Below are 57671 nucleotides of genomic sequence, written 5' to 3'. Positions count from 1 at the left end.
GGGCTCGCCGAGCACCTCCCAGTTCTCGTCGAGGTCCGCCGCCATGAGGTCGGCGTTCGCGGCGAGGGCCTTCAGGCCGCGGCGCACGTTGTCGATCGCGAGGAGCGAGTGACCGAACGCGGGGCCGACGTTGCGCTGCGTCGTCGAGTCCGTGAGGTCGCGCTGGAGGCGCGACGTCACGAGCGTCGCGCCGAGCGTGTCGAGGAGCGCGGACGAGATCTCGAGGTTCGCCTCGGCGTTCTCGAACCGGATCGGGTTGACCTTGTGCGGCATGGTCGACGACCCGGTCGCGCCCGGCACGGGGATCTGCGTGAAGAACCCGAGCGAGATGTACGTCCACACGTCGGTCGCGAGGTTGTGGAGGATCCGGTTGAACCGCGCGACGTCCGCGTACAGCTCGGCCTGCCAGTCGTGCGACTCGATCTGCGTCGTCAGCGGGTTCCACGTGAGACCGAGGCCCTCGACGAAGTGCTTCGAGACCGACGGCCAGTCCACGCCCGGGACGGCGACGGTGTGCGCGCCGTACGTGCCCGTCGCGCCGTTGAGCTTGCCCAGGTACTCGGCCGCGCCGACGCGGCGGAGCTGGCGGCGCAGCCGGTGCGCGAGGACGGCGAGCTCCTTGCCGAGCGTCGTCGGCGTCGCGGGCTGGCCGTGCGTGCGCGAGAGCATCGGCACGTCCGCGTGCTCGCGCGCCATGTCCGCGAGCTGGTCGGCGAGGGCCGTCGCGGCGGGCAGCCACACGTGCTCGACGGCGCCGCGCACCATGAGCGCGTAGGACAGGTTGTTGACGTCCTCGCTCGTGCACGCGAAGTGCACGAGCTCCCCGACGCCCGGCAGCACCGTGTCGGGGCCCAGCGCGTCGGGAGCCGCGGCGAGGCGGCGCTTGACGAAGTACTCGACCGCCTTGACGTCGTGCACCGTCTCGCGCTCGATCGCGGCGAGCTCGGCGATCTCGTCGCCACCGAACGTCGCGGGGATGCGGCGCAGGTAGGCGACCTCGGCGTCGGAGAGCTGGGGCGCGCCGGGCACGACCGGGCGGACCGCGTTCTCGTCGACCGCCTGGACGCCGTTGCACAGCGTGATGAGCCACTCGACCTCGACGTGGATGCGCTCGCGGTTGAGCGCTGCCTCGCTGAGGTGGTCGACGAGCGGGGCGACCGCGGCGCGGTAGCGGCCGTCGAGCGGGCCGAGCGCGATCGGCGGGGTCACCGCGGCGAGGCTCACGCGGGCAGGGGCGGCTGCGGCAGGGTTCTCGGGCACGCCCCTGATTCTCCCACGCGTGCCCGACGGCGGTCGGTGCCGCCCGCAGTCCGGGCAACGGAGCCGTCGCGCGGCCCGTGGCCGTCCCCAGCGTCCGGGCGCGAGGGTTCGGTCCACAGCCTGGCGACCTGCCGCGCCGTCGGCCGACGGGGCTCCGTACGGTCGCCGCCATGCCGACCCCGCCACCACCGCCGTGCCTCGCCGCACCCTTCGGGATCACCCGAGCCCGCGACCAGGTCCGCACGGCGACCGACGACGCCGCGCGCGCCGGCGCCGCCCTCGAGACCCCCGACCTCCCGTGGGCCGGGCAGGCGCGGCACGCGTACGACGGGGCGACGGCGGAGGGTCGGGCAGCCCTGCTCCGGCTCGACGAGACGCTCGGGACCTGCCTCGTGCGGCTGGACGCGCTCACCGTGCTCGCGGAGGCCGACGTCGCGAGCATGCGGGCGGGGCTGGCCGCGGGGCTCGCCACGGGGGGCGGCTCGTGAGCGGGTCGCCGCCCGGCCCGTCCGTCGTGATCCGTGGCGGGACGGAGCCGACGGTCGTCGAGACGGCGGGGGTCGTCGCGCAGGCCGCGGTGCTCGCGGCCCGGGCGGACCTCCTGGCGGGAGCGACGGGGGCGCTGCGGGACGCGCGGCACGCGGTGGAGGTCACGACGGCCACGCCGACGGCGTACGCCGGGCGGCTCGTCCCGGCCGAGCCGCTCGGGTCGGCCGCAGGTGCGAACCTGACGACGACGCCGTTCTGGTCGGCGGAGGTCCGGGCCGCGCGCGCGGCTCTCCTCGACGACCTCGACGCGGCGGCCCTGCTCACCGGGCAGGAGGAGCAGCGGTTGCGCGGGCTCGCCGGGCGGCTGCACCAGGCGGTCCGGGTGTACGACGACGCGGACGCCGCGGCCGCCGCCGGGTGGTCCGACACCGCGCTGGTCGTGGCGGGACGGCACTACGGGCTGGCGGGGGCGGGCGCCGCCGGACTCGGGATGATCGTTGCGCAGGGCCTCGCCGGGCTCGCGCAGTCGCTGCTGCACGGAGGGCCCGCTCTCGGTCGGCTCGTCACGACGGGCGAGGCGCTGCACCCCGCGACCGTCCGCGCGCTGGGTCGCACGATCGGCATGCTCGACCCGGACCGCCCCTGGTACGCCGTGCCGACGGTCGGGAACGCGGCGGCGGTGCTGCGGGCGTCCGTCCAGCCGCTGCGCGACCGGTTCCTGCCCGACCCGGAGGTGCGGCGGGTCGACGCTGCGCCCTACGACCTGCCGACCCCCACGGACACGCGGTCCGCACTCGGCGCCGTGGCGGCGCTCGGGAGCACGGACTCGGTGCTGAGCGTCCAGCGCATCGTCAAGGACGGCGGGACGCCGACGTGGGTCGTCGCGATCCCGGGCACCCAGCCCGGCAACCTCCGGACGGTGTGGAACATGACGTCCAACTACGACCTCATGTCCGACGACGAGTCCCAGCGCGCGCGGGCGGACAGCGTGCGGGCGGTGCTCGACGCGATGGGCCAGTCGGGCATCGGGCCCGAGGACGACGTCGTGCTCGTCGGGCACAGCCAGGGCGGCATGGTCGCGGCCACGATCGCGGCGGCGACGGTCGGGACCTACCAGGTGCGCCACGTCGTGACCGCCGGGTCACCGGTCGGGGGGCACGGCCTCCCGCCCGGCGTGCGCGCCACGCACCTCGAGACGAGCGGGGAGGGGGTCTCCGGCCTCGACGGGAAGCCGAACCCGGCGACGCCTGAACGCGTGACGGTGACCGGTACCGTCTTCGCGCCCGGCGGCGGGCCGCCGCTCGACGTGCCGCACTCCGTCGGCTACCACCAGGACGTGCTCGACGCCGCGGTCGAGGTGGGCGACCGCGGCCTCGAGGAGCACCTCGCCGACGTGGAGCACTGGCTCGACGGGGAGGCGGAGGACCCGCTCGTCTACGAGGCACGTCTCGTCCCGGACCCCGAGACGACGTTCTGCGTCGGCGAGCTCGCGGTGCCGAGGCCGCCGTGGCCCCCGTGGCAGCCACCGGACGGCGTCGTGACGGCGCCGGGCCCGTCTCTCGGCATGCCGGGCCCGTCTCTCGGCACGCCGGGCCCGTCCCTCGGCACGCCGGGGACGTCCGGGACGGCGGGCGGCTCCGGCACGCTCGGCGGCACGGGCACGCTCGGGGGCGCCGGGGCGGGTGGTGGCGAGGACGATGCGCGGTGACGGCCCGGTGCCGTCCCCCGGCGGGCCGGTCGGGAGGGTGAGCGGCGGCGCGCGCGGTGGAGCGCTCGGGTCAGCGGTCCTGGGCCTTCGGCACGACGGCCGAGACGAGGAAGTTGATGACCGCGATGATGAGGGCCGCGAGCAGCGCCCACCAGAACCCGCCGATGATGCGGATGCCCCAGTCCGTCTGCTCGGTGATCCACGCGGTGAGCATGAGCATGAGCGCGTTGACGACGAGCGAGAACAGCCCCAGCGTGAGGATGTAGAGCGGGATCGAGAGGACCTGCACGATCGGCTTGATCACCGCGTTCACGAGCGAGTAGAGAAGCGCCACGACGAGGACGATCACGACCTTGCCGCCGGCCGTGTCGGAGCCGACGATCTGGAAGTGCTCGTCCATGAACAGGCTCGTGAGCCAGATCGCGAGACCGGTGATGAGGACGCGGACGACGAAGCTCATACCCGGCATCCTGCCATCCGGGCGGTCGTGCGGCACGGGCGCCGCGCGTGGCGCGCCGTCGTCCGCCACGGACCGCGGTGCACGAGTGGCATGATCGAGGACCGTGGCCCACGAACCCCGCGTCCCCCTGCGTCCTGCCGTCGCCGCCCTGCCGGCCTACGTCCCGGGGGCGCGCGTCGCCCCGGGTGCGGCGGCGTTCAAGCTCTCCTCGAACGAGAACCCGTACCCGCCCCTGCCCTCGGTCGTGGCGGCGATCGCCGACGCCGCGGCGGACGCGAACCGCTACCCCGACATGTACGCGACCGAGCTCACCGAGGCGCTCGCGGCGGACCTCGGGGTGGGGGCCGACGAGGTCGTGGTGGGCAACGGCTCGGTCGCGGTGCTCGCGCACGTCCTCCAGGCGGTCGTCGAGCCGGGCGACGAGGTCGTCTACCCGTGGCGCTCGTTCGAGGCGTACCCGATCGCGGTCGCGGTCGCGGGCGGCACGTCGGTGCGGGTCCCGCTCCGGACGGGGGAGCACCGCGGGCGCCTCGACCTGCCCGCGATGGCCGCGGCGGTCACCGAGCGCACGCGCGTCGTCATGGTGTGCACGCCCAACAACCCGACCGGTCCGGCGGTGCACCGCGACGAGCTCGAGACGTTCCTCGCGGCGGTGCCGTCGGACGTGCTCGTGGTGCTCGACGAGGCGTACCTCGAGTTCGTGCGCGACCCGGAGGCCCCCGACGGTCTCGCGGTGTACGCGCAGCACCCGAACGTCGTGCTGCTGCGCACGTTCTCCAAGGCGTACGGCCTCGCGGGCCTGCGCGTCGGGTACGCCGTCGGGCGTCCGCGCCTCGCGGCGGGCATCCGTGCCGTCTCCACGCCGTTCGGGGTCTCGCACGTCGCGCAGCGTGCCGCGATCGCGTCGCTCGGGGCGCGGGACGAGCTCCTGCAGCGGGTCGAGCACCTCGTGGCGGACCGCACCCGCCTCGTCGAAGGGCTGCGCGACCAGGGCTGGTCCCTGCCGGAGTCGCAGGCGAACTTCGTGTGGTTCGACCTGGGGGACCGCACGGCGCAGCGCGCCGAGGAGGCGCGTGCCGCCGGCGCGATCGTGCGCCCGTTCGCGGGCGAGGGCCTGCGCGTGAGCGTGGGCGAGCCCGAGGCGACCGACCTCTTCCTGCGCGTCAGCGCGACCTGGCTGTAACCCCTCCTCGACGCTCCCCGGCGTTCCGGCAACAGAACTTTCCCAGATCGGCCCAGCCCCTGGTGCTCGCGTCCCCGGATTGCTACTTTTACGTAGCAATCACTTCCGAAGGGGGAGATATGAAGTTTGGTCGAGTACTGACGACGGCGATGGTCGCCGGTGTCCTGGCTCTCACGCCCGCAGCGGCGTTCGCCGGCTCGCAGCTCGTGGGCGGCGGGATCTGGAACTACGGGACCAGCTCCGGGGCGATCTACTCGCACTACCTGCACAACACCCAGTGCCACGGGGCGTCCGTGCACAACGGGAAGCTCTACCGGGTGACCAACATCAAGCCCGGGGTCTGGGCGAAGGTGCACGCCAAGGACTGGCCCATGCGCGTGGACCACGCCTACTGGCACACGTGCGCGTAGCACGGACGCAGGGCAGGGGCGGCGCCGTGCCGCCCCTGCCCGGTCCGGCGCGGAGCCTCCATGCCGAACAGAAGCCTCAGCCTGGCCTACGCCCTCGCGGTGGTCGTCAGCCTCTTCCTCGCCTTCTTCACGGTGCAGGCGTACAGCGAGTTCGCGGTCCGCGGGTTCGACGCCCAGCTCCGCGTCGACTCCCTCGGCACGACCGCGTCGAGCGCCGAGGTGTACGGCACGATCGCGACCTTCGCGACCTCCCGCGACTGCACCGTCGCCAAGGTGACCTTCGACCTCACCGACGTCTCGACGCGACACCTCTCCGTCCTCGGTGACGGCTCGGCCGACCCGGGCGGGCGGTGGCTCGACCACGGTGTGGCCGACTTCAGCCGCGGCGTCACCACGCAGGTGCACCCGGGTGCCGAGCTCGGGGCCACGAGCCCGGTGGGCTCCTACGGGCTCTCGTGCGGCCCGGCGGAGGCCGAGGCGCTGGCCGCCGCGCTGCGGGAGGCCGGGGTGACGGCGTCGGCCGACTCCTACCCGACGATCCTCTCGTGGCACCGCTACCTCGCGGGCACGCCGATCCCGGCGGGCTACGCCATCGCGGCGGTCGCCGTCGTGCTCCTCGCGGGGTGCGGCGCGCTCCTCAACGCCCGGGCGTACGCGGTCCAGCGCCTCCAGGGCGCGCCGTTCTCCAGCATCCTGCGGCGCGACCTCGCCCCGATCGGCCGACGCCTCGCCCTCCACCTGGGTGTGGCCGCCACCGCGTGCGCGATCGTGCTCGGCGCCTACAACGGGTTCGCGCAGGCGACGACGTTCCTCGTCCTGGCCGGCGCCGTCCTCGCCGGGCTGCTGCTCGTCACCGTGACCGCCCACGCCGTCTCGACGGCCGCCGCGCAGCGCATCCCGCTCGCCGCCGCGATCAAGGGCGAGTCCGTCGGGGCCTGGGTCGTCCCCGCCGCGTTCGGCGTGCGGTTCTGCGCCCTCGTCATCCTCGTCGCGTCGATCTTCTCCGCCGTGCACGCGGGCCAGCTCATCGCGGGCCAGCAGGCCGCCCGCTCCGCCTGGCAGAGCGCGGGCGGCGCGACCTCCGTGGGTGTGGGCGGCGACGACCAGGCCCGGGCGGGCGAGTTCGCGCAGCGCCTCGGCGAGGTCGTCGTGCGGGCGCTCGACGACCGCGAGGCGGTGCTCGCCGCGCGGCAGCCCGTCTCGGCGTTCGGCACGGTGACGGTCGTGCCCGAGGACCAGCCGGTCCTCCTCGTCAGCCCCTCGTACCTGGAGGAGCAGGACGTCCGCGACGCGACCGGGTCGCGGCTCGCGCCGGCGCCGGGGTCGTGCCTCACGATCCACCTGCCCGGCACGCTGCGGACGGCCCAGCAGGACGACGTGGTGGCCGCCGTCGGCTCGTGGGCGGACTACTTCGGTGCGACGTGCGCCGTCGAGCGCGGTGCGCCCCTCGCCGAGGGCAGCACGCTGTTCGACTACGGCAACGCCGCGGACCCGAGCGCGTCGCCGCTCGTGGACGAGCCGGTCGTGCTCGTCGTGGACCCGGCCTCGGAGGTCGTGAGCGCCGACGGGTACGGCGCGTACACCTCGACGGGGGACGTCGTCTTCCTCGACCCGGCGTACGTGCTGGAGGAGAGCCGCGCGGCGGGCATCCGCGACTACGTCCTCTCGGTCACGCCGATCGCCGACGCCGCGGCCGAGGAGTACCAGAAGCTCGTCCGGAGCTTCCGGCTCGGGCTCGCGAACATCGCGGCGGCGGCCGGCGTCGTGCTCCTCACCGCGGTCGTCGTGTCGAGCGCGTACACGCGGCGGTACGCGCAGAGCGTGTTCGTCCGCTACATCGCGGGGTGGTCGTTCGCGGCGCGGTACCGCGCGGCGTTCCTCGCCGAGGCTGCCTCGGCGGTGCTGCTCGTCGCGTACGTGGCGGCGAACCCGCCGCGCACGCCGCCGGCCCTCGGCGCCGTCGTCGCGGCCGCCGCGCCGCGGCTGCTCGGGGGAGCGGAGCCGCTCGTCGCGGTGGCGGTGTGCCTCGTGTCGTCCGCCCTGCTGGTGACCGCGCTCGCGGTGGCCCAGCGCAGGCTCCTGCGGACGCGATCCAGTGACAGCTGAACGAAGGGGGATGGCGATGATCGAGGTCGTGGGTGCGGCCAAGTTCTACGGGGCGCGGACGGTCTGGACGGGCCTCACGCTGAGCGTGGAGGCGGGCTCGATGGCGGGCCTCGTGGGGTCGAGCGGCTCGGGGAAGACAACGCTGCTCAACTGCGTGGGCCTGCTCGACCGGCTGGACGCGGGGACGCTGTTCGTGGACGGGCGCGACGTCACCGCGCTGAGCCCGCACGGGCGACGCCTGTTTCGACGGGACGAGCTCGGGTACCTGTTCCAGAACTACGCGCTCATCGACAACGCGACGGTCGCGGCGAACCTCGACGTCGCGTTCGTGAGCCGGGGCGGCGTCCGGCGGGCGGACCGCGCGCGCCGGCGCGAGGAGGTGCTCGAGCGCGTGGGGCTCGGCGGCTACGAGCGCGCGGCGGTCTACGAGCTGTCGGGCGGCGAGCAGCAGCGCGTCGCCGTGGCGCGGCTGCTCCTCAAGCGGCCGCGCGTCGTGCTCGCCGACGAGCCCACGGGGGCGCTCGACGAGGGGAACGCCGACGCGATCGTCGGCCTCCTGCGCGAGCTCGCGGACGAGGGGCGTGCCGTGGTCGTCGCGACGCACAACCCGCGCGTCGAGCAGGCCTGCGACACCGTCCTCGAGCTCGGCGCCTCGACCCAGCACGTGGCCCGCGCGCTCGTCGGCGCGGACGACGACGGCGCGGCGTAGCGGGCGGGCGCCCGCGGCGCGGTTGCCGGGTCCTGGTCACGCGAGAAGACTCGCGGCATGGACAACCAGGAGTGGGAGCAGTTCGTCGAGGACAACGGCTGGCTCTTCGGGGGCGCGGCCCTGGTCCTCTACGTCGCGGTCGCGGTGATCTTCTTCATCGCCTACGTCCGGATCATCCAGAAGGCCGGCTACTCCGGCTGGTGGGTGCTCGTGGGCCTCGTGCCGATCCTCAACGTCGTCATGTTCCTCGTGTTCGCGTTCTCGCGCTGGCCGGTCCTGCGCGAGCGCGACGCGCTGCGCTCGGGCGGCGTCTACCCGCGGTAGGGGCAGCCCTCCCGGGGCCGGGGGTGCGCCGGTCGGGATTGGAGGTTCTCTACAGCCGGTCGTGACGGACGTTGGGCGACACGTCGGAGGCGCTACCTACGGGGTCGTAGCCTACGCTTGCGTAGGCTACGGAGACGTAGGTTCCGACGGCGCCCCGCACCGGGCGCCTCCTGCCCCCGAGCGGGCCGGCCGCACGGTCGGGCCGCACCGAAGGAGAGTCGCGTGACCGAGAACGACGCGAGAACCGGCGTGCGGGACGCTGCGAGCACGCACCCCGACCTCCCCGACGTCGCGGGCGGTCCCGACGACGCACCCCTGCTCCAGCTCGTGACACCTGCGGGCGCCCGCGTCACGACCCCGGAGACCGACGGCTACCGCGAGCGCGTCGCCCACCTCGACGCCGCGGCGCTGCGCGGGCTCTACCGAGACATGGTGCTCACGCGCCGCTTCGACGACGAGGCGACGTCGCTCCAGCGCCAGGGCGAGCTCGGCCTGTTCGCGCAGGCGAAGGGCCAGGAGGCCGCGCAGATCGGCTCGGGCCGTGCGCTCGCCCCCCAGGACTACGTCTTCCCGTCGTACCGCGAGCACGGCGTCTCGCACGTGCGCGGCATCGACCCGACGGCGCGCCTGCGCCTCTTCCGCGGCGTGGACCACGGCGGGTGGGACCCGACGGCGCACAACGTCCACCTGTACACGCTCGTCATCGGGTCGCACGCGCTGCACGCGACGGGGTACGCCATGGGCGTCCAGCGTGACGGCCACGTCGGGTCGGGCGACCCGGAGCGCGACGCGGCCGTCGTCACGTACTTCGGCGACGGCGCGACGTCGCAGGGCGACGTGAACGAGGCGCTCGTCTTCGCGGCCGTGAACAACGCGCCGGTCGTCTTCTTCTGCCAGAACAACCAGTGGGCGATCTCGGAGCCGACGACCCGGCAGACCCGCGTGCCGCTCTACCGCCGCGGCGGCGGGTTCGGCATCCCCAGCGTGCGGGTCGACGGCAACGACGTGCTCGCGTGCTACGCCGTGACCGCGGAGGCGCTCGAGCGCGCCCGCTCCGGCGGCGGCCCGACGTTCGTCGAGGCGTTCACCTACCGCATGGGCGCGCACACGACGTCCGACGACCCGACGAAGTACCGGTCGCGCGCCCAGGAGGACTACTGGCGCCGCCGGGACCCGATCGACCGGCTCGAGAACCTGCTCCGCGCCGAGGACGCGTGGGACGACGCGTTCGCCGCCGACCTGGCCGCCGAGGCCGACGCGCTGGGCGAGCGGCTGCGCGAGGAGGTCCGCGCGCTCGCCGCACCGGACCCGGCGAGCATGTTCGACCACGTCTACGCGACCCCGAACGCCGTGGTCGAGCGCGAGAAGGCGTGGTTCGCCGACTACCAGCAGTCCTTCGAGGAGCCGACCGCGGAGGTGGCGCGATGAGCGACAGCAAGACCCTGACCCTGGCCCGCGCCATCAACGAGGGGCTGCGCCGGTCGCTGGAGAACGACCCCAAGGTCCTGCTCATGGGCGAGGACATCGGCGCGCTCGGCGGCGTCTTCCGCGTGACGGACGGCCTGCAGAAGGACTTCGGCGAGGACCGTGTCGTCGACACGCCGCTCGCGGAGTCCGGCATCCTCGGCACCGCCATCGGTCTCGCGCTGCGCGGCTACCGGCCGGTGTGCGAGATCCAGTTCGACGGGTTCATCTTCCCCGCGTACGACCAGATCACGACGCAGCTCGCGAAGATGGGCTACCGCTCGGGCGGGAAGCTCCAGGTGCCCGTCGTGATCCGCGTGCCGTACGGCGGCGGGATCGGTGCGGTCGAGCACCACAGCGAGAGCCCCGAGGCGCTGTTCGCGCACACGGCCGGCCTGCGCGTCGTGTCGCCGTCCACGCCGCAGGACGCGTACACGATGATCCGGGAGGCCGTCGCCTCGCCGGACCCGGTGCTCTTCTTCGAGCCCAAGGGCCGCTACTGGGAGAAGGGACCGGTCGACGTCGCCGGCCGCGGCGAGGGCGCGACCGTGCTCGACCGGGCGCGCGTCGTCCGCCCCGGCACGGACCTCACGCTCGTCGCCTACGGCCCGACCGTCGCGACCGCGCTCCGCGTCGCCGCGGCGGCCGAGCAGGAGGGCCGCAGCATCGAGGTCGTGGACCTGCGCAGCATCTCGCCGCTCGACACCGCGACCGTCGTCGAGTCCGTCCGTCGGACAGGACGCTGCGTCGTCGTGCACGAGGCCCCGACCTACCTCGGCTCGGGCGCCGAGGTCGCGGCCCGCGTGACCGAGGAGTGCTTCTACTCGCTCGAGGCGCCCGTGCTGCGCGTCGGCGGCTTCCACACGCCGTACCCCGTCGCGAAGATCGAGCACGACTACCTGCCGAGCCTCGACCGCGTGCTCGACGCCGTCGACCGCGCGTTCGCGTTCTGACGCGCGTCCGCCGCGACCTCGACAGCGCCGACCGGGACCACCAGGAGGACCACGCAGTGCCCACTTTCGAGAAGTTCAACCTCCCCGACGCGGGCGAGGGCCTCACCGAGGCCGAGATCGTGCACTGGCACGTCGCCGTCGGCGACGCCGTCACGGTCAACCAGACGATCGTCGAGATCGAGACGGCGAAGTCGCTCGTCGAGCTGCCGTCGCCGTACACGGGCGTCGTCACGGAGATCCTCACGCCCGAGGGCACGACGGTCGAGGTCGGCGTGCCGATCATCGTCGTGGACACGGACCCGGGCGGCACCGCCCCGGCGCCGACCGCACCGGCCGGCGTCGTGCCCGACGGCGCGGACGCACCCGCAGCGGCCGCAGCACCGCAGGCGGGCACCGGCGACGCGACGCCCGCCGCGAGCGAGGGTTCCGGCTCGGTGCTCGTCGGGTACGGCACCGTCGAGCCGGGCACGGCCCGGCGTCGGCGCCGCGCGGCCGAGCCCACCGCCGCGCCCACCGCTGCCGCGCCCGCTGCGCCCACCGGGGCCGGGGCCGCACGGCCCGGCACGACCGACCGCCCCGGCCCGGCGACCCCGGTCCGGACGGCCCCGGCGGCGAGCACCGCGGCGTCGACCCCGGCCCCGGCCCCCGCCCCGCCGGCGAGCGCGCCGACCGCCGTCGGGCACGCGACCCTGCCGGTGCTGGCCAAGCCGCCGGTGCGCAAGCTCGCGAAGGACCTGGGCGTCGACCTGGCGAGCGTCGCGGGCACCGGCCCGGGCGGGATCGTCACGCGCGAGGACGTGCAGGCCTACCACGAGCATGCGAAGGCGCAGCCGCTCGCGACGTACGCCGACGACGACCAGCCGTGGCTCGCGACGGGCGCCGTCACGGCCGACGGCCGCCAGACGCGCGTGCCGGTGAAGTCGGTGCGCAAGCGCACGGCCGAGGCGATGGTCACGAGCGCGTTCACCGCCCCCCACGTGACGGTCTTCCACACGGTCGACGTCACGCGCACCATGAAGCTCGTCCGCACCCTGCGGGAGGACCGCGAGTTCGCGGACGTGCGCGTCACGCCCCTGCTCGTCACCGCCAAGGCGCTGCTCCTCGCGGTGCGCCGCCACCCGGAGATCAACGCGAGCTGGGACGACGCCGCGCAGGAGATCGTCTACAAGCACTACGTGAACCTGGGGATCGCGGCGGCGACGCCGCGGGGGCTCGTCGTGCCGAACATCAAGGACGCGCACCGCCTCGACCTGCACGGCCTCGCCGGCGGGATCGCGGACCTCACCGCGACCGCGCGGGCCGGGCGCACGTCGCCCACCGACATGTCCGACGGCACGATCACGATCACCAACGTCGGGGTGTTCGGCATCGACACGGGGACGCCCATCCTCAACCCCGGCGAGGCCGCGATCCTCGCGTTCGGCGCGATCCGCGAGCAGCCCTGGGTCCACAAGGGGAAGATCCGCAAGCGCTGGGTCACGCAGCTCGCGCTGAGCTTCGACCACCGCCTCGTCGACGGCGAGCTCGGCGCGCGCGTGCTGGCCGACGTCGCGCGGATCCTCGAGGACCCGGCGCGCGGACTCGTCTGGGGCTGAGCCCACCCGTCGGCACGCGGGACGCGCGTCGGCACTCGCTGCGCCGCTCGGCACCTCGAGGTGCCGAGCGGGCGCGCTCCGTGCCGAACCGTGCCCGGGCCACTGCTTGCGAGCACACCCAGAACCGCGAGCATGAGGCTCAGCGCCGGCGACACGGTCGGCGCGGCGTCGCCACGGGAGGGTCGTGTGCTCGGGAGTGCTGGTCGGCGGTCACGGACGGGTCCGGGCGTCGGGCTCGCGGCCCTCGCGCTCGTGACCGCCACGCTCGCGGGGTGCGCGGGACCCGGCGCGGCGGAGGCGCGGGACGTCGTCGAGGACCTCGCGGGCGCGCTCGCCACGGGGGACGGTGACGCGGCGTGCGCCCTGATCCTGCCCGACGCCGCCGACGCGCTCGCCGCCGACGAGGGCGAGCCGTGCGCGGACGTCGTCACCGCGCCGGACGGCCCGCTCGCCGGGCTGGCCGCGGCCGGACCCGCCGTCGTCGTCGAGGACGTCCACGTCGCGGGACGTCAGGCGCAGGTCGTGACGGCGACCGACACCGTCTTCCTCGCGCTCTCCGGTGACGCGTGGGTGGTCACCGCTGCGGGCTGCACGCCCCGCGACGACCGCCCCTACGACTGCGAGGTGGACGCATGAGGGTCCCACGGCTGATGTTCTGGGCCACGCTCGTGCTCGTCGTCGCGGGCCTCGCGGTCACGTTCGTGCTGGCGGCGGTGCACCGATGAGCGCCGGCAGCGGGAAGGGCGGCGTCCTCGGCGGCTGCGCGCGAGCTCGCTGAGCCTGTTCTTCGCGCTCGCGTTCCTCGCGTCGCTCGTCGCGCAGGCCGTGAGCGGCGTCGCCGTCTTCAACACCGACCAGCGGGCGGCGGGCCTCGACCCGGTGACGTTCGGCCAGTACGTGCTGTCGTCGGCCTTCTGGGTCGACGTCACCGAGAACTGGCAGTCCGAGTACCTGCAGTTCCTCCTCTTCATCACCGCGACGGTGTGGTTCGTGCAGCGGGGCTCGCCCGAATCGAAGAAGCTCGACCAGGCGGGCCGCGAGTCCGACGAGGACCAGAAGGTCGGCGAGCACGCGACGGCGGACTCCCCGGCGTGGGCCCGCGCCCGGGGCTGGCGGCTCGCCGTCTACTCGCGCTCCCTGTCGCTCGTCATGGGCGCGATCTTCCTCGGGTCGTGGGCCGCGCAGTCGGCGGCAGGCGCGGTCGCGTTCAGCGAGGAGCAGCTGCGCGACCTCCAGGACCCCGTGCCGTGGACGGAGTACCTGTCCATGCCGGACTTCTGGAGCCGTACGTTCCAGAACTGGCAGTCCGAGATGCTGGCCGTCCTCAGCATGGTCGTCCTCGCGATCTACCTGCGCGAGCGCGGGTCGCCCGAGTCCAAGCCGGTGGGCTCGTCCCACGAGGCGACCGGCGTCGAGGGCTGACGGCGACCGCACGGACGGCCGCTCACAGCGCCCGCCGAGCGGGTGTGCGGAAGACCTCACACGGGCTTAACGGGGGTCGCGCGCGGGGGAAACACGGCGTTCCTAGCGTCCTGGTCACTGACCGGGACCTGCTGAAGGAGCCGCCATGTCCGCGCCCACGAGCCCCACCACCCACGAGGGTGAGCAGTCCGCAGCCCGCCCGTCCGGCGTCGTGCCCGCGACGCCGCCCGCCCCGGGACTCGCCCCGGCACCACCGAGGGCGCCGCACCGCCGCTCCGGGCGGTGGATCGACCGCTGGGACCCGGAGGACCCGACGTTCTGGCGCGACGGCGGCCGCCGGGTCGCTTCCCGCAACCTGGGGATCTCGGTGTTCGCGGAGTTTCTCGGCTTCGCGGTCTGGGCGCTGTGGTCGATCGTCGTGCCGCAGCTCCCCGCCGCCGGGTTCACCTTCACCGTGGACCAGCAGTTCTGGCTCATCGCCGTGCCGAGCCTCGTCGGCGCGACGCTGCGCATCCCCTACACGTTCGCCGTGCCCCTGTTCGGCGGGCGCAACTGGACGGTCGTGTCCGCCCTCCTCCTGCTGCTCCCGACGGCGGCGCTCGCGGTCGTCGTGCAGGACCCCGGCACGTCGTTCGGCGTGATGCTGGCCGTCGCGGCGCTCGCCGGCTTCGGCGGCGGCAACTTCGCGTCCTCGATGGCGAACATCTCGTTCTTCTACCCGGAGCGGGAGAAGGGCAAGGCGCTGGGCCTCAACGCCGCGGGCGGCAACCTGGGGACGGCGGTCGTGCAGCTCGCGGTGCCGCTCGTCATCGTCGCCGGGGCGGGTGTCGCGCTCGAGCGTGCGGGCCTCATGATGATCCCGTTCATCCTGCTCGCGGCGTTCCTCGCGTGGCGGTTCATGGACAACCTCGCCACGGCGAAGGCGGACCCGCGGTCGTTCGCCGTCGCGACGCGGAACCGGCACACGTGGATCATCTCGTTCCTCTACATCGGGACGTTCGGGTCGTTCATCGGCTACGCCGGTGCGTTCCCGACGCTCCTCGCGGACCAGTTCCCCGAGGTCACGCTCTCGATCGCGTTCCTCGGCGCGCTGGTCGGCTCGGTGTCCCGGCCGCTGGGCGGCATCGTCGCGGACCGCCTGGGCGGCGCGCGCGTGACGATCGCGTCGTACGGGGTCATGGCGCTCGGCGCGGTCGGCGCGATCCGGGCGCTGGAGACGCACAGCTTCGGCCTCTTCTTCGCGTCGTTCCTCGTCCTGTTCGTCGCGACGGGCGTCGGGAACGGGTCGACCTACCGGATGATCCCGGCCGTCTTCCAGGCGAGCGCGGCCCACGACCTCGACGGCCCGACGGCGAGCGACCCCGCGGCTCTGGCCGCAGCCCCGGTCCGCGCCCGCCAGGCCGCGGCCGGGTGCATCGGGATCGCGGGCGCCGTCGGCGCGTTCGGCGGGTTCCTCATCCCGCGCGGGTTCGCCGCGTCGACGAGCCTCTCGGGCTCGCTCGTCCCCGCCCTGTGGACGTTCGTGGGGATGTACGCGGTGATGGCGGTCGTCGCGTGGGCGGTCTACCTGCGCAAGGGCTCGGCCCTCGCGGCGGCCGGGATCTGAGCGTGGACACCCACTGCCCCTACTGCGCGCTCCAGTGCGGCATGACGCTCACCCCCGCGCGCGGCCCGCTGCCGGTCGCGGTCGCCCCGCGCGACTTCCCGACCAACCGGGGTGGGCTGTGCCAGAAGGGCTGGACGAGCGCCACGGTCCTGCGCGCACCCGACCGGTTGACGAGCCCGCTCCTGCGCGGGCCCGACGGCGAGCTCCGCCCCGCCCCGTGGGACGAGGCCCTCGACGTGGTCGCGGCCGGGATCGAGCGGGTCCAGGCCGCGCACGGCCGCGACGCCGTCGCGGTGTTCGGGGGCGGCGGCCTGACGAACGAGAAGGCGTACGCGCTCGGGAAGTTCGCGCGCACGGTGCTGCGGACCGCGAACATCGACTACAACGGGCGGTTCTGCATGGCGTCCGCCGCGGCGGGGGCGAACCGCGCGTTCGGCGCCGACCGCGGGCTCCCGTTCCCGCTCGCCGACCTCGGCGGCGCGGACGCCGTGCTGCTGCTCGGGTCGAACGTCGCCGAGACGATGCCGCCGTCCGTCCAGCACCTCGCCGGCGTGCGGGCACGGGGCGGGCTCGTCGTCGTGGACCCGCGCCGCAGCGCGACGGCGGCGCTCACGGGGGAGGCGGGGGACGCCGTCGGGCAGGGGGTGCACCTGCAGCCGGTCCCGGGCACCGACCTCGTGGTGCTGCTCGCGCTGCTGCACGTCGTGGTCGCGGAGGGGCTCGCGGACACGGCCTACCTCGACGCGCGCACGACCGGGTTCGACGACGTCCGCCGGTCCGTCGCCGGGTGGTGGCCCGAGCGCGCGGAGACGGTGTGCGGGGTGCCGGCGGGACGGCTGCGGCACGTCGCCCGGCTGCTCGCGGCGGCGTCGCCCGTCCACGGGGGTGCGGGTGCGTACGTGCTCACGGGCCGCGGCGTCGAGCAGTCCGCGCAGGGTACGGCGACCGTGACCGCGGCGATCGACCTCGCGCTCGCCCTCGGCCTGCCCGGCCGGGTGGGGTCGGGGTACGGCGCGATCACCGGCCAGGGGAACGGGCAGGGCGGACGCGAGCACGGGCAGAAGGCGGACCAGCTCCCCGGGTACCGCAGGATCGACGACCCAGGGGCCCGCGCGCACGTCGCCGCGGTGTGGGGCGTCGACCCGGCGACGCTCCCCGGTCCTGGGATGCCCGCCGTCGAGCTCCTGCGGTCTCTCGGCGCGCGGCCCGGACCGGGCGGTGCGACCACGACCTGCGCCGAGGACGGGCGCCCGCGCGCCTTGCTCGTGCACGGGTCGAACGTCGTGGTGAGCGCCCCGGACGCGGACCGGGTCGCGGCGAACCTGCGCGCGCTCGACCTGCTGGTCGTGTGCGACCTCGTGCCGTCGGAGACGGCGCTGCTCGCGGACGTCGTGCTGCCCGTGACGCAGTGGGCCGAGGAGGAGGGCACCATGACGTCGCTCGAGGGACGCGTGATCCGACGGCGCCGCGCGGTCGACGCGCCGGGCGAGGCACGGTCGGAGCTGTGGATCCTGGCGGAGCTCGCGCGTCGGCTGGGATCGCCGGTCTCCTTCCCGACCGACCCGGCCGTCGTCTTCGACGAGCTCGCGCGCGCGTCCGCGGGCGGCGTCGCGGACTACGCCGGGCTCAGCCACGCGCGCCTCGACGCGGACGAGGCGGACGGCGGCCCGGGCCTGCACTGGCCGGTGCCGTCCCCCGACCACCCGGGCACCCCGCGGATGTTCCTCGACCGGTTCCCGACGCCGGACGGACGTGCCCGCCTGGTCGCGGTCGACCACACGGGCCCGAGCGACGACGTGCGGCCCGACGCGCCGCTCTACCTCGTCACGGGCCGCGTGCTCCAGCACTACCAGTCGGGCGCGCAGACCCGGCGCGTGCCGGAGCTCGACCGCCTCGTCCCGAAGCCGTTCGTCGAGGTCCACCCGGTCCTGGGCACGCGCCTCGGCATCGACGACGGAGACCGGGCGCGCCTCACGACCGCGCGCGGCGCGATCGAGGCGGCCGTGCGGTGGACGGACCGCGTCCGGCCGGACACGGTCTTCATGCCCTTCCACTGGGGCGGCGAGGGCAGCGTCAACCGCGTGACGACCGACGCGACCGACCCCGTCTCCGGGATGCCGGAGTTCAAGGTCTGCGCCGTGGACGTGCGACGCGCCCCCGCGCTCCAGGAGGTCGTGGGATGACGCGCGTCGTCGTGGTCGGTCACGGCATGGTCGGGTCGCGGTTCGCGGGCGACCTCGCGGCGCGGTGCGGGGGGTCCGCCGACGTCGAGGTCACCGTGCTCGGCGCGGAGGAGCACGAGCCGTACAACCGCGTGCTGCTCAGCGAGGTCGTCGCGGGCCGGGCCGACGTCGCGACGATCGCCCTGGCTGTCGCGGACGACGCGCGCGTCACGGTCCGGCGGGGCACCGAGGCCCTCGCGGTCGACCGGGCGTCGCGCCGCGTCCTCACGGGCGAGGGTGCCTACCCGTACGACGTCGTCGTGCTCGCGACGGGCGCCGCCGCGCGCGTCCCCGAGGTGCCCGGCCTCACCGGCCTGCCCGGCGGCCTGCCGCGCGGCGCGCACGTCCTGCGGACGCTCGACGACGCACGCGCGATCGTCGCGAGGTCGCTCGACGCGCGGCACGCCGTCGTCGTGGGGGCGGGCGTCCTCGGCCTCGAGGTCGCGTGCGGGCTCGCGCGTCGCGGCGTCGCCGTGAGCCTCGTGCACGGCGGCGCGAGCGTGATGGACCGCCAGCTCGACCGTGCGGCGGGCGGCGTCGTCGCGCGCGGTCTCGCCGGCCTCGGGGTGCGCGCCTGGACCCGAGCCCGGACGGAGCGCGTGGCCGTGGCCGGAGGCAGCGTGCGGGGCGTGACGCTCCGCGTGCCCGACGGCGGCCCGCACGACCCCGCGGCGGATCGGCCGGGCGCGGCCCGGGGAGCGCCGGACGGCGTGCGTCGCGTCGACCTCGACGCCGACCTCGTCGTGCTCGCGTGCGGCACCGTGCCCGAGGCCGGGCTCGCGCGGGCGGCGGGGCTCACGGTCGACCGGGGGGTCGTCGTCGGGCCCGACCTCGCCAGCCCGGACGACCCGCGCGTGTTCGCGATCGGCGACTGCGCCCAGCCGCCCGAGGGCGGCACCGGGCTGATCGCCCAGGGGTGGGACCAGGCGCGCCGGCTCGCGCAGCACCTCGCGGAGCGGCTCGCCGCCGGGGCCGACGGCGCAGGGAGGCCGGGCGCCGCGCAGGGGGCCGCGCCCGACCGGCGGCGTGCGCGCCGAGGACCGGCCGCCGACCGGCCGAGCGTGGCGCTGCGGCTCGCCACGGACGTCGTCGCGCGCCCGCTCGAGCCGACGGCCGACCCCGGCGTCGGCACGCGCGCGACCGCCGGGACCGACGTCGTGCGGGTCAAGGCGGCGGGGCTCGAGATCGTGACGATGGGCGTGTGCGGCGAGCGTCGCGCGCCCGACGCGGCGCACCGTTCCGTGATGCTGAGCGACCCGGCGGCGGGTCGGCACGTCGAGGTCGTCGTCGCGGACGGGCTGCTCGTCGGCGCGACGTGCGTCGGCGCGCCCGAGGTGGGCGCCGACCTCGCCGCCGCCTACACGCGCCGCGTCCCCGTGCCCGCCGACCCGGCCCACCTGCTGCTGCGCCCGGTCGCGCAGGCGCCCGCGCCGGCGTCGTCCCCGACGCTCATGCCCGACCGCACGACCGTGTGCACGTGCAACGGCGTGACCAAGGGCGACGTCGTGGGCTGCTGGCACGACGGCGCCCGGAGCGTCGACGACGTCGCACGGGCGACGCGCGCGACGACGGGCTGCGGCGGATGCAAGGACGTCGTGTGCGGCCTGGTCGGCTGGCTCGCGCAGACCGACCCGGAGCAGCCTCAGGCCGACGGCGCACGGGCGAGCGTCGGCCTCGGCGCGTGAGGTCGGCAAGCCCTGCCGAGATCGGCAGTCGCGATCGCCGATCTCGACACGACCTGCCGGTCTCGCACCGCTCCGCCGACCTCACACGGCGGCGTCCGGCCGGGTGAGAACACCGTTACGGACGGGCAACGGGCGGGGCACGGTCGCGAAACCGCCCGTCCGTAGCGTCGTCAGCACCATCCCCGGGGGCCTCTCCTCGCTCTCGTCGGACCCCGCGGACGGTGACCGATCCGCCCCGACGCCCCCAGGAGCCCGCCGTGACCGGACCGCAGACCGATCCCGCCCCCGCCCCGGCCCCCGGCGCGCCCCGGCACCTCGTCGTCGTCGGCGGCGGCATGGTGGCGCAGCGGCTCGTCGAGGCGTTGCGCGCGCGCGACGCCGCCGGGGCGTGGCGCGTCTCGCTGTTCGCCGAGGAGCCGCGCAAGCCGTACGACCGCGTCGCCCTGACGAGCTACTTCTCGGCGCGCGACGCCGAGGAGCTCACGCTCGGCGACCCTGCCCTGTGGGACGACCCGCTGGTCACGCTGCACCGCGACTGCGCGGTGACGTCGATCGACCGCGAGGCGCAGACCGTCACCGACCGGCTCGGGCGCGTGCACGCCTACGACGAGCTCGTCCTCGCGACCGGTTCGAACGCCGCGCGCCCCCCGATCCCCGGCAACGAGCTGCCCGGCGTGTTCGTCTACCGCACGATCGACGACGTCGCGGCCCTGCGCGGCTGGGTCGAGGAGAAGCGGCGCGACGCCACGACCGAGGGTGGCTGGGAGCGCCCGGTGCGCGGCGCCGTCATCGGCGGCGGACTCCTGGGCCTCGAGGCCGCGGGCGCGCTCAAGGCCCTCGGCGCGCAGGCCACGGTCGTCCAGTTCGGCACGCACCTGATGGACGCGCAGATCGACCTGGGCGGCGGCGAGGCCCTCAAGCGCCTCATCAACGGCATGGGCATCGCGGTCCGGTGCGACACCGGGACCAAGGAGCTGAGGGTCTCCCGCAAGACCGGGCACGTGGGCCGGCTCGACTTCGCCGACGGCGGCCGGCTCGACGTCGACGTCGTGGTCCTCGCGACGGGCGTGCGGCCGCGCGACGAGCTCGCGCGCGCGGCGGGGCTCGCGGTCGGGGAGCGCGGTGGCGCCGTCGTGGACCTCGCGTGCCGCACCGAGGACGAGCACGTGTGGGCGGTCGGCGAGGTCGCGTGCCTCGAGGGCCGGTGCCTCGGCCTGGTCGCGCCGGGCTACGCGATGGCGGAGGTCGTCGTGGACCGCCTGCTCGGCGGCGAGGCGACGTTCCCCGGCGCGGACACGGCGACCAAGCTCAAGCTCCAGGGGGTCGACGTCGCGAGCTTCGGCGACGCGCACGGCCGCATCGAGGGCGCGATGGAGCTCGTCTGGGCCGACCCGGTCGCGGGCGTCTACAAGAAGCTCGTCCTGTCCGACGACGCGCGCACGCTCCTGGGCGGCGTGTTCGTGGGCGACGCCGCGCCGTACGCGTCGCTGCGGCCGATGCTGGGCACGGAGCTCCCCGGCGACCCGGGGCTGTTCCTGCTCCCCGAGGGGTCCGGCGGCGGAGCGCCGGCCCTCGAGCTCCCCGACGACGCCACGGTCTGCTCGTGCAACAACGTCGGCGCGGGCACGATCCGGGGCGCGGTCACCGAGCACGGCTGCACCGACCTCGCGGGCGTCAAGGCGTGCACGCGCGCGGGGACGAGCTGCGGGTCGTGCCTGCCGCTCGTCAAGAAAATCACGACGACCGAGCTCGCCCGGGCCGGCGTCGAGGTCTCGAACGCGCTGTGCGAGCACTTCGACCTCTCGCGCGCGCAGCTCTTCGACGCGGTGCGCGTCGCGGACCTGCACACGTTCAGCGAGATCGTCGCGCGGTTCGGCCGGGGTGTCGCTGCGCCGGTGGACGAGAGCGCAGCCACGCAGGGTGCCGTGCTGGTGCGCGACGCCGGGCGCGGCTGCGACATCTGCAAGCCCACGATCGCGTCGATCCTCGCGTCGCTCGGCAACGGTCACGTCCTCGACGGCGAGCAGGCGACGCTGCAGGACACGAACGACCACGTCCTGGCGAACATGCAGAAGGACGGCACGTACTCGGTGGTCCCGCGCATCCCCGGCGGCGAGATCACGCCCGACGGGCTGCTCGTCATCGGGCAGGTCGCCAAGGACTTCGGGCTCTACACGAAGATCACGGGCGGCCAGCGCATCGACATGTTCGGGGCGCGCATCGAGCAGCTCCCGCACATCTGGCGCCGGCTCGTGGAGCACGGGTTCGAGTCCGGACACGCGTACGGCAAGTCGCTGCGCACGGTGAAGTCGTGCGTCGGGTCCACGTGGTGCCGGTTCGGCGTGCAGGACTCGGTGGGCATGGCCGTCGAGCTCGAGCTCCGGTACCGCGGCCTGCGCTCGCCGCACAAGATCAAGCTCGGCGTCTCGGGGTGCGCGCGCGAGTGCGCCGAGGCGCGCAGCAAGGACGTCGGCGTCATCGCGACGGACAAGGGCTGGAACGTGTACGTCGGCGGCAACGGCGGGTTCACGCCCCGGCACGCGCAGCTTCTCGCCGAGGACCTGGACGACGAGGCGCTCGTCCGCACCATCGACCGCTTCCTCATGTACTACGTGCGGACGGCCGACCGCCTGCAGCGCACGGCCGCGTGGGTCGAGGACCACGAAGGCGGTCTCGACGCGATCCGCGAGGTGGTCGTCGAGGACTCGCTCGGCATCGGTGCCGACCTCGACGCCGCGATGGCCCGCCACGTCGGCGACTACGAGGACGAGTGGCGCGCGGTCCTCGAGGACCCGGAGAAGCTGCGCCGCTTCGGCTCGTTCGTCAACGCGCCCGCCGAGCCCGACCCCGACCTCGCGTACGTCACCGAGCGCGGCCAGATCCGGCCCGCCAGGGCGGACGAGCGGGCCGCCCTCGAGGAGGCCCGCGCCGCGGGTCTCGCCACCGTCCCCGCCGGCCCCGTGGTGATCGCCGGCACGACCCTGGAGGTCCGTCGATGAGCGTCGTGCCAGCAGAGCAGGCCGCGTACCCCGTGGAGACGCCGACGAAGGACGCGGCGGGGTGGGAGCGCGTGTGCCTCCTGCGCGACCTCCTCGTCGAACGCGGCGCCGCCGCCCTCGTCGGCGGGGTGCAGGTCGCGCTGTTCCGCCTCCCCGACGACACGGTCCGCGTCGTGCAGCAGCGCGACCCGTTCTCCGGTGCGAACGTCCTGTCGCGCGGCATCGTCGGCACGCGCGGGGGCGTGCCGACGGTCGCCGGCCCCATGTACAAGCAGGTCTTCGACCTCACGACCGGTCGCTGCCTCGAGACCGCCGGGTATGCGCCCGTCGGGGGCCTCGCGCCGGACCTGGCGACGTGGCCCGCCGAGGTGCGCGACGGCGTCGTGCACGTGGGCCTGCGCCCCCACGCTGCCGGGCCCGCGGACGGTGCGTCGTGACGACGCTCCTCGGGATCGACCTCGCCGGGCGCACGGTGCTCGTCGCGGGCGGCGGCCCCGTCGCGGCCCGTCGCGCGCGGGCGATGGCCGACGACGGCGCGCACGTCCGCGTCGTCGCGCCCCAGGTCTGCGAGGACCTGCGCGATCTCGTCGCCGCCTCGCTGCGCGCCGACGGCGAGGTCGCGCCGGGTGGTCGCGTCACCTGGGCGCCGCGCGAAGTCCGCGAGTCCGACCTCGAGGACGTGTGGCTCGTGCTCGCGGCGACGGACGACTCGGGAACCAACCGGGACGTCGCTGCATGGGCCGCCGCGCGCCGCACCTGGTGCGTCAACGCCGGGGCCGCGCACGAGGGCACCGCGCGCACGCCCGCGACGACCCGCAGCGGCGACGTCCTCGTCGGGGTCGTCACGGACGCCCCCGCGGTCGGCGTGCCGGCGGACGTCCGGGAACGACGAGCGGCTGACGCCGCGGCCGAGCGGCGCGGTCCGGACCCGCGGCGGGCCCGCGCGGTGCGCGACGCGATCGCCGAGCACCTGCGCTCCGGCGGGGCCGACCAGCGGCGCCACCGCCCGGCGTCCGGCGGTCTCGGGAGCGTGACGCTCGTGGGCGGAGGGCCCGGCGCGGTCGACCTGCTCACGGTCCGGGGCCGCCGGGCGCTCGCGGAGGCGGACGTCGTCGTCGCGGACCGGCTCGGACCGGTCGACGTGCTCGACGAGCTCGCGCCCGGCGTCGAGGTGATCGACGTCGGCAAGACGCCCGGCCACCACCCCGTGCCGCAGCACGAGATCAACGCCCTCCTCGTGGAGCACGCGCAGCGCGGGCGGCGCGTCGTGCGGCTCAAGGGCGGCGACCCGTTCGTCTACGGGCGCGGCGGCGAGGAGGTGCTCGCGTGCCGCGCGGCGGGCGTGCCGGTCGACGTCGTGCCGGGCGTGTCGAGCGCGCTGAGCGTCCCGGCGCTCGCGGGCATCCCGCTCACGCACCGGGGCACGGTCGCCGCGTTCCACGTGGTCAGCGGTCACGACGGGCTCGACGCCGCCGCGCTCACCGGCGTGCGCGACCGCACGGCTACGCTGGTGGTCCTCATGGGTGTCTCGCAGCTCGCGCACATCACGGCCCAGGCCCTCGACGCCGGGGCCGACCCTGCGCTGCCCGTCGCGATCGTGGAGAACGGGTCGACGCCCCGCCAGCGCGTGACGCGCGCCCCGCTCGGCGAGGTCGTGGAGCGCGCCGCCCAGGTCGGGGTCCGGGCCCCCGCGATCATCGTGGTGGGGGACGTCGCCGCCGCGGGACGGCTCGACCCGGACCCGGCGACGGTCGCGTGAGCGACTCCGGCCCCGACGGGGAGCGCCCCGCCCTCGGCCAGGTCATGGCGGGCTGCACCGTGCTCGTCACGGCCGACCGCCGCAAGAGCGAGCTCGCCGCCGCCCTCCAGCGCCGGGGCGCCGAGGTCCGTCACGCACCCGCGCTGAGCATGATCCCGCACGCCGACGACGAGCAGCTCCTCGCCGGGACGCGTGACCTCGTCGAGCGACCGCCGGACGTCGTCGTCGTGACGACCGGCATCGGCTTCCGGTCCTGGGTCGAGGCCGCGGACGCGCACGGCCTCGCCGACCGCCTGCTCGAGGTGCTCGCCGACGCGCGGATCGTCGCGCGCGGACCCAAGGCGCGCGGCGCGATCCAGGCCGCCGGGCTCACCGCCGACTGGGTCGCCGAGTCCGAGACGTCGGCCGAGATCGCCGACGTGCTGCTCGGCGAGGGCGTCGCCGGGCTGCGGATCGCCGTCCAGCACCACGGCGCCGGGGCCGACGGCCTCGACGTCGTGTTCGCCGAGGCGGGCGCCGAGGTCGCGAGCCTCGTCGTCTACCGCTGGGGGCCGCCGCCCGACCCCGAGGCGCTGCGCGCGTCGGTCGAGGCCGCGGCCGTCGGGGAGATCGACGCCGTCGTGTTCACCTCCGCCCCCGGCGCCGAGGCGTGGCTGAGCGCCGCCGAGGAGCACGGCGTGGGGCGGCTCGTCGTGTCCCGGTTCCAGGACCGGTCGATGGTCGCGGCTGCCGTCGGTCCCGTCACCGCGCGGCCGCTCGAGCACCGCGGCGTCACGCCGCTGCAGCCCGAGCGCGGACGCCTCGGCGCGCTCGTGCGGACGCTCGTCGCGCACTACGAGCAGGCCGAGACCGTGGCCCTCGCGACCGTCGCCGGGACGCTCCAGATCCGCTCGCGCGTCGCCGTGCTCGACGGCGAGGTGCTGCCCCTGTCGCCCAGCAGCCTCGAGGTGCTGCGCCTCCTCGCCGCGCGCCGCGGCGAGGTCGTCACGCGCGACGACGTGCTCGACGTCCTGCCCGGCGACTCGCGCGACCCGCACGCGGCCGAGGTCGCGGTCGCGCGCCTGCGCGAGGCCACCGGCCGCCGGGACCTCGTCAAGACCGTCGTCAAGCGCGGATACCGATTGGAGCTCGCATGAGCCCGGACAGCCCCACCTCCCTCGACGCCGTCGCCGGTGCTCCGGCCGGCCCGCGCGCCGCGGCGCCGGTGCTCGTCGGCTGCTCCCACGGCACGGACGACCTCGCGGGGCGCGCGGTGGTCCGCGCCCTCCTGGACGACGTGCGCGCCGCCCGCCCCGACCTCGACGTGCGCGAGGCGTTCGTGGACGTCCAGCAGCCCGAGGTGGCGGACGTCGTGACGGCCGTCGTCGCGCCGTCCGACGGCGGGGCGCCCGGCGACGCCGTGGTGGTGCCGCTCCTGCTCTCCGCCGGGTTCCACGTGAGCGTGGACGTCGCCGCGGCCGTCGAGGACCGCGGCCCCGGCACCGGGGCCGCTGCCGCGTCGGGGCCGCTCGGCCCCGACCCGCGCCTCGTGGACCTGCTCGCCGAGCGGCTCGCGGAGGCCGGGCTGCGCGACGGCGACGCCGTCGTGATCGCCGCCGCGGGGTCGAGCCGCCCGGGCGCCGCGCGCGACGTCGAGACGCTCGCCGCCGGGCTCCGCGAGCGCGTCCCCGGCCCGGTCTCCGTCGGCTACGGCGCCATGGCGACGCCCACGGTGCCCGACGCCGTCGCCGCCGCCCGCGCGGGCGTCGCCCCGGGCGGGCGCGTCGTCGTCGCGGCCTACCTCCTCGCGCCCGGCTTCTTCTACGACCGGGTGCTGGAGGCGGGCGCCGACGTCGTGACCGGCCCGCTCGCGCCCGACCCGCGGCTCACCGCGATCGTGCTCGACCGGTACGCCGACGCCGCCGCCGGGCTGCGCGCTACGCCCTGAGGACCGGGCGCGTGCGCGGTGCGAGGAGGGCGACGCCCGCCGCGAGCAGCACCGTGACCCCGAAGCACACGACGTACGACGCCAGGCCGAGCGTGGGGTGCAGGGCCCACAGGAGCGACCCGGTGACGGCGAGCGCGGTCGCGGCCGCGACGGCGTCGGACACCTGGAGCGCGGACGAGTTCGCGCCCTGCTCGGCGACGGGCGAGAGCTCGAGCGTGAGCACGGACAGCGTCGGGTGCGTCATGCCCATGCCGAGCCCGGCGAGGGTCCACGCGACCATCCCGACCACGGGCGGCACGGCCGTCCAGGCGAGCAGCGCGGCGCCGCCGATCCCGAGCGCGACGAGCGTCCCGCCGAGGCGCACGTAGCCCGCGTGCTGGAGCCCCCAGGTCGCCCGGCCGCGGAGCCACGACCCCGTCGACCAGCCGACGGCGCCGAACGTGAGCACGGCGCCCGCGAGCGACGGCGACAGGCCGCGCTCGTGAGACAGCAAGAGCGGGAGCAGCACCTCGGCGCCGGTGAACGCGGCCGCGACGAGGCCGCGGATCGCGATGACGCTCGGCAGGCCGCGGGCCGCGCGGGTCGTGCCGCGGGGGAGCAGTCGGGGGACGGCGAGCGCGACGGCCGCGAGCGACGCCACGAGCAGGGCCGCGAGCCCCACCCCGCGCAGCTGGCCCGCGTAGTTGAGCGCCCCGATCCCGACGGCGGCGACGACGGCCCAGGTGAGCGACGCCTGGCGCGCGGTCCGGTCGAGCGGCGACTCGGCGTCGTCGGGTCGGTCCGTGGACGCCGGGGCGGGCTCGGGGGCCGAGCCGCGGGCGGCACGCATCCCCGGGCGCATGAGGAACAGCGCGGGCACCGCGAGGACCGGGACGGCGAGGAACACCCAGCGCCACCCGACGTGCTCGACCACGAGCCCCGCGATGGCGGGCCCGACGATCGACGGGATCACCCAGGCCGCCGCGAACGCCGCGAAGACCTTCGGGCGCCGGTCGGTGGGGAAGACGCGCGCGACGAGCACGTACAGCGCGACGATGTACAGGCCCGTCCCGACACCCTGGAGCACGCGGCCCGCGACGAGCACGAGCATGTCCTGCGCGAGCCCGGCGACGAGCAGCCCGGCAAGGAAGAGCCCGATGCCGGTCCACAGCGGGGTGGTCGGGCCGGCGCGGTCGCTCCAGCGGCCGGACGCCACCATGCCGACGACGCTCGACGCGAGCGACGCGGCGAACGCCAGCGTGTACAGCGTGAGCCCGTCGAGCTCGACGGCGACCGTCGGCATGGCGGTCGCGACGGCCAGCGCCTCGAACGCGCCGAGGAACACGAACGCGACCATGCCGAACAGCACCGTGCGCTGTGTCCCGGGCGAGAGCGTGCCCGCCTCGGTCGGGCCGGTCTCGGGCACGCCGACGTCTCCCGTGCCGGCCTCGCCCGCGCCGGGCGCGGGGGTGCCGTACGCCGGTGCGTCGGCGTCGGTGCGGGGGTCCGCCGTCATACGAGAACGACCTTTCCGGTGGTGGCGCGCGCTTCGAGCTCGCGGTGGGCGCGCGCGGCCTCCGCGAGGGGGATCTGGTGCGTGACGACCCGCCACGTCCCGTCCGCCGCGAGCGCGAGCGCGCGCTCCTGCAGCGCGGACAGGTCTCCCCAGGGTCGGGCCCGGGGTCCCACCGCCCACCGTACGTCCGGCGTGCCGCCGTGGGCCCCTGTTTTGCCGCCCGGGTGGTCGACGTCACCGGCCCGGTTCGGCGCCCCCGACGCCCAGCCGTAGAGCACGAGGCGACCGGTCGGCGCGACGAGGCTCGCGGCGTCGGTGCCCGCGTCGCCGCCGACGCCGTCGAGGAGCACGGTCGCGCCCTCCGGGGCGTGCTGCCCGACGGCGGTCCGCGCCTCGTCGAGCCAGCCGTCGGCCCGGTAGTCGACGGCGGCGAGGCGGTCCTCCTGCGCCTGCCCGGCGAGCGACCGCACGAGGGCGACCTTCTCCGGGCCGCCGGCGAGCGCGACGACGCGCGCCCCTGCCGCGAGCGCGCTCTGGACCAGCAACGTGCCGAGCCCGCCGGCCGCGGCCGTGACGACGACGGTGTCCGTCGCGGCGAGCCCCGCCAGGTCAAGGATGCCGAGTGCGGTCCGCCCGGTGCCGATCATGGCCAGCGCGTCGGGCGCGGTGACGTGGTCGGGGATGCGGTGCAGCGCCTCGACGGGCACGACCGCCAGTCGCGCGTACCCGCCGCCGTCGGGCGTGGCGCCGAGGTGGGCCGCGACGCGTCGCCCGCGCCACGCGGCGTCGACGCCCGGCCCGACGACGTCCACCACCCCGGCGACCTCGCGCCCGGGGACCGTGGGCAGGGCGGGCAGCGGGAGCGGTCCCGCGACCTCACCGCGGCGCAGCGTCGTGTCGAGCAGGTGGACGCCGTGCGCGCGCACGGCGACCCGCACCTGGCCGGGGCCGGGGACCGGGTCGGGGACCTGGTCCAGCACGAGGTTCTCGGGTGGTCCGAACGCGTGCAGGCGGATGGCGTCCACGGGTGCTCCTCGGGGTCGGGGTCAGGGTCGGGGTCGTGCCGGGCGGTCGTGCGCGGTGCCGTGATCGGGCTGCGCGGTGCACGGCCTCGCCGGGCCGACGCACGGCCGGGGCCGCACCGCCCGACGGTCGCGCCCTGCTAGTCTCGAACCTCAACAATTGTTCAGGTCAAGTACCCGTGCCGACCGGCGGCCGTCCGTGCCCGCCGCGTCGCCGCTGCACCCGTCCGCGTGGAGGAACCGCCGTGCCCGACGCCCTGTCCCCGAGCGACGAGCTCACCGTCGGCCAGCTCGCGGCGCGCAGCGGCGTCGCCGTGTCCGCGCTGCACTTCTACGAGCGCGAGGGGCTCATCACGAGCCGTCGGACGCCCGGCAACCAGCGGCGCTTCACCCGGGAGACGCTGCGGCGGGTCGCGTTCGTGCGGGCGTCGCAGCGCGTGGGCATCCCGCTCGCCCGCATCCGCGCCGCCCTCGCGACGCTCCCCGGCGACCGCACGCCCACGGCCAAGGACTGGCACCGGCTCTCGGCCGGGTGGCACGCCGACCTCGACGCGCGCATCGAGCAGCTCACGCGCCTGCGCGACCACCTCACGGACTGCATCGGCTGCGGGTGCCTCTCGCTGCGCCGGTGCGTCCTCGTCAACCCCCACGACGCGCTCGCCGACGAGGGCCCCGGCCCCCGCACGCTGCTCGTCGAGGGGATCGAGGACTGAGCCGCACGGCGCCGAGCGTCCGATCGGCCGCGTGGCCCGAGCGTGGGGCGGGCCCGGCGACGAGGCCGTCAGCCTGGCGCGCGCAGCGACCCGAACGTCGGGTGGTGGCGCAGCGCGAACCCGAGCCGCTCGTAGACGCCGATCGCGCCGACGTTCTGCGCCGCGGCGTGCAGGAACGCGCGGTCGCCGCGCTCCTGGACGTGGAACGCGACGTCGCGCACCAGACGCGAGGCGAGGCCGCGCCCGCGGTGGTCGGGGTCGGTCGTCACGGCGCTGATCTCGGTCCACCCCGCGGGCCGCAGGCGCTCGCCCGCCATGGCGACGAGACGGCCGTCGCCGTCGCGGAACCCGACGTACCGGCCGAGCAGGTAGGTCCGCGCCTCGAAAGGACCCGGTCGGCTGCGCTCGACCAGCGCCAGCATCTCCGGGACGTCGTCCGCGCCGAGCACGACAGCCTCCGGGTCGGGCCGGGTGACGAGGCGCTCGGTCTCGACGAGCTGGACGCCCTCGACGCGGGCCTCGACCGTCCAGCCGCGCGGCGGCTCGACCCCGGCCGGCGGCGCCGAGAAGTGCCCGCCCGGGCCGACGAGCGCGGCGATCGCGTCCCACACGCCCGGGTCGGTCCACGAGCGCACGCCCGTGATCGGGGAGACGTCGGCCGGGTAGCGTCGCGCCAGGTCGTCGCCCTCGGCGAGGTGCGCGTGCGCGCCGGTGAGCGCGCTCCACGACGGGTTGTCCAGGACCAGGTGGTCGACGCCGGTGGCGCCGGGCCCCGTGCTCGTCGCGGTCATGCTGCTCCTCCTCGCCCGGTCGCCCGGGTGCCGTGCCGTCGTCGCGGCCGTCCGGCCGTGCGTCTCCTCCGGGGCGAACGCGCACGGGCGCTCGCCTCTTCCCGGCGCGCTCAGCCGTGCCACCGGTCCCGGTGCACGACCTCCGCGAGCGGACGCCGCCGCGGCTCCGACCAGCGGCCTCGGGTCGGGTACCCGAGGGGGAGCAGGCCCATCGTCAGCGCGTCGTCGGGCAGACCGAGCAGCGCGGCGACGTCGCCCTCCCGGACGGTGTGGAAGGTCGTGAGCGTCGTCCCGATCCCGTAGGCCCGGGCCGCGAGGACGAGGTTCTGCACCGCGCCGTAGATCGAGGCGCCGAGCCGGGGGTCGGTCGAGCGCGCCGCGTCCCGCAGCACCGGCACGACCCACACCGGAGCCTCCTCCAGGTGCAGCGCGAGGTGCTCGACGGCGCGGAAGCCCGCCTCGCTCACGCCGATGTCGTCGGTCGCGGCACCGAGGACGGCGTCGCGGCGGTCCCCGTACGCCGCGCGCCACCCCTCGCGGTACCAGGCGGCGATCTGCGCCTTCGTCGCGGGGTCCTGCACGACGACCCACGCCCACCGCTGCCGGTTGCCTCCGCTGGGCCCGCGGACCGCGGCGTCGAGGATCGCGTCGAGCACGTCGTCGGGCACCGGGTCGGGCGAGAGGTAGCGGCGCGACGGCGTCGAGTGGAGCGCGCGCAGGACGGGCAGGTCCTCGGGTGTGGTCACGGTCGCCGAGGGTACGGGCGGGCGAGCGACGCGTCCTCGGGTCGTGCCCGTCGTCTCGCAGGCTGGGCAGCCCGCGGCGCGCAAGGGGGCTCACCAGTTCTTGGTGCCGCCCCCGCTGCTGTCGCCCGGGTCGCTGCCGGTGCCCGGCTGGTCCCCGTAGAGGTCGCGGTACTCCTGCTCGAGGCGCTCCTGCTCGTCGCGCGCCTCGGAGCCCTGCTGCTCGAGCTGCTCCTGGCGCTGCTGCTCCTCGCGCTCGGCCTGGCTCTGCTGGTCCTCGCCCTGCGCGCCGTCCCCGCCCGAAGCGTCCGACTGCTCGTCGCCCTCGGAGCCGTCGCCCTCGCCCTCCGAGGTGTCGCCACCGTCCTGGTTCTCCGGCTGCGCGTCCTGCGCCTCCTGCTGCTTGTCCTGGAGACGCTGCTGCGCGGCCGTGTCCTGCTCCTGCTGCTCGGGGGTCTGCTCGGACTCCCCGCAGTCGGGCCAGCCGCGGATCTGCTCGGCCGTCGCGTACTCCTGCTCGGCGTACTCGTACCAGTCCTGGACGTCCTGGCGCAGCTCCGCCGGGTCGGGCTCGGTACCGTCGCCGTACGGGTCGAGGACCCCCTCGTCGTACGGCAGGCCCGCGTCGCGGGCGGCGATCGCCTCCTCGACGAGGGCGAGCTCCGCCGCCTTGCGGTCGGCGTAGGCCATGTCGCCGTCGCCCTGGATCTCGTACGTCAGCGAGAGGTTCGTCTGGATCATGCACCGTTCCTCGGGAGACGCGTTCTCCGCGAGGTCGTAGGCGCGGTCGAGGGACCGGATCGCGTCGTACAGCGACCACGAGTCCTCGGTCCGCGCGAGCGCCGTCCCGTGGTTGTAGTGGGCCTTCCACGGCTCGACGAGGTTGAGCGTCCGCTGGAGGCCGTACGTGCTCGCCGCGCCCTCGGTGTCGCCGGCGTCGTAGCGGTCCTTCGCGAGCGAGGCGACCGGGGCGCGCAGGGCGAGCGTGACCCCCAGCACGAGGAGCACGAGCACGACGGGCAGGGTCCCGAGGAGCCACCACCGGCGCCGGCGCAGCCGCGCCGCACGCAGGGCGGCGGCGCCCGTGGGCCGGGGCGCGCGGGCGCCGGGCGGGGGTGCCGGGGGAGGGGTCCAGGTCATCGGCGCACCTCCGCCCGGTCGGGTGCCGTCGGGCGCACGAGCGAGCGGCTCGCCGAGCGCGCCCAGAACCACGCCTCGACCCCGAGCAGCGCCACGAGCGCGAGGGCGAACGGCCACACGACCGGCCGGTACGCCGTCACGTCGCGGCGTCCGTCCGCTGCGACCTGCTGCGGGTCGACGCCCGCGACGAGCGACGCCGTCTCCGACGGCTCCTGCCGGTGCACGTACGGCACGCCGAGCTGGTCGGCGAGCGCGGTGAGCGTCGCCTCGTCCAGCACGGACAGCGCCTCGACGGGCTCGCCGCCGTCGCTCGGCTTCGACCAGTCGACGAGGTACTCCGCGTCCTCGGGGTCCACGTCCGGGTCGTACTCCTTCATGCGGCCTCCCTCGGCGGTCCCGTAGCCCAGCACCGCTCCGCCGTCGACGAGCGGTGCGAGGTCGGCGAACGACCGCGGCTCGCCCTCCGCCGTCTGCTCGCCGTCGGTGAGGAAGAAGACGAGCCGCACGTTGGCCGGGTGCTGCTCCGCCGAGCCCTGGAGCGCCGACCGCAGCTCGTCGAGCGGCCGGTCCGTGAGGGACCCCTGCGAGTACCGCGTGATCTCGCGGTGGAACGTGTCGGCCCAGGACGTGATCGCGCGCGCGTCCGTCGTCAGCGGGAGCTGGCGCGACGCCTGCGAGTCGAACGAGATGATCGAGTACCGCGCCCCGGGGATCGCCTCGGTGAGGCTCGTGATGTCGTGCCGCACGCCGTCGAGGCGCTCCTGGCCGCCCTCGGGCCCGTAGTCCTCGGCCGCCATCGACCCCGTGCGGTCGACGACGAAGAACATGTCGACGTTCGCGACCGACGTGTCGCGGTCCGTCGATGCGACCGACGGCGCGATCCCGATGATCCCGAGCAGCGCGACCGCCCCGGCCCGTCGCACCCAGGCCGCTCGCGGGGCGCCGGGGCGGGGGGCGCCGTCGGGCCCCGGGCGCCCGGCCACGACCGCCTGCCACCCGGCGAGGCCGAGCAGCGGCAGCACGAGCAGCGCCAGCGCCCACAGGGGCACGAGCGGCTGGAACGTGAGTCCGGCGAGGTTCATCGGCGCGTCACTCCTTCACCCGCCACGCGACGACGAGCAGCAGCGCGACGCCGAGGACCGCGACGAGGAACCAGCCCGCGGGCCGGTCCGTGACGACCACCTCGGGGGACGCGTCGAGCTCGACGGCCTGCTGCGCGACGACGTCGTCGACCATGCCCTGCACCGCGGCCGGGTCGTCCGCGAGGAAGTACAGGCCGCCGCCCGACTCGACGGTCTCGCGGTACTCGGTCTCCTCGGGCGTGCCCTCGTAGCGCTGGGACCCGCCGAAGATGCCGTGCAGCGTGATGTCGCGTGACGCGACGAGGTCCGCCGCCTGCGGGAGCGTGTAGATCGGCTCGCCGGAGACGTAGTTGTCCGTGGCCAGGATGATCGAGCGCGAGCGCTCGGTGTCCTCCGCGTCGAACTGGAGCGCGCAGCTCGCGAGCCCGTCGCCGATGAGGCTCGCGCCCGAGAGGTTCGCGGTCGTGCCCGCCGTGAACTGCGCGTACTCGAGGATCTCCGCGTCGTCGGTGCCGCCCGTGTAGTCGAACGTCGCCGGGTCCTGGTCGAGCGCGGCGATCCCGGCCTGGAGCTCCTCCTGGACGAGCGTGTAGTCGTCCGTGAGCGGAAAGACCGTGCGCGACGACGAGTTGAAGATCGACAGCGCGATCCGCTCGCCCTCGAAGTTGTCGACGAGCTCCTGGAACACCTTGAGCACCGCGCCGTCGTACTCGATCATCGAGCCCGACACGTCGAGGCACAGCACGATGTCGCGCGTGCCGAGGCGGTCGACGACGACGTCCGTCTCCACCGGGCGGGCCGCTACCGCGCCCGCCCCGACGACCGCCACGAGCAGCCCCGCCGCGGTGAGGCCCTGCAGCACGCGGTAGCGGCGCACCCACGCGGCGAACGCCGGGACGCGCGCGAGGTAGTCGGAGTTCGCGACCCAGAGCACGCCCGCGTCAGCGTCGCGCGCCCGGCGCCGCCGCGCGAGCCACCACGCCACCGCCGCCGCCGCGAGCACCGCGACGACGAGGACGACCCACAGCCACGGCCACAGGATCGACGGGCCCTGCGGCCCCGGGACGACGGCGGTGCTCGCCGCGACGGAGCGATTCACCATCCGCGCACCACCGCCCGGGCGCGGTCGATCGAGTCCTCGCCGTCCGTCGAGCGCGCCGCCGGGTCGTTGTCGTGGTCCGCGAACGACGGCCGGTAGTAGCGCGCGATGAGCTGCGTGAGCCGCCCGGCCTCGGCGAGCTGCTGGATCTCCGAGAGCGTCATGGACGACGCGTCCTGGCCGAGCCGTCCGGTCGCGAAGCCGCGCATCTCCGCCGAGAGGGCGAGGTGCAGGGTGCGCTCGTCGAGCTCGCCCGCGCGGAACCGCTCGGCGACGGCGTCGAGGCGCCGCTCGTACTCCGCCCGCAGCGACGCGTACGGGTCGTGCGGGCCGGTGGGGAGCAGGGGCGCGGGGCGCGGGGCGTTCTTCTCCTCCGCGCTGGCGCGCGTCAGCCAGATCACGAGGAACACGACCGCGGCGGCCGCGAGGACCAGGACGATCCCCAGGGCCGTCCACCACCCCGAGTAGCCGACGGGGTCGACGAGCTCATCGACGGGCACGCTTCTGCCTCCCCAGGAGCTCGACGAAGCGTTGCAGGACGTCGTCGGACCCCTCGACGAGCACGCCCTCGACCTGGAGGGCGCGCAGCCGCTCGGCCACCTCGGCGCGCCGCGCGGCGAGCGCCTCGGCGGCGGGCGCCGCGAGCGCGGCCCGGCCACGCAGGAACGGCGGCAGGCGCAGCGTCCCGTCGACGTCGGCCACCTCCCCGGTCCCGGCGCCCACCGGCGAGAGGTCCGCGACCTGCACGACCATCACCTCGTGACGCACGCGCAGCGAGCGCAGCAGCTGCTCGTGCTCGGCAGCCGGGCGGGCCTCGTCCGTGACGACGACCACGAGCGATCGGCGCCGGAACGCCGTCTGCGCGCGGTCGAGCGGTCGGGACAGGTCGCTCCCCGGGGCGTCCGGGCGCCACAGCCGCTCCACGGTGCGCAGCAGCACCTCGAGGTCGCGCGTGCTCGCGCGCGGCGGCAGCTGGACCAGGCGCTCGGCGTCGCCCGCGACGAGCGCGACGCGGTCGCCCCGGTCGCGCGCGAGGTACGCGACGAGCGCGCAGCAGAAGCTCGCGATCTCCGCCTTCGTCTCCCCGCTCGGCGCCGTCGCGCCCATGGTGCGCCCCGTGTCCACGACGAGCACGAGGTTGAGGTTCGACTCGCGCACGAACCGGCGGATGATCGGCAGCCCGGCGCGCGCCGACGACTTCCAGTCGATGTCGCCGACGTCCTCGCCCGGCGCGTACAGGTGCAGGTCGTCGAAGTCCTGCCCGTGCCCCTTGAACACCGAGCGGTGCCGGCCCTCGAGCAGGCCGGACGCCCGGCGCGCGACCGGCAGGTCGAGCCGGGCCCGGACCTGGGCGAGACGGGAGACGTCGGGCACGTGGTGCTCTCTCGGGACGGTGGGTGGACCGGTCAGGGCGTGGGGACGGCGTCGAACACCGCGTCCACGAGCTGCTCCGGCGGCACGTTGTTCGCGAGCGCGTCGAACGTGCGCACGAGGCGGTGGCGCAGCACCGAGTACCGCACCGCCTTGATGTCGTCCGGGATGACGTACGCCCGGCCCGCGAGGATCGCGAGCGCCTGGCCCACGCGCATGAGCGCGATGCCGCCGCGCGGCGACGCGCCCACGCGCACGTGGCGCTCCAGGCCCGGCACCGGGCGGGGCCCGGAGAACCGCGTCGTGTTGATGAGGTCGACGACGTAGCGCTTGATCGAGTCGTCCACGTACACGTCGTCGACGAGGCCGCGCAGGAAGCGCACGTCGTCGAGCGAGATCGGCTGCGCCGTGAGGGGGCGCGTCATCTGCCCGGTCGCGATGCGCTGGAGGATCTCGAGCTCCTGCGGCGGCGTCGGGTACGTGAGCACCTCCTTCATGAGGAAGCGGTCCATCTGGGCCTCTGGGAGCACGTACGTGCCCTCCTCCTCGATGGGGTTCTGCGTCGCGAGCACCATGAACGGGTCGGGGAGCGCGTAGTTCTCGCCGCCGATCGACGTCTGCTTCTCCTGCATCGCCTCGAGCATCGCCGACTGCGTCTTGGCCGACGAGCGGTTGATCTCGTCGAGCAGGACGACGTTCGCGTGCACCGGGCCGAGCTGGGTCGTGAACTGGCCGGTCGCGTAGTTGAAGATCTGCGTGCCGACGATGTCGTTCGGCATGAGGTCCGGCGTGCACTGGATGCGGTGGAACGAGCCGTCGACCGCCGCGGCGAGCGTCTGCGCAGCGGTCGTCTTGGCGAGGCCCGGGACCGACTCGAGCAGGATGTGCCCGCCCGCGAGCAGCGTGCTCACGAGCGCGGTGCGCAGGGCCTCCTGCCCGACGACGCGCTGGTCGAAGACCTGGCCGACGCGCTTGAGCAGGTGGCTCGCGCGGTCGAGGTCCTGCGTCGAGATGCTGCCGTGCCCTGCGGCCATCGGTCGTCCTCCGGGTGGTGCGGGTGGTGTGGTCCCGTGCGCGGCCGGAGGGCGGACGGAGCCTCGCGAGCCCCCGGCGAACCCGGCCCAGTATGCCAGCGCGGACCCCGCCGGACCGGGCGTCGTCCACAGGTCCGGGTGGGGAGAGGTCCCCACCGTGCGGTGCGCCGGGAATGCCCCGCGGGCCGGCGACGGTTGCCCCGGCATGAGCACCGACGCCCGTGACATCTCCCATGACACCGCCCGCGACGCCCCCGGCCGCGCGCCGCGCGCCGCGCTCGGGGACCCCGCGCTCCTCGACCTCGTCGCCGCGCGCCGCCAGGGCGTCCTCGCGACCGTGAAGAAGGACGGGCGGCCCCAGCTCTCCAACGTGCTCTACGTCTGGGACCCGGAGGACGGGCTCGCGCGCGTCTCCGTCACCGCCGACCGCGCGAAGACCCGCAACGCGGCGCGCGACCCGCGCGTCTCGCTGCACGTGAGCGCGGAGGACTTCGCGGGCTACGCCGTCGTCGAGGGCGACGCCGAGCTGAGCGCCGTCGCGCTCGACCCCCACGACGACGCCGCCGACGAGCTCGTCGCGACCTACCGCGCGGCCACCGGGGGCGAGCACCCCGACTGGGAGGAGTTCCGGCGCGCCATGGTCGCGGACCGCCGCCAGGTGCTGCGCGTGCGCGCGACGAAGGTCTACGGGATGGCCCGCCTGTCCCGGCCCTGAGCCGTGACCGGAGGGGCCCGCGCGGTCGATACCCTGGTGGGGTGACCACCACTGCCCTGCGCCGCGCGCCCTCGGACGCCCGACCCGCGAACCCGTGGTGGCTCGTCGTCGCCGGGCCGTTCGCCGTCGTCGTCGCGGTCGTCGCCGTCCTCGCCGCCGGCGCGTTCTCGGCCGCGTTCACCGTCCCCGCCGGCTTCCCGGACCCGGGCGCCCTCGCGCGCCTCGGCACCCCGGTCGTCACGGTGCTCACCGAGCTCGCCGTCGCGCTCACGCTCGGCTCGCTCGTCCTCGCGGCGTGCGTGCTGCCCGCAGGGACGCCCGTGCGCAAGGCGCTCGGCGTCGCGGGGGCGGCGTCGGCCACGTGGGCGGTGCTCACCGTCCTGCAGGTCGTGCTGCGCTACTCCTCCATCTCGAGCACGCCGGTCACCAACCCGACGTTCGGCGACCAGCTCGGCCTCTTCGTCTCGCAGGTCAGCCTCGGCCGGAACTACCTCGCGATCGTCGTCGTCGCGGCCCTGACGTCCGCCGTCGCGCTCGCCGTGCGCAGCGCGACCGGGGCGATGTGGACCGCGGCCCTGGCGCTCCTCGCCCTCGGGATGCAGGCCAACACCGGCCACGCAGCCGGTGCGGTGAGCCACGAGCTCGCCGTCTCGTCGATGTTCCTGCACCTGGCCGGCGCCGCGCTGTGGGTCGGCGGGCTCGGGACGCTCGCCGTCGTGCGCGTGCGCGGCGGGCTGGGCCGCGCGGACTTCGCGTCGTCCGTCGCGCGGTACTCCGCGATCGCGCTGTGGTGCTACGTCGCCGTCGCCGTCTCGGGCATCGCGAACGCGAGCATCCGGGTCGACTCCCTCGCCGGCCTGACCACCGACTACGGCATCCTCCTGCTCACCAAGCTCGCGCTCCTGCTCGTCCTCGGCGCGGTCGGCTTCGCGCACCGCGAGCTCGTCGTGCGCCGCCTCGCCGGCCCGACGGCGGCCCCTCGCCCGACCGGGGACCCCGCCCCGGCGAGCGGTGCCGGGACGGGCGGGACGTCGTCGTCCACGAGCGCACGGGCCGCGGCAGCCGAGGGGACGCGCTGGCTGTTCTGGCGCCTCGTCGCGGTCGAGCTCGCGATCATGGGCGCCGTGTCCGGCGTCGCGGTCGCGCTCGGGTCCACCGCCCCGCCCGTGCCGCAGGAGGAGCCGCTCGACACCTCCGCCGCGTACCAGGTGACGGGGCACGCGCTCCCGCCGGAGCCGACGCTCGCCCGCTGGTTCACCGAGTGGCGCTGGGACCTGCTGCCCGCTTTCGCGTGCGTCGCGGCGATCGTCGTGTACCTGCGCTGGGTGCGCCGCCTCGCGCGGCGCGGCGACTCGTGGTCGGTGGGGCGCACCGTCTCCTGGTGCCTGGGGATCCTCGTCCTGTTCTGGGTCACGTCCGGCGGCCCCGCCATGTACGGCCACGTGCTGTTCAGCGCGCACATGGTCCAGCACATGATCCTCGCGATGGTCGTGCCGATCTTCCTCGTGCTCGCCGCACCCGTCACGCTCCTGGTGCGCGCGGTGCCGCCGCGCAAGGACGGGTCGCGCGGACCGCGCGAGTGGGTGCTCGCCCTCGTCACGTCGCGCGTGGGCCAGTTCTTCGCGAACCCGGTCGTCGCGGCGGTGAACTTCGCCGGCTCGATGATCGTCTTCTACTACACGCCCGCGTTCGAGTACGCGCTCACGACGTACGCCGGCCACCTCGTCATGCTGGTGCACTTCACGCTCGCGGGGTACCTGTTCGCGAACGCGCTCGTCGGGATCGACCCCGGCCCGCACCGCCCGCCCTACCCGCAGCGTCTGCTCCTGCTGTTCGCGACCATGGCGTTCCACGCGTTCTTCGGCGTCGCGCTCACGTCGGGCGAGGAGCTGCTCGTCCCCGAGTGGTTCGGCCTCCTCGGCCGTGAGTGGGGCCCGAGCGCCATCGCCGACCAGCAGCGCGGCGGCGCCGTCGCGTGGGGCATCGGCGAGCTGCCGACCCTCATCCTCGCGATCGTCGTCGCCGTCATGTGGACGCGCTCCGACGAGCGCGAGGCCAAGCGTCGCGACCGCCAGGCCGACCGCGACGGCGACGCCGAGCTCCAGGAGTACAACGACATGCTCGCGGAAATGTCGAAGCGGAACGACTGACCGAGCCCCCGTTCCGCCCCCTCCCGCCCCCGCCCCCCGTCTCCGCCGAACACGGGGTTGGAGACCGAGAATCCGGGATTTCGGTCGCTGATCGCGTGCTCGCGGGTGGTGATGGTGGTCAGGGCCGACTCTTTGTGGTTTTGCACAGGGTCGGGTTTGGGCGGGGTGTTCACAGGGGCGGAGCCTGCGTGCCGCAGTGGACCGGGCGTCGTGCTGCCATGCCGCTCATGGCGTTCTCACCGGAGCTGGACCGGCTCGTCGCTGCGCAGGCCGGGCTCGTGTCGATCGACCAGCTGCTCGCCGCAGGGGTCTCCTCGCGCGTCGCTCGTCGTCGCGTCGACTCGGGTGCCTGGGCGCGCGTCACGCGTGGTGTCTACGACCTCTGGCCGCCGGGCGGTCAGCGCTGGGACTGGGACCATCGACGGCGGAGATCGGCGTGGGCGGGCCTGCTCGCGTTCGGCCCGGAGGCCATCGCCGTCGGGACGACGGCGCTCGTGCTGCACGGCGTCCAGGGGATCCCCGTCGGGGTCGCCCCGGAGGTCGCCCTGCCCCGTGCGAGCGACCGCACCACGCGCGACGGCATCCGCCTGCGGCAGTTCGACGACGGGATGACCACCGTCCAGATCGGTGGGCGAGCCGTCGCGACCGTCGAGCGCGCCCTCGCCCAGGCGGTGCCCGAGCTGCCTCGCGCCCACGCGCTGGCCGTCCTCGACTCCGCGCTGCACCGGCGGTCGACCGACCCCGACGGGCTCGCGAGGGCGCACGACCTGGCACGCGGGCGCCGTGGCGTCGCCGCCACGCACTCGCTCTGGGGAATGGCGGACGGCCGCGCGGAGTCGCCGTTGGAGTCCTTCGGGCGGCTCGACTGCGTGGATGTGGGCGTGCCGCCTGACGTCCTCCAGCTGCCGGTGCTCGACGCGGACGGTCGCGTCGTCGCGCGGGGAGACATGGGTTGGCGCCTCGGTGGGGGACGGTGGCTGGTGGCGGAGATGGACGGAGCGGACGTGCACTCCGACCCTCAGGCCGTGTACGCCGATCGCACGCGCCAGAACCGTCTCGCCGCCTCGGGCACGATCGAGCTGCTCCGGTTCACGGGTCGTGACGTGCCGGGCGGCGTCGGCCCCGCGGTACGAGCCTTCCTCGGCCATCGCGGCGCCCTCCCCGCGTGACAGAGGCCCGAACACGGGAGAGGCGACCGTCGAGCACGGGGTTGAAGACCCGAATCGGCGGATTCCGGTCTCTGACCCCGTGTTCGGCGGGAGCCGTTTCCGGGGGAGGGGCGTGATAGGACGTACGGGTGAGCAATCTGGCTGGCACGCCCGGTACACCCGACCCGACCGTGGGACCGTTCCACGATCTCGACCGATATCTCGCGATCCCGCGCGTCGGGGGCCTCGCGCTCTCGCCCGACGGGACGCGCCTCGTCACGACCGTCCAGACGCTCGACCCGCAGCGCACCGGGTACCGGGCGGCGCTGTGGGAGGTCGACCCGGCGGGAGAGGCGCCCGCGCGTCGGCTGACGCGCAGCACGAAGGGCGAGTCGAGCGCGACGTTCACGGGCGCGGGCGACGTGCTGTTCACGTCGGCGCGGCCCGACCCGGACGGCGGCTCCGACGACGACGCGACGTCGGCGCTGTGGCTGCTGCCGGCGTCGGGCGGGGAGGCACGCGTGGTCGCCACGGCGCCCGCGGGCGTGAGCGGGCCGCTCGCGGCGACGGACGCGCCGGTCGTGTCGGTCGCGGCGTCGGTGCTGCCGAGCGCGCGCGACCTCGCGCACGACGCCGAGCTCCGGTCGGCGCGCAAGGACGCGAAGGTCGCGGCGATCCTGCACAGCGCCTACCCCGTGCGGCAGTGGGACCACGACCGCGGCCCCGACGAGGCGCACCGGTTCGTCGGCGACCTCACGACGCTGGTCGACGCGCCCGCGCAGCCCCTCCCCGCCCCGGCCGCCCCGACCGACGCGCCCGCGCCCTCGGGCAGCGCCGCGCCGCTCGCCGCCGCGCCGCTCGCCGCGGGAGCGCAGGGCACCGCCGCGGAGCACGCCGCCGAGCACGCCGCAGCCGAGCACGACGCGCGGCTGCTCGACCTGCGCGACGTGAGCCGCGGCGTCGGGCACGACGGCACGGCGCCGGGGCGCGCGCTGCACGAGCACTCGGCGGACCTGTCCGCCGACGGCACGACGCTCGTCACGACGTGGCAGGTGCCGGGTCCCGGCCCGCAGGTGCGCAGCACGCTCGTCGCGATCGACACGGCGACGGGCGCGCGCCGCACGCTCGTCGACGAGCCGCGCGCGGAGGCGCACTCGCCCCGCATCTCGCCCGACGGCGCGTGGGCCGCGTTCGTGCGCGAGACGATCTCGACGCCGCACCAGGCGCCGGAGGAGAGCCTCGCCGTCGTGCCGCTGCACGCGCCGGACGGGCCCGCCGGGACGGCTGAGGGCCACGACGACTCGGCGACGACGCGCGCCGAGAACCACGCGTCGCCGCGCACGCTCGTGCCGCACTGGGACCGCTGGCCGACGTCGCTGCGCTGGCTGCCCGACGGCTCGGGCCTGCTCGTCACCGCGGACGACGACGGCCGCGGCCCGGTCTTCCTCGTCCCCTTCGACCCCGCGGGCAACGGCGCGGCCGAGCACGGCACGGCGGAGCGCGTGACGAGCGACGACGCGACGTTCACGGACGTGCAGGTCGCGCCCGACGGCCGGACGCTCTACGCGCTGCGGACGAGCTACCTCGAGCCCGCGCACCCGGTGCTCGTCGACCTCGGCGCGTTCCTCGACTCCGGCACGGCGGGCGGCCGCACGCCGGTGCCCGCGACGCCGCTGCGCGGCCCGGTCGCGACGCCCGACCTGCCGGGCACGCTCGTCGACGTCGAGACGGCGGCGGGGGACGACGTGCGCGTGCGGGGCTGGCTCGCGCTGCCGCACGGTGCGTCCGCGGAGGACCCGGCACCGCTGCTGCTGTGGATCCACGGCGGCCCGCTCGGGTCGTGGAACGCGTGGAGCTGGCGCTGGAACCCGTGGCTGATGGTCGCGCAGGGCTACGCGGTGCTGCTGCCGGACCCGGCGCTGTCGACCGGGTACGGGCAGGACTTCGTGCAGCGCGGGTGGGGCGCGTGGGGCAAGGCCCCGTACACGGACCTGCTCGCGATCACGGACGCCGTGGAGGCGCGCCCGGAGATCGACGCCACCCGGACGGCCGCGATGGGCGGGTCCTTCGGCGGGTACATGGCGAACTGGGTCGCGGGCCATACGGACCGCTTCCGCGCGATCGTCACGCACGCGAGCCTGTGGGCGCTCGACCAGTTCGGCCCGACGACCGACCACGCCTACTACTGGGCGCGCGAGATGACGGACGAGATGGCGCTGGAGAACAGCCCGCACCGGTTCGTCCAGGACATCGTGACGCCGATGCTCGTCATCCACGGCGACAAGGACTACCGCGTGCCGATCGGCGAGGGCCTGCGGCTCTGGTACGAGCTGCTCGCGTCCTCCGGGCTGCCCGCCGGCCCGGACGGCGACACGGTGCACCGGTTCCTCTTCTACCCGGACGAGAACCACTGGATCCTCCAGCCGCAGCACGCGAAGGTCTGGTACCAGGTGGTCCTGGCCTTCCTCGCGGAGCACGTGCTGGGGGCCGCCCCGGGCGAGGGCGACGCCGCGCTGCCGACGACGCTCGGCTGACCGGGTCGCCGCCCGCGGGCGGCGGCCCGCAGGGCTCAGTCCGTCGACCGCCGTCTGACGCCCGTCATCAGACCGCCGTCAGGCGACGGTCGACGGGAGCCCCGCGGCCGCCGCGCGCCAGCGCCGCACGAGGCGCCGGTCGGCGGCGCCGCGCGCGGCCGCCCACAGGCAGTGCTGGGTCGTCTCGCGGTGCTCGAGGAGCGCGTCGCGGTCGTTCTCGAGCGCCCAGAGCAGGGCGGTGCGCACCTCGGTGCGCGAGGGGGCGGAGGGCAGGGTGTCGTGCATGGTCCGTCTCGTCGTCCGTCGTTCTGCGGCGGCCGGTCGGCCGTCCACACGAGGAGACGGCAGAAGTCTCCGTCTGTGACGCGACTTCGGAGACTTTTTTCCGGAACGTGCACGATGTCTCACCCGAAGGTCAGGAGACGGCGTCGACGATCACGGCCGCGAGGTCCCGCGGGCGGGAGAACATCGGCCAGTGGCCGGTCGGGAGGTCGACGTAGGTGACGTCCTCGACCTCGCCCAGCTCGGTGTGCAGGGGCGGCCCCGGGTGCGCCATCTCGGCGAGGACGGCGGACGGGATCGACGAGCAGACGGCGGTCGCGGGCACCTTCAGGCGGCCCGGGTCCGACACCCGCACCGCCCCCCGCGCGACGGGCCCGGGGGTGGGCACCGCCCCCTCGCGGAACCGCGCCAGCGCGGCCTCGTCCAGCCCCTCGAGGCTCGACCCGGCCTCGGCGAGCTCCTCCCACGTCGGGAGCGGGACCTCCGCGGCGTCGGCCGGGAGGCCCGGCGACAGCGCCGCGCCGTCGACGAGCGGGCCCGTGTCGACGTAGACGACGCGCTCGATGCGCGCGGGGCCCCGGTCGAGGGCCTCCTGCACGACCGGCCCGCCGCCGCTGTGCCCCACGAGCACGACGCGGCCGTCGAGCCCGTCCACGAGTTCCGTGACCGCGGCGACGTGGTCCGCGCGCGTGACGTGCGCGCGGTCGGCGGCGGTCGCGCCGGGCTCCAGGCCCGGCAGGGTCACCGGGTGCGGGACGAGGCCGACGGCCTCGAGGTGGGGGACGACGTCGTCCCAGGCCCACGCGCCGAGCCAGAAGCCGGGGACGAGGACGACGTGGACGGGCTGCTCGGGTGTTCCGTGGGTGCTCATGCAGCCACCCTCGCAGGGTGTTGGTGACACCTGTCTGTCACCATTCTGGGGTGAACAGGACGGAGCGCCTCTACGCGCTCGCGGAGGAGCTGCGCCGCGCGGGCCGGACGGGCACGACGGGGCCGCGTCTCGCCGCGGCGCTCGAGGTGAGCGAGCGGACGATCAAGCGCGACGTCGCCGCGCTCCAGCAGGCCGGGCTCACGATCTGGGCCCAGGCGGGGCCCGGGGGCGGGTACGTGCTCGACCCGAGCGCGTCGCTCCCGCCCGTGAACTTCACGCCCGGCCAGGCCGTCGCCGTGGCCGTCGCGCTCGCGACGCTCCCGCCCGGCAGCCCGTTCGCGGTCGACGCCCTCGCCGCCCGCGGCAAGGTGTGGGACGCGCTCGGCGCGGGCGACCGTGCACGGGCCGAGGCGCTCGCCGCGCGCGTGTGGGTCCGCCACGCCGCGCCGGACCCGGACCGGCCCGACGTCGTCCCACCCGAGAGCCCGCCCGACGCCGTCCCGCCCGCGAGCCCGCCCGACGTCGTCCCGCCCGCAGCAGGCCCGCCCGCCGTCCCGGCCGACGCCGTCCCGCCCGCCGCTGTCCACCCGGGAGAGCCGTACGGCGACACGACCCCGCCGGGCCGGGGTGACGTCGTCGGGCGCGCGCGGACCCACCTCGGGGTGCTGCGCGCGGTCGAGCAGTCGATCGCGGGCGGGCGCGTGCTGGCGATCCGGTACCGGGACGGGCGCGGGGCGACGTTGGCGCGTCGCGTCGAGCCCGTGCTGCTCGCGCACACCGACGGCCGCTGGTACCTCGTCGCGTGGTGCCGCACGCGCGAGGCGATCCGCTGGTTCCGGCTCTCGCGCGTCGAGCGCGCGGACCTCACCGCGGAGGCGTACGACCCGCGCCCCGTCGCGGACGTGGGGGAGCCGCCCCCGGGCTCGGCCGCGGTGTACCGCCCCGACCCCGCCTGACGCGGAGGGGTCAGTCGCCGCGCAGGACGCAGAACTCGTTGCCCTCGACGTCCGCCAGGACGACGAACGTCTCGTGCTCGCCCTGCCCGACGTCGACGCGGCGTGCGCCGAGCCCTTCGAGCCGTGCGACGTCGGCGGCCTGCGTCGACGACGAGAAGTCGAGGTGGAGGCGGTTCTTCACCGTCTTGCCCTCGGGGACGCGCTGGAAGACGAGGCTCGGCGGTCCGAGGATCGTCTCGCCGTCGCGCGGGAAGAGCACGGCCTCGCCGTGCGGCCCGGTCTCGCGCCCCGTCCACCCGAGCGCGGCCTGCCAGAAGTCCGCCACGGCGGCGGGGTCGGCGCAGTCGACCACGGCGCCGCTGAAGGTGAGTGTCATGGCGCCAGCGTGACGTGCGCCACCCACGCCGGGGGCGGTTCTCAGTCCGCGGCGGGCAGCGGCTCGACGAGCCGGCCGACGAGCGCCGGGAGCCAGTCCGCGCTCTGGGCGCGCTGCACGGCGTCGTCGCCCGCGGGGCTGAGGAACGCGTCGCGCGCCGCGCACGTGTACGCGCTGATGAGCACGCGCGTCGCGGCCGCCGGGTCGATCGCGAACCGCATGCCGACCTCGGTGAGCACGCGGGTGAGGATGCCCGCGAGCTCGGCGCGGAACGACTCCTCCTGGTCCGCGAACCGCGCCGCGACCTGCGGGTCGCGCAGCGCGAGCAGCTCGAGCTCCGCGCTCATGAGGCACCAGCGGCGCTCGTCGCGCGGGTCGGCCATGACGGCCGCGACGATCGCGGCGATCGTGTCGGGCGCGATGACGCCGTCGCGGACCGGGTCGTCGGGCAGGTGCTCGACGGCGGCCTCGAGGTTGCGCATGCGCGTCCGAATCTCGCGCTCTGTGAGGGCGAGGAACAGCGACTCCTTCGACTCGAAGTTCGAGTAGAACGCGCCGCGGGTGAAGCCCGCGGCCTCGCACACCGCCTCGATCGAGGTGCCGTTGATGCCGTGCTCGGCGAAGAGGCCGTAGGCGGCGTCGAGCAGGCGCTCGCGCGTGCGCTCGCGGCGCCGCGAGAGCGGTGCGTCGCTCTCCGCGCGGTCGACTCGGGTCGGGTCGAGGTCCGTCGTCACGCCGGACATGCTCCCACTGTCGGACGGCGCCGCCCGAACCGGGCGGCCTTGCGATGCACGAGTGTATCCGATACGTTCGCGCATCGGATACAGCGGCGTATCCTCGAATCCGTCTGCACTCTCCCCGGGAGGCCGCTCGTGTCCTCAGCGCTGTACTCGCTCGGCCGTTGGGCGGTCGGGGCGCGCCGGCTCGTCCTCGTGGCCTGGATCGGCATCCTCGTGCTGGCCGGAGGGCTCGCCGGGCTCGTCGGCCAGGGCCTCGACGACGAGGTGACCATCCCCGGCACCGAGTCGCAGGCCGCGCTCGACCGTCTCGCCGCCACGTTCCCGCAGGTCAGCGGGGCGTCCGCGCAGGTCGTCGTCGTCGCTCCCGACGGCTCGACCATCGAGGACGACGCGGTCCGCGGCCCCGTGGAGGACGCCGTCACCGCGCTCGGCGACGTCGACGGCGTCGCCGCCGTCACCTCCCCCTACGACGACACCATGCCCGCGTCGGTCAGCGACGACGACGTCGCGACCCTCATGACCGTCCAGCTCGACGAGGGCCAGAGCGAGGTCACCGACGCCACGAAGGACGCGCTCGGCGACGTCGTCGACGACCTCGCCGCGGCCCTGCCCGACGGCGCGCAGGCCGCCCTCGGCGGCCAGCTCTTCAGCACCGAGTTCCCGACCCTCACCGTCACCGAGGCGCTCGGCCTCCTCGTCGCGCTCGTCGTGCTCGTGCTCACGTTCGGCTCGTTCGTCGCGGCCGGGCTGCCGCTCCTCAACGCCGTCGTCGGGGTCGGCGTGAGCATGGGACTCCTGTTCGCCGCGACCGCCGTCGCGCAGATCAACTCCACGACCCCGATGCTCGCCGTCATGCTCGGCCTCGCCGTCGGCATCGACTACGCGTTGTTCATCGTGTCCCGGCAGCGCGACGAGCTCGCGACCGGCCTCAGCGTCGAGGAGGCCACGGCGCGGGCCGTCGCGACCGCCGGCTCGGCCGTCATCTTCGCGGGCCTCACCGTCATGATCGCGCTCGTCGGCCTCGGCGTCGCCGGCATCCCGTTCCTCACCGTCATGGGCGTCGCCGCCGCCGTCGGGGTCGGGCTCGCCGTCCTCGTCTCGATCACGCTGCTGCCCGCCATGCTGGGCTTCGCGGGCGAGCGCCTCCGCCCGAAGGCGCCGCGCCGTCGTGGGCGTGGGCGACGGCGTGCGGCCGCGGGAGCGGACGGCGGAGGGCCGGCCGGGGCGACCGGGTCGCCCGGGCGACGGACCGGACGAGCGGTGGGGGCGGCCTCGGATGCGAGAGGGCGTCAAGCCGCGCTCGTGAACCCCCGCCCGGACGACCCGGGTGACGGCGCGGCAGCCCCGAGCACCGAGGGCGCCCCCACCGCGGACCCGACCAGGGACCTCTCCGACCCGACCAGGGACCTCTCCGACCCGACCAGGGACCTCTCCGACCCGACCACGACCGAGCACCGCAACCGGTTCTTCGCGGGGTGGGTGCGTGCCGTCACGCGGATCCCGCTGCTGACCATCGGGCTCGTCGTCGCCGCGATCGTGCTGCTCACGCTGCCGGCGCGTAACCTGCAGCTCGCGCTTCCCGACGCGGGGACGCTGCCCGAGGACAACCAGGCGCGCGTCACGTACGACCTCGTGTCGGAGCACTTCGGCCCGGGCTTCAACGGGCCTCTCATCGTCACGGGCACGATCGTCACGTCCACGGACCCCGTCGGTCTCATGAACGACCTGGGCGACGAGATCGCGGACCTCCCGGGCGTGGCGGACGTGCCCCTCGCGACGCCGAACCTCACGGCGGACACGGGCATCGTGCAGGTCGTCCCGACCGGCGCGCCGGACTCGGAGGAGACGAAGGACCTCGTCACGGAGATCCGCGCGCAGCACGACCACTTCCTCGACGAGTACGGCGTCGACCTCGCGGTCACGGGGTTCACGGCGGTCGGGATCGACGTCTCGGCGAAGCTCGGGGCGGCGCTGCTGCCGTTCGCGTTCGTCGTCGTCGGCCTGTCGCTCGTGCTGCTGACGATGGTGTTCCGGTCGGTCGCGGTGCCGATCAAGGCGACGCTCGGCTACCTGTTCTCGGTCGGCGCGGCGTTCGGCGTCGTGACGCTCGTGTTCGAGCACGGGTTCCTCGCGGACGCGCTGCACGTGACACGGCTCGGGCCGGTCATCTCGTTCATGCCGATCGTCCTCATGGGCGTGCTGTTCGGCCTCGCGATGGACTACGAGGTGTTCCTCGTGGCGCGCATCCGCGAGGACTACGTGCACTCGGGCCAGGCCCGGCGGTCGATCTTCACCGGGTTCCAGGCGTCGGCGAAGGTCGTCACCGCGGCCGCGGTCATCATGTTCGCCGTGTTCGTGGCGTTCGTGCCCGAGGGCGACATGAGCCTCAAACCCATCGCGCTCGGCCTCGCGGTCGGCGTGCTCGTCGACGCGTTCGTCGTGCGCATGACGCTCGTCCCGGCCGTGCTCGCCCTGCTCGGCGACAAGGCGTGGTGGATGCCGCGCTGGCTCGACCGGGTGCTGCCGTCGTTCGACGTCGAGGGCGAGGGGCTGTCGAAGGAGCTCGCGCTCGCGGACTGGCCGGAGCCGGGCAGCACGGACGCGGTCGTCGCGCACGACCTCGTCGTCGCCGGCGCGCGCGGCCCGCTGGCCGAGCCGGTCACGGTCCGGGTGCCCGACGGCGGGTCGCTCGTCGTGCACGGGGAGTCGCCCGCGGCGGTGTCCGGGGTCGTGCTCGCGCTCGCGGGGCGCCTGCGCCCGACGAGCGGGGCGCTCAAGGTCACGGGCCTGGTGCTGCCGGAGCGTGCGCTGACCGTGCGGCGCCGCGTCGCGCTCGTGGACCTCGCGGCGGACGTCGCCGCGCTCCCCGGCGACGCCCCGGCGCCCGCGGCGCACCGCGTGCCGGCGGCGGCGAGCGTCGCCGAGGTCCTGCGCGAGCGGCCCCGGCTCCTGGCGGTGGTCGGGACCGACGCCGTCACGTCGCCCGCCGAGCGGGCCGCGCTGGCCGAGGTGCTCGCCGACGCGGCGGGGCGCGGCACGGCGGTGGTGCTCGGCGCCGTCGGCCCGGCACCGACGGACCTCGCCCCGCCCGGGACGCCCGTCCTCGACCTGCACGACCCGCACCACCCCGACCGCACCGTCCCCGCCGCGCCCGTCGTCGGCCCGCGCACCGAGGAGGTGCCCGCATGAGCGTCTTTCCGCCCGAGCCGGTCCCGACCGACCCGACCGCCGACCCGACCTCCCCAGGGGCGCCGACCGGCGGGACGCGCCCCCGCCGCGTCGACGCCCGGCGCGCGTGGACCGTGGCCGCCGCCGTCGCGCTGCCCCTCGCCGTCCTCGGCCTGCTCCTGTGGGCGCTGTGGAACCCGCAGGAGCGGCTGGACACGGTCAAGGCCGCGGTCGTGAACCTCGACGAGCCGGTCGAGGTGGACGGCCAGACCGTCCCGCTCGGCCGTCAGCTCACCGCCGGGCTCGTCAGCGGGGGCGCCGCCTCGACCGACACCGGCGCGGTCGCCGTGCAGCCCGACCCGGGGACGACGAACTACGACTGGGTCATCACCGACGCGGACGACGCCGCGGCCGGTCTCGCCGACGGCACGTACGCGGCCGTCGTGACGATCCCGGAGAACTTCTCCGCGGCGGCCACGTCGTTCGGCGGCGACCCGTCGGCCGCGACGCAGGCCACGCTGTCCGTCGAGACGACGCCCGGCGGGCGGGTCGTCGACGAGGCGCTCGCGCGCATCGTCACCACGACCGCGACGTCGGTGCTCGGCACGACGCTCACCGAGAACTACGTGGACGGCGTCCTCACCGGCTTCACGACGCTCCACGACCAGCTCGGCGAGGCGGCCGACGGCGCGGACCAGCTCGCCGACGGCGCCGCCCAGGCGAGCGACGGGGCGACGCAGCTCGCGTCGGGCGCGGGCGAGGTCGCCACCGGGGCGGGCGCGCTCGCGTCCGGCGTCGGCGAGCTCGGCACGGGCGCCGACGGCCTGGCCGCCGGGGTCGGGGAGCTCGGCAGCGGCGCGGACCAGCTCGCGTCGGGCGCGCAGGGCGTCGCGAGCGGCGCCCAGGGTCTCGCCGCGGGGTCGCGGCAGGTGGCCGACGGCGTCGACCAGAGCGCCGCGGGCGCGGGGCAGCTGGCCTCCGGGGCGCAGAGCCTCGCGGGCGGCGTGGGTGCGCTGTCCACCGGGGCGTCGGACCTCGCGAGCGGGCTCGGCGCGCTCGACGCCTCGATCGCGGACGTGCGGCTGCCCGACGGCACGTCGACCGGCCGGTCGCTCCCGGAGACCGCGACCGCGCTCGCGACGGGCTCGCGCGACGTGGCGGGCGGCCTCGTCCAGGTCGTGGCCGGTCTCGAGCAGCAGCGGGTCGCGGCGGGGTGCGTCGACGGGTCGACGGACCCCACGTGCGGGGTGCTCGACCAGCAGCTCGAGGTACTGAGCCCGCTCGCCGCCGACGCGGCGGGCGTCGCCGCGGGGAACGCGGCCCTGGCGGGCTCGCCGTCGGGCCAGGGTGGTGCCCCGACCGGTCTGTACGCGCTCGCGGCGGGCGTCGACCGGCTCGCCACGGGCGCCGACGACCTGTCCGCAGGCGCGGCGCAGGCGTCGACCGGGGCCGCCGGCGTGGCCCAGGGCGCGGCCGCGCTCTCCGCCGGGCTCGGGCAGCTCGCGCCCGGGGTGGACCAGGTCGCGGACGGCGCGGCGCAGCTCTCCGGCGGCGCGGGCCAGCTGTCCACCGGGGCCGACGGCCTGGCCGCCGGGGTCGGGGCGCTCGGCAGCGGCGCCGACCGGCTCGCCGACGGCGTCGGCGCCCTCGGGACCGGCGCGGACCAGCTCGCGACCGGCACCCAGGAGCTGGCGACGGGCGCGGGCGACCTCGCGGGCGGCGTCGGGCAGCTCGCGGGCGGCACGTCCGACCTCGCCGACGGTCTGGGCGAGGCGACCGGGCAGATCCCCTCGTACACCGACGCGGAGCGCGAGAACCTCGCGAGCGTCGTGGCCGACCCCGTGGCCGCGCCCGGTGTCGACGACCTCGGGACCGGCTCGACCGGCCCGCTGTTCGCGGTGCTCGCGCTGTGGCTGGGCGCGCTCGCGATCTTCGTCGCGTTCCCGCCGGTCCCGGCACGGCTCCTGGGGTCGACGCGCGGCCCCGGCCGGCTCGCGCTCGCGGCGCTCGCGCTCCCGGCCGGGATCGCCGCGGCGACCGGTCTCGTGGTCGGCGGCGTCCTCGCCGCGGTCGAGGGTGCGAGCGTGGGCGGCTGGATCGGTCTGCTCGCGTCCGGGGCGCTCGCGTCGGTCGTGTTCGTCGCGCTCAACCAGGCGCTCGCCGCGCTCCTCGGGAACGTGGGGCGCGCGATCGGCCTGCTCGTCGCGGTGCTGCTCGTCGCGACCGGCATCGTCGCGACCGTCCCGGCCGCGCTCACGAGCCTGCGCGACGTCCTGCCGGTGGGCTCGGCGCTCCGCCTGCTCACGTCGATCGTCGACCCCGGCGCGGCCGGGGGAGCGGGCGACGCCGTGGCGCTGGTCCTGTGGGGCCTCGTGTCCGTCGCGGTGACGACGCTCGTCGTCGCGCGCCGCCGGTCCGTCCGGGTGGAGCAGCTCCTGCGCGCCTGACGCGGGTGCGGCGCGCCGCGGTGCGCGTGTGGGCGGCTGCCGCCAGACTCGCTCGGCAGGACGCGGGCGGCGGGAGCCGTCCGCCGGGCGAGGGGACGGTGCACCGATGGACCAGCAGAAGGCACGGGAGATCAAGTCGCAGCTCGCGGACTACGCGCGCGAGCTCGCCGAGCGGTCGGGCCTGCCGGGCCGGTCGGACACGGCGATCGAGGCGCGCGACGTGCCCGACGCCGCGGAGGTCGTGCGCGCCCCCACGCTCGCGATCGGGCTCGCCCCGCACGACGACGGCGGGTACGCGATCGCGGTCCGGTACCGCCTCGGGGTGCCCACCGCGCGCAGCATCGCGCGCAAGGTCGCCTCGGAGGCGGGCGACACGGTGGACGTGCGGCGCACGGGACGCATCCGTCCGCTCGCCGCCGCGCCGGGCGCCGGGCGTGCCCGCGGCGACGGCCCGGGCGTGCGCCCGCCCGTCGTCACCGCGTACGCGACCGGCGAGACCGGCCGCGTCCGGCCGCTGCGGCCCGGGGTCTCCGTCGCGCACGTCGACGTCACCGCGGGGACGCTCGGAGCGTTCGTGCGCGTCGCGCCGCCGGCGGTCGACGGCGCCGACGAGGCCTCGGTCTACGCGCTGTCCAACTGGCACGTGCTCGTCGGCTCGCCGGCCGCCCGGGTGGGGGACGTCGTCGTGCAGCCCGGCCCGGCCGACGGCGGTCGCGCGCCCGACGACCGCGTGGGGACCCTCGCCGGGCTGGTCCCGCTCGAGGCCGGGATCACGCAGACCGTGGACGCCGCGGTCGCGCTGCTCGACGACCCGGACGTCGACCCGGAGTACCCGGTCGGCCGGATCACGACGACGGCGGTCGCGCTGGGCGGCGAGGTCGTGGGCAAGTCGGGCCGGACCACGGGCGTCACAGCGGGCCGGGTCACGGCGATCGAGCTCGACGACGTCGTCGTCGGGTACGGCGACGGGCTCGGTGCGCTGCGCTTCGACGACCAGATCGAGGTCGAGTCGACGGGAGACGGGCCCTTCTCGCGCGGCGGCGACTCGGGGTCGCTCGTGTACCGCGAGGACGGCGTGGCGCTGGGGCTGCTGTTCGCGGGGTCGGAGACCGGGGGCGCGAACGGCACCGGGCTCACGTACTGCAACCCCATCGGGACCGTGCTCGATCGGCTGGGTGCGACGCTGCTCGGCTGAACCGGCACGACGCTGCTCGGGCCGTCCGGACGGGTCTGCTCGCCCGATCCCCGGAGGGTGGGGCGGTCGGCCCTGCCTTCCGGCCGCCGTCGGGCGCACAATGGGTGCGGGAGGTGGTTGCCGTGGCGACCCTCGAACGAGCCCGGGAGGCCAAGGCCGCGCTGCGCGACGAGCTCGCGGGCCTCGACGGCGTGACCGGCGTCGGCATCGCGCGCGCCGACCTGACCGGCGGCCCGGTGCGCGGTGCGGGGACGTCCGGCGTCGGCGACGACTGGCTGCTGCGCGTGAACGTGACGTCCGACGACGTCGCGGTCCCCGAGACCGTGGACGGCGTGGACGTGGAGGTGCGCGTCGTCGGCGACGTGACGGCGTCGCGCGCCTGAGCCTCTGCCGCACGACCCGTCCGTCGCACGACGCGTGCCCGGCACCGCACCGGGAGGGTGCGGCACCGGGCACGAGGGCGCCGGGACGACGCGCGGTCGGTGATCCGTGCGGTCAGGCGGCGCGCGCGTACCGGGCCGGGTCGGCGTCGAACAGCGGCCCGCACGACGAGCAGCACAGCCAGTAGCGCACGCCCTCGTGGTCGCGCACGAGCCCGGCCGCCTCGGCGTGGGCCTTCGCGACCATGCTCCCGCGCATCACGGGGCACTCGGCGAGGTCGTCGTCCGCCGCCTCACTCGTCGCAGGCGCGACCCCCGCGGCGGTCGCGGGCGCGTGGTGGTGCGCCGCGTCGTGCGCACCGTGGTGCCCGCCGTCGTGCGGGTGGTCGTCGTGGCCGGGGTGCGTGTCGTCGTGGTGCTGGCACATGCGGGGTCCTCCTGGAGGGTCGTCAGTCGGGGTCGGGGTCGGGGTCAGACGCCGGCGAGCCGGGCCGTCGGGGCGGTCGGGGCGGGCGTGCCGGGGTGCGTGCCGGTCGCGCGGCTGGAGAACGAGCGCAGCCGCAGGCTGTTGCCCACCACGAAGACGCTCGAGAACGCCATCGCGGCACCGGCGAGCATGGGGTTGAGCAGGCCGAGCGCGGCGAGCGGGATCGCGGCGACGTTGTAGGCGAAGGCCCAGAAGAGGTTCACCTTGATCGTCCCGAGCGTCCGACGCGCGAGCCGGATCGCGTCGGCCGCGGAGCGGAGGTCGCCCCGCACGAGCGTGATGTCGGCGGCCTCGATCGCGACGTCCGTGCCCGTCCCCATGGCGAGGCCCAGGTCCGCCTGGGCGAGCGCGGCGGCGTCGTTCACGCCGTCGCCGACCATCGCGACGACCTTGCCCTCGCCCTGGAGCCGGCTGACGACGTCGACCTTGTCGCGCGGCATGACCTCCGCGATGACCTCGTCGATGCCGACCTCGGCCGCGATCCGTCGGGCGACGGTCGCGTTGTCCCCGGTGAGGAGCACCGGGGTGAGGCCGAGCGCGCGGAGCTGGCGGATCGCCTCGGCGCTCGTGGGCTTGACCGCGTCGGCCACCACGAGGATGCCGCAGGCCTGCCCGTCCCAGCCGACGACGACGGCCGTGCCGCCCTGCTCCTCGGCGCGCGCCTTGGCGTCGGCGAGCTCGCGCGGGAGGTGCTGCGCCCACTCGGCGAGGAGCGACTCGCGGCCGACGAGCACGGCGTGCCCGTCCACGACGCCCTGCACGCCCTTGCCCTCGACGTTGGTGAACTCCGTGGGCACGGGCAGCGGGCCGACCTCCTGGACCGCGCCGCGGGCGATCGCCCGGGCGACGGGGTGCTCGGAGGCTTCCTCGAGTGCGCCCGCGAGGCGCAGGAGCTCCGCGCGGTCGGTGCCCGTCCCGGTGACGACCTCGGTGAGCGTCATGACGCCCGTCGTCACGGTGCCCGTCTTGTCGAGCACGACGGTGTCCACGGAGCGCGTCGACTCCAGGACCTCCGGCCCCTTGATGAGGACGCCCATCTGCGCACCGCGTCCCGTCCCGACGAGCAGCGCCGTCGGGGTCGCGAGGCCCAGGGCGCACGGGCACGCGATGATGAGGACCGCGACGGCGGCCGTGAACGCCGCCGAGGCCGGCGCACCCGCCCCGAGCCACGCGCCCAGCGCGCCGACGGCGATCGCGATGGCGATGGGGACGAAGATCGCGGAGACCCGGTCGGCGAGGCGCTGGACCTGCGCCTTGCCGGACTGCGCGTCCTCGACGAGGCGCGCCATCTGCGCGAGCTGGGTGTCGCCGCCGACGCGCGTCGCGCGGACGACGAGCCGCCCGCCGGCGTTGACGGTCGCCCCGGTGACGGCGTCGCCCTCCCCGACCTCGACGGGCACGGACTCGCCCGTGAGCATCGAGGCGTCGACGGCGGACGTGCCGGCCACGACCGTGCCGTCCGTCGCGATCTTCTCGCCCGGGCGCACGACGAACTCGTCGCCCACGGCGAGGTCCGTGATCGGGATGCGGGTCTCCGCCCCGTCGCGCAGCACCGCGACGTCCTTCGCGCCGAGCTCGAGCAGGGCGCGCAGCGCGGCGCCCGCCTGCCGCTTGGACCGCTTCTCGAAGTAGCGGCCCGCGAGGATGAACGTCGTGACGCCCGCGGCGACCTCGAGGTAGATGTTCGCCGCGCCGTCGGTCCGGGCGACCGAGAGCGTGAACGGGTGCGTCATGCCCGGCTCCCCGGCCGTGCCGAGGAAGAGCGCGTACAGCGACCAGAGGAACGCGGCGCTGGTCCCGACGGAGATCAGGGTGTCCATGGTGGCCGCGCCGTGGCGCAGGTTGGTCCACGCGGCGCGGTGGAACGGCCACGCCGCCCACACCACGACGGGCGCGGTGAGCACGAGGCTCGCCCACTGCCAGTACGTGAACTGGAGCGCGGGGACCATCGCCATCGCGATGACCGGGACCGACAGCACGACGGCGCCGATCAGCCGGTGCCGCAGCGCGGTGAGCTCCGGGTCGTCCGCGTCCGCGCCCGCGTCCTCGTCGGCGGTGGGGGCCTCGGCGCGCGGGACCTGCGCCGTGTAACCCGTCTTCTCGACCTCCGCGATGAGCGTGGCCGCGTCGACGCCGTCCGGGACGGTGACCTTCGCCTTCTCGGTCGCGTAGTTCACGGTCGCGGTGACGCCGTCGAGCCGGTTGAGCTTCTTCTCGATCCGCATGGCGCACGAGGCGCAGGTCATCCCCCCGATCTCGAGCTCGACGAACGTCCCCGGCGACGGGGCGGCCGATGCCGTCATGAGGTTCTCCTTCCGGCCGGGCAGCGGGCTGCCCGGTGCAGGGTGGTCAGTGGTCGTCGTGCGCGGCGGGGTCGTCGTCGGCCGGGGCGTCGGCCGGGGCCTCGTCCGGCGTCGACGTGGCGCCGGTGGCCTCGACGGTGAAGGCCGCGGTGCGGACCTGGCCCTCGACCTGGAAGTCGAGGTACAGGAGGTACCGGCCCGCGGTGGGTGCCTCGACGGCGAACGCCACGGTCGGGCCCGAGACCTCGCCGGGCGCGGCCTCCGCGCCCTCGGGGTGGGCGTGCAGGTAGGCGAGGTCGCCGTCGCGGAGCGCGACGAGGTGGCCGAACGCGCCGAGGTACGGCTCGAGCGTCGTGACCGGCTCGCCGTCCCGCGTGACCTCGAGCGTCAGCCGCGAGGCCGTGCCGACCTGGAGGCTCCCGTCGAGCGTGACGTCGTACCCGTCGACGGACGCCGTGGTCGTGGGCGCTCCCGCCCGGACGGGCACGACGTCGCCCGCGACCTCGACGGTGCGGCTCAGGGTGATCGGGTCGCCGCCGGTGGGGACGGCGTCGGCGTACACGCGGTAGGTGCCCGCGGCGTCCCACGTCCAGGGCACCGACCAGCGGCCGACGTCGTCCAGCTCGGGGTGGGCGTGGCGGTAGTGCGCCCCGTCGGAGCGCACGACGACGAGGTGCAGGCGCTGCTCGTGCGCGACGGCGAAGTCGGTCACCGGCGCGCCCGTCGGATCGGTCAGGGTGAAGGCGAGCTCGCCGGGCGTGCCCGGCGACTGCGGCGCCTCGATCTCGCCGAGCGTGTAGCCGCCCTGCTCCAGGGACAGTCCGCCGACCATCTCCGCTCCTCTCGTGGTCTCCTGCGGGGGGTCGTCGCTCGTGGCGGCGTGCTGCTCCGGCGCGTGCGCGGCGGGCGGCTCCGCCAGCGCGCCCTCGGGGACGACGGCGCCCGCGACCGCGGCCGAGGCCACGAACACGACCCCGAGCCCGGCGACGTAGAGCGCGATCCGGGCGGGGGCTCTCATCGCGTCCGCTCCGCCGTGTAGCCGGCCTCGTCGACGGCGGCGAGGACCGCGGCGTCGTCGAGGGGCTGGTCGGCCGTGACGATCAGCCGACCGGTGGTCGCGCTCACGTCGATCGCGGTGACGCCGGGCA

At 75.7% G+C, this 57671-nt stretch carries 50 protein-coding genes (2 of these 50 running past the window's edge); 30 read left to right on the top strand and 20 right to left on the bottom strand.

Going from position 1 to position 57671, the window contains the following annotated elements:
- Positions 1-1260 carry the 5' portion of an adenylosuccinate lyase gene (gene purB, locus GWJ10_RS07220; RefSeq protein WP_163186496.1) on the bottom strand. 228 nt of this gene lie to the left of the window's left edge, so the window shows 1260 of its 1488 coding nt (coding positions 1-1260); the start codon lies at positions 1258-1260; its stop codon lies beyond the left edge, outside the window.
- A 170-nt stretch (positions 1261-1430) separates the two neighbouring features.
- Between purB and GWJ10_RS07215 the strand changes: the two genes are divergently transcribed.
- Together GWJ10_RS07215 and GWJ10_RS07210 are read left to right on the top strand one after the other, a co-directional pair.
- The gene (locus GWJ10_RS07215; protein ID WP_163186494.1) at positions 1431-1748 is read left to right on the top strand and encodes a hypothetical protein; all 318 of its coding nucleotides are present in this window, start codon (positions 1431-1433) and stop codon (positions 1746-1748) included.
- On the top strand, positions 1745-3457 hold the full coding sequence (locus GWJ10_RS07210; RefSeq protein ID WP_163186492.1) for a lipase family protein: 1713 nt from the start codon (positions 1745-1747) through the stop codon (positions 3455-3457). Before GWJ10_RS07215 ends, GWJ10_RS07210 begins: the two co-directional genes overlap by 4 nt.
- A 70-nt stretch (positions 3458-3527) precedes the next feature.
- Here GWJ10_RS07210 and GWJ10_RS07205 read toward each other — a convergent pair whose 3' ends face one another.
- Positions 3528-3917 carry a phage holin family protein gene (locus tag GWJ10_RS07205; RefSeq protein ID WP_021483630.1) on the bottom strand — a complete coding sequence of 130 codons (390 nt, stop codon included), beginning with the start codon at positions 3915-3917 and terminating at the stop codon, positions 3528-3530.
- Positions 3918-4020: 103 nt separating this feature from the next.
- Here GWJ10_RS07205 and hisC point away from each other — a divergent pair, with 103 nt between their 5' ends.
- The 18 genes from hisC (at position 4021) to GWJ10_RS07115 (ending at position 26281) form a co-directional block, all read left to right on the top strand.
- Positions 4021-5100, top strand: a complete 1080-nt coding sequence (gene hisC / locus GWJ10_RS07200) for a histidinol-phosphate transaminase (protein ID WP_076403862.1) — start codon at positions 4021-4023, stop codon at positions 5098-5100.
- Between the two features lie 119 nt (positions 5101-5219).
- Positions 5220-5510: a lactococcin 972 family bacteriocin gene (locus GWJ10_RS07195; RefSeq protein ID WP_082774291.1), complete on the top strand. Its 291-nt coding sequence runs from the start codon at positions 5220-5222 to the stop codon at positions 5508-5510.
- A 60-nt stretch (positions 5511-5570) separates the two neighbouring features.
- A complete protein-coding gene (locus GWJ10_RS07190; RefSeq protein ID WP_163186490.1) occupies positions 5571-7616 on the top strand; it encodes a hypothetical protein in 2046 nt (681 codons plus the stop codon).
- A 10-nt stretch (positions 7617-7626) separates the two neighbouring features.
- Entirely contained in the window at positions 7627-8325 is a 699-nt protein-coding gene (locus tag GWJ10_RS07185; RefSeq protein WP_241005703.1) for an ATP-binding cassette domain-containing protein, read from the top strand.
- Between the two features lie 57 nt (positions 8326-8382).
- Positions 8383-8649 (top strand): hypothetical protein, encoded by a 267-nt coding sequence (locus GWJ10_RS07180; RefSeq protein WP_076403859.1) that lies wholly within the window; start codon positions 8383-8385, stop codon positions 8647-8649.
- A 315-nt stretch (positions 8650-8964) separates the two neighbouring features.
- Positions 8965-10077 carry a pyruvate dehydrogenase (acetyl-transferring) E1 component subunit alpha gene (pdhA, locus tag GWJ10_RS07175; RefSeq protein WP_241005722.1) on the top strand — a complete coding sequence of 371 codons (1113 nt, stop codon included), beginning with the start codon at positions 8965-8967 and terminating at the stop codon, positions 10075-10077.
- Positions 10074-11066: an alpha-ketoacid dehydrogenase subunit beta gene (locus tag GWJ10_RS07170; RefSeq protein ID WP_163186486.1), complete on the top strand. Its 993-nt coding sequence runs from the start codon at positions 10074-10076 to the stop codon at positions 11064-11066. Before pdhA ends, GWJ10_RS07170 begins: the two co-directional genes overlap by 4 nt.
- Before the next feature lie 56 nt (positions 11067-11122).
- The gene (locus tag GWJ10_RS07165) at positions 11123-12661 is read left to right on the top strand and encodes a dihydrolipoamide acetyltransferase family protein (RefSeq protein WP_163186484.1); all 1539 of its coding nucleotides are present in this window, start codon (positions 11123-11125) and stop codon (positions 12659-12661) included.
- 132 nt (positions 12662-12793) lie between these two features.
- Entirely contained in the window at positions 12794-13297 is a 504-nt protein-coding gene (locus GWJ10_RS07160) for a hypothetical protein (protein ID WP_163186482.1), read from the top strand.
- A 123-nt stretch (positions 13298-13420) separates the two neighbouring features.
- The gene (locus tag GWJ10_RS07155) at positions 13421-14083 is read left to right on the top strand and encodes a DUF6766 family protein (RefSeq protein ID WP_163186823.1); all 663 of its coding nucleotides are present in this window, start codon (positions 13421-13423) and stop codon (positions 14081-14083) included.
- 145 nt (positions 14084-14228) lie between these two features.
- Positions 14229-15689, top strand: coding sequence for an MFS transporter (locus GWJ10_RS07150; RefSeq protein ID WP_163186480.1), 1461 nt, complete (start codon positions 14229-14231; stop codon positions 15687-15689).
- 2 nt (positions 15690-15691) lie between these two features.
- On the top strand, positions 15692-17872 hold the full coding sequence (locus tag GWJ10_RS07145; RefSeq protein WP_277394945.1) for a molybdopterin oxidoreductase family protein: 2181 nt from the start codon (positions 15692-15694) through the stop codon (positions 17870-17872).
- Positions 17869-19596 carry an FAD-dependent oxidoreductase gene (locus GWJ10_RS07140; RefSeq protein WP_163186478.1) on the top strand — a complete coding sequence of 576 codons (1728 nt, stop codon included), beginning with the start codon at positions 17869-17871 and terminating at the stop codon, positions 19594-19596. Before GWJ10_RS07145 ends, GWJ10_RS07140 begins: the two co-directional genes overlap by 4 nt.
- 257 nt (positions 19597-19853) lie before the next feature.
- Complete coding sequence (nirB, locus tag GWJ10_RS07135) at positions 19854-22595, top strand: nitrite reductase large subunit NirB (protein ID WP_277394944.1); 2742 nt, start codon at positions 19854-19856, stop codon at positions 22593-22595.
- Complete coding sequence (nirD, locus tag GWJ10_RS07130) at positions 22592-23032, top strand: nitrite reductase small subunit NirD (RefSeq protein ID WP_163186476.1); 441 nt, start codon at positions 22592-22594, stop codon at positions 23030-23032. Before nirB ends, nirD begins: the two co-directional genes overlap by 4 nt.
- Positions 23029-24354 carry a uroporphyrinogen-III C-methyltransferase gene (cobA, locus tag GWJ10_RS07125; RefSeq protein ID WP_163186474.1) on the top strand — a complete coding sequence of 442 codons (1326 nt, stop codon included), beginning with the start codon at positions 23029-23031 and terminating at the stop codon, positions 24352-24354. The genes nirD and cobA overlap by 4 nt, the downstream gene beginning before the upstream one ends.
- A 44-nt stretch (positions 24355-24398) precedes the next feature.
- Positions 24399-25490 carry a uroporphyrinogen-III synthase gene (locus tag GWJ10_RS07120; RefSeq protein ID WP_061267095.1) on the top strand — a complete coding sequence of 364 codons (1092 nt, stop codon included), beginning with the start codon at positions 24399-24401 and terminating at the stop codon, positions 25488-25490.
- Positions 25487-26281: a CbiX/SirB N-terminal domain-containing protein gene (locus GWJ10_RS07115; protein ID WP_163186472.1), complete on the top strand. Its 795-nt coding sequence runs from the start codon at positions 25487-25489 to the stop codon at positions 26279-26281. Before GWJ10_RS07120 ends, GWJ10_RS07115 begins: the two co-directional genes overlap by 4 nt.
- Here GWJ10_RS07115 and GWJ10_RS07110 read toward each other — a convergent pair.
- Together GWJ10_RS07110 and GWJ10_RS07105 are read right to left on the bottom strand one after the other, a co-directional pair.
- Positions 26271-27776 carry an MFS transporter gene (locus GWJ10_RS07110; protein WP_163186470.1) on the bottom strand — a complete coding sequence of 502 codons (1506 nt, stop codon included), beginning with the start codon at positions 27774-27776 and terminating at the stop codon, positions 26271-26273. The two genes, GWJ10_RS07115 and GWJ10_RS07110, sit on opposite strands and share 11 nt — an antisense overlap.
- Positions 27773-28801, bottom strand: a complete 1029-nt coding sequence (locus GWJ10_RS07105) for a zinc-binding dehydrogenase (RefSeq protein WP_163186468.1) — start codon at positions 28799-28801, stop codon at positions 27773-27775. The genes GWJ10_RS07110 and GWJ10_RS07105 overlap by 4 nt, the downstream gene beginning before the upstream one ends.
- Positions 28802-29043: 242 nt before the next feature.
- On the opposite strand from GWJ10_RS07105, the gene soxR reads away from it, so the two are divergent.
- On the top strand, positions 29044-29511 hold the full coding sequence (soxR, locus tag GWJ10_RS07100; RefSeq protein ID WP_163186467.1) for a redox-sensitive transcriptional activator SoxR: 468 nt from the start codon (positions 29044-29046) through the stop codon (positions 29509-29511).
- A gap of 68 nt (positions 29512-29579) precedes the next feature.
- Here soxR and GWJ10_RS07095 read toward each other — a convergent pair whose 3' ends face one another.
- From GWJ10_RS07095 to GWJ10_RS07060, 8 genes are all read right to left on the bottom strand, one after another.
- The gene (locus GWJ10_RS07095) at positions 29580-30302 is read right to left on the bottom strand and encodes a GNAT family N-acetyltransferase (RefSeq protein WP_163186465.1); all 723 of its coding nucleotides are present in this window, start codon (positions 30300-30302) and stop codon (positions 29580-29582) included.
- Between the two features lie 110 nt (positions 30303-30412).
- Entirely contained in the window at positions 30413-31048 is a 636-nt protein-coding gene (locus GWJ10_RS07090) for a nitroreductase family protein (protein ID WP_076403843.1), read from the bottom strand.
- Positions 31049-31138: 90 nt separating this feature from the next.
- Positions 31139-32185 (bottom strand): hypothetical protein, encoded by a 1047-nt coding sequence (locus GWJ10_RS07085; RefSeq protein ID WP_163186463.1) that lies wholly within the window; start codon positions 32183-32185, stop codon positions 31139-31141.
- Positions 32182-33267, bottom strand: a complete 1086-nt coding sequence (locus GWJ10_RS07080; RefSeq protein ID WP_163186461.1) for a VWA domain-containing protein — start codon at positions 33265-33267, stop codon at positions 32182-32184. The genes GWJ10_RS07085 and GWJ10_RS07080 overlap by 4 nt, the downstream gene beginning before the upstream one ends.
- Positions 33268-33274: 7 nt before the next feature.
- A complete protein-coding gene (locus GWJ10_RS07075) occupies positions 33275-34369 on the bottom strand; it encodes a VWA domain-containing protein (RefSeq protein WP_061267030.1) in 1095 nt (364 codons plus the stop codon).
- Positions 34363-34866 carry a hypothetical protein gene (locus GWJ10_RS07070; protein WP_034654434.1) on the bottom strand — a complete coding sequence of 168 codons (504 nt, stop codon included), beginning with the start codon at positions 34864-34866 and terminating at the stop codon, positions 34363-34365. Before GWJ10_RS07070 ends, GWJ10_RS07075 begins: the two co-directional genes overlap by 7 nt.
- A complete protein-coding gene (locus GWJ10_RS07065) occupies positions 34853-35740 on the bottom strand; it encodes a DUF58 domain-containing protein (RefSeq protein WP_163186459.1) in 888 nt (295 codons plus the stop codon). The genes GWJ10_RS07070 and GWJ10_RS07065 overlap by 14 nt, the downstream gene beginning before the upstream one ends.
- Positions 35741-35772: 32 nt before the next feature.
- Positions 35773-36771, bottom strand: a complete 999-nt coding sequence (locus tag GWJ10_RS07060; RefSeq protein ID WP_043659061.1) for a MoxR family ATPase — start codon at positions 36769-36771, stop codon at positions 35773-35775.
- A gap of 205 nt (positions 36772-36976) precedes the next feature.
- Here GWJ10_RS07060 and GWJ10_RS07055 point away from each other — a divergent pair, with 205 nt between their 5' ends.
- The 4 genes from GWJ10_RS07055 to GWJ10_RS07040 all read left to right on the top strand — a co-directional run bounded on the left by GWJ10_RS07055 (position 36977) and on the right by GWJ10_RS07040 (position 43318).
- The gene (locus GWJ10_RS07055) at positions 36977-37486 is read left to right on the top strand and encodes a PPOX class F420-dependent oxidoreductase (protein ID WP_163186457.1); all 510 of its coding nucleotides are present in this window, start codon (positions 36977-36979) and stop codon (positions 37484-37486) included.
- Between the two features lie 41 nt (positions 37487-37527).
- Positions 37528-39636 carry a cytochrome c oxidase assembly protein gene (locus tag GWJ10_RS07050; protein WP_163186455.1) on the top strand — a complete coding sequence of 703 codons (2109 nt, stop codon included), beginning with the start codon at positions 37528-37530 and terminating at the stop codon, positions 39634-39636.
- 227 nt (positions 39637-39863) lie between these two features.
- On the top strand, positions 39864-40805 hold the full coding sequence (locus GWJ10_RS07045) for a type IV toxin-antitoxin system AbiEi family antitoxin domain-containing protein (protein WP_163186453.1): 942 nt from the start codon (positions 39864-39866) through the stop codon (positions 40803-40805).
- Between the two features lie 128 nt (positions 40806-40933).
- A complete protein-coding gene (locus GWJ10_RS07040) occupies positions 40934-43318 on the top strand; it encodes a prolyl oligopeptidase family serine peptidase (protein ID WP_241005702.1) in 2385 nt (794 codons plus the stop codon).
- Positions 43319-43396: 78 nt separating this feature from the next.
- On the opposite strand, the gene GWJ10_RS07035 is transcribed toward GWJ10_RS07040, so the two are convergent.
- Positions 43397-43603 (bottom strand): hypothetical protein, encoded by a 207-nt coding sequence (locus GWJ10_RS07035; RefSeq protein WP_061267027.1) that lies wholly within the window; start codon positions 43601-43603, stop codon positions 43397-43399.
- A 130-nt stretch (positions 43604-43733) separates the two neighbouring features.
- A complete protein-coding gene (locus GWJ10_RS07030; RefSeq protein ID WP_163186451.1) occupies positions 43734-44471 on the bottom strand; it encodes an alpha/beta hydrolase in 738 nt (245 codons plus the stop codon).
- Positions 44472-44521: 50 nt separating this feature from the next.
- Here GWJ10_RS07030 and GWJ10_RS19800 point away from each other — a divergent pair, with 50 nt between their 5' ends.
- Entirely contained in the window at positions 44522-45427 is a 906-nt protein-coding gene (locus tag GWJ10_RS19800) for a WYL domain-containing protein (protein WP_241005701.1), read from the top strand.
- A gap of 10 nt (positions 45428-45437) precedes the next feature.
- Here the strand turns inward: GWJ10_RS19800 and GWJ10_RS07015 are convergent, their stop codons facing one another.
- Positions 45438-45803, bottom strand: a complete 366-nt coding sequence (locus GWJ10_RS07015) for a VOC family protein (RefSeq protein WP_163186449.1) — start codon at positions 45801-45803, stop codon at positions 45438-45440.
- Between the two features lie 41 nt (positions 45804-45844).
- The gene (locus tag GWJ10_RS07010; protein ID WP_043659720.1) at positions 45845-46546 is read right to left on the bottom strand and encodes a TetR/AcrR family transcriptional regulator; all 702 of its coding nucleotides are present in this window, start codon (positions 46544-46546) and stop codon (positions 45845-45847) included.
- A gap of 129 nt (positions 46547-46675) precedes the next feature.
- Between GWJ10_RS07010 and GWJ10_RS07005 the strand changes: the two genes are divergently transcribed.
- The 4 genes from GWJ10_RS07005 to GWJ10_RS06990 all read left to right on the top strand — a co-directional run bounded on the left by GWJ10_RS07005 (position 46676) and on the right by GWJ10_RS06990 (position 53736).
- Positions 46676-49732: an MMPL family transporter gene (locus GWJ10_RS07005; protein WP_163186447.1), complete on the top strand. Its 3057-nt coding sequence runs from the start codon at positions 46676-46678 to the stop codon at positions 49730-49732.
- Positions 49729-52158 (top strand): YhgE/Pip domain-containing protein, encoded by a 2430-nt coding sequence (locus tag GWJ10_RS07000; protein WP_163186445.1) that lies wholly within the window; start codon positions 49729-49731, stop codon positions 52156-52158. Before GWJ10_RS07005 ends, GWJ10_RS07000 begins: the two co-directional genes overlap by 4 nt.
- A 106-nt stretch (positions 52159-52264) precedes the next feature.
- Positions 52265-53353: a hypothetical protein gene (locus GWJ10_RS06995; protein ID WP_076403823.1), complete on the top strand. Its 1089-nt coding sequence runs from the start codon at positions 52265-52267 to the stop codon at positions 53351-53353.
- A 122-nt stretch (positions 53354-53475) separates the two neighbouring features.
- On the top strand, positions 53476-53736 hold the full coding sequence (locus GWJ10_RS06990) for a hypothetical protein (protein ID WP_076403822.1): 261 nt from the start codon (positions 53476-53478) through the stop codon (positions 53734-53736).
- Between the two features lie 112 nt (positions 53737-53848).
- Here GWJ10_RS06990 and GWJ10_RS06985 read toward each other — a convergent pair whose 3' ends face one another.
- The 4 genes in view from GWJ10_RS06985 to GWJ10_RS06970 are tightly spaced (at most 46 nt apart) and all read right to left on the bottom strand, a layout consistent with a single transcriptional unit that may run on beyond the window.
- Entirely contained in the window at positions 53849-54160 is a 312-nt protein-coding gene (locus GWJ10_RS06985; RefSeq protein ID WP_076403820.1) for a hypothetical protein, read from the bottom strand.
- 44 nt (positions 54161-54204) lie between these two features.
- Positions 54205-56523 (bottom strand): heavy metal translocating P-type ATPase, encoded by a 2319-nt coding sequence (locus GWJ10_RS06980; protein WP_163186443.1) that lies wholly within the window; start codon positions 56521-56523, stop codon positions 54205-54207.
- Between the two features lie 46 nt (positions 56524-56569).
- Positions 56570-57541 carry a heavy-metal-associated domain-containing protein gene (locus GWJ10_RS06975; RefSeq protein ID WP_163186441.1) on the bottom strand — a complete coding sequence of 324 codons (972 nt, stop codon included), beginning with the start codon at positions 57539-57541 and terminating at the stop codon, positions 56570-56572.
- Positions 57538-57671, bottom strand: partial view of a heavy-metal-associated domain-containing protein gene (locus tag GWJ10_RS06970; RefSeq protein ID WP_163186813.1) — the 3' portion only. The gene runs 79 nt beyond the window's last position; the window shows 134 of its 213 coding nt (coding positions 80-213); the start codon falls outside the window, past its right edge — the gene reads right to left on this strand; the stop codon is at positions 57538-57540. Before GWJ10_RS06970 ends, GWJ10_RS06975 begins: the two co-directional genes overlap by 4 nt.

Origin of the sequence: Cellulosimicrobium sp. SL-1, from assembly GCF_011033075.1 — a bacterium.
GTDB lineage: Bacteria > Actinomycetota > Actinomycetes > Actinomycetales > Cellulomonadaceae > Cellulosimicrobium > Cellulosimicrobium funkei.
Note: the sequence above shows the minus strand (reverse complement) of the source record. Positions and strands in the feature narration are given on the sequence as shown.

Coding starts and splice junctions, on each gene's coding strand:
- GWJ10_RS07010 (WP_043659720.1), bottom strand. CDS start 46,546: ATGTCCGGCGTGACGACGGACCTCGACCCGACCCGAGTCGACCGCGCG.
- GWJ10_RS07030 (WP_163186451.1), bottom strand. CDS start 44,471: ATGAGCACCCACGGAACACCCGAGCAGCCCGTCCACGTCGTCCTCGTC.
- GWJ10_RS07190 (WP_163186490.1), top strand. CDS start 5,571: ATGCCGAACAGAAGCCTCAGCCTGGCCTACGCCCTCGCGGTGGTCGTC.
- GWJ10_RS07185 (WP_241005703.1), top strand. CDS start 7,627: ATGGCGATGATCGAGGTCGTGGGTGCGGCCAAGTTCTACGGGGCGCGG.
- GWJ10_RS07180 (WP_076403859.1), top strand. CDS start 8,383: ATGGACAACCAGGAGTGGGAGCAGTTCGTCGAGGACAACGGCTGGCTC.
- GWJ10_RS07095 (WP_163186465.1), bottom strand. CDS start 30,302: ATGACCGCGACGAGCACGGGGCCCGGCGCCACCGGCGTCGACCACCTG.
- GWJ10_RS07000 (WP_163186445.1), top strand. CDS start 49,729: ATGAGCGTCTTTCCGCCCGAGCCGGTCCCGACCGACCCGACCGCCGAC.
- GWJ10_RS07080 (WP_163186461.1), bottom strand. CDS start 33,267: ATGAACCTCGCCGGACTCACGTTCCAGCCGCTCGTGCCCCTGTGGGCG.
- GWJ10_RS06975 (WP_163186441.1), bottom strand. CDS start 57,541: ATGAGAGCCCCCGCCCGGATCGCGCTCTACGTCGCCGGGCTCGGGGTC.
- nirD (WP_163186476.1), top strand. CDS start 22,592: ATGAGCGTCGTGCCAGCAGAGCAGGCCGCGTACCCCGTGGAGACGCCG.
- GWJ10_RS07075 (WP_061267030.1), bottom strand. CDS start 34,369: ATGGTGAATCGCTCCGTCGCGGCGAGCACCGCCGTCGTCCCGGGGCCG.
- GWJ10_RS07055 (WP_163186457.1), top strand. CDS start 36,977: ATGAGCACCGACGCCCGTGACATCTCCCATGACACCGCCCGCGACGCC.
- GWJ10_RS07120 (WP_061267095.1), top strand. CDS start 24,399: ATGGCGGGCTGCACCGTGCTCGTCACGGCCGACCGCCGCAAGAGCGAG.
- GWJ10_RS07205 (WP_021483630.1), bottom strand. CDS start 3,917: ATGAGCTTCGTCGTCCGCGTCCTCATCACCGGTCTCGCGATCTGGCTC.
- GWJ10_RS07110 (WP_163186470.1), bottom strand. CDS start 27,776: ATGACGGCGGACCCCCGCACCGACGCCGACGCACCGGCGTACGGCACC.
- GWJ10_RS07150 (WP_163186480.1), top strand. CDS start 14,229: ATGTCCGCGCCCACGAGCCCCACCACCCACGAGGGTGAGCAGTCCGCA.
- GWJ10_RS07140 (WP_163186478.1), top strand. CDS start 17,869: ATGACGCGCGTCGTCGTGGTCGGTCACGGCATGGTCGGGTCGCGGTTC.
- GWJ10_RS07215 (WP_163186494.1), top strand. CDS start 1,431: ATGCCGACCCCGCCACCACCGCCGTGCCTCGCCGCACCCTTCGGGATC.
- GWJ10_RS07045 (WP_163186453.1), top strand. CDS start 39,864: ATGGCGTTCTCACCGGAGCTGGACCGGCTCGTCGCTGCGCAGGCCGGG.
- GWJ10_RS07035 (WP_061267027.1), bottom strand. CDS start 43,603: ATGCACGACACCCTGCCCTCCGCCCCCTCGCGCACCGAGGTGCGCACC.
- GWJ10_RS06985 (WP_076403820.1), bottom strand. CDS start 54,160: ATGTGCCAGCACCACGACGACACGCACCCCGGCCACGACGACCACCCG.
- GWJ10_RS06995 (WP_076403823.1), top strand. CDS start 52,265: ATGGACCAGCAGAAGGCACGGGAGATCAAGTCGCAGCTCGCGGACTAC.
- GWJ10_RS07015 (WP_163186449.1), bottom strand. CDS start 45,803: ATGACACTCACCTTCAGCGGCGCCGTGGTCGACTGCGCCGACCCCGCC.
- GWJ10_RS06980 (WP_163186443.1), bottom strand. CDS start 56,523: ATGACGGCATCGGCCGCCCCGTCGCCGGGGACGTTCGTCGAGCTCGAG.
- GWJ10_RS07160 (WP_163186482.1), top strand. CDS start 12,794: ATGAGGCTCAGCGCCGGCGACACGGTCGGCGCGGCGTCGCCACGGGAG.
- GWJ10_RS07085 (WP_163186463.1), bottom strand. CDS start 32,185: ATGACCTGGACCCCTCCCCCGGCACCCCCGCCCGGCGCCCGCGCGCCC.
- GWJ10_RS07060 (WP_043659061.1), bottom strand. CDS start 36,771: ATGGCCGCAGGGCACGGCAGCATCTCGACGCAGGACCTCGACCGCGCG.
- GWJ10_RS07195 (WP_082774291.1), top strand. CDS start 5,220: ATGAAGTTTGGTCGAGTACTGACGACGGCGATGGTCGCCGGTGTCCTG.
- GWJ10_RS07115 (WP_163186472.1), top strand. CDS start 25,487: ATGAGCCCGGACAGCCCCACCTCCCTCGACGCCGTCGCCGGTGCTCCG.
- GWJ10_RS07170 (WP_163186486.1), top strand. CDS start 10,074: ATGAGCGACAGCAAGACCCTGACCCTGGCCCGCGCCATCAACGAGGGG.